Annotated in this window: 51 protein-coding genes (1 of these 51 running past the window's edge); 29 read left to right on the top strand and 22 right to left on the bottom strand. The window is 58.2% G+C overall.

Features of this window, described 5'->3' with window-relative positions; genetic code table 11:
- Positions 1 to 89 precede the first annotated feature (89 nt).
- Positions 90 to 1,391 (bottom strand): ATP-binding protein, encoded by a 1,302-nt coding sequence (locus EJA70_RS26645; RefSeq protein ID WP_158834830.1) that lies wholly within the window; start codon positions 1,389 to 1,391, stop codon positions 90 to 92.
- A gap of 4 nt (positions 1,392 to 1,395) precedes the next feature.
- Positions 1,396 to 2,097: a response regulator transcription factor gene (locus tag EJA70_RS26650; protein WP_007912171.1), complete on the bottom strand. Its 702-nt coding sequence runs from the start codon at positions 2,095 to 2,097 to the stop codon at positions 1,396 to 1,398.
- 291 nt (positions 2,098 to 2,388) lie between these two features.
- On the opposite strand from EJA70_RS26650, the gene EJA70_RS26655 reads away from it, so the two are divergent.
- The 4 genes from EJA70_RS26655 (at position 2,389) to EJA70_RS26670 (ending at position 8,021) form a co-directional block, all read left to right on the top strand.
- Complete coding sequence (locus EJA70_RS26655; protein WP_158834832.1) at positions 2,389 to 3,546, top strand: efflux RND transporter periplasmic adaptor subunit; 1,158 nt, start codon at positions 2,389 to 2,391, stop codon at positions 3,544 to 3,546.
- A gap of 15 nt (positions 3,547 to 3,561) precedes the next feature.
- Complete coding sequence (locus EJA70_RS26660; RefSeq protein ID WP_158834835.1) at positions 3,562 to 6,657, top strand: efflux RND transporter permease subunit; 3,096 nt, start codon at positions 3,562 to 3,564, stop codon at positions 6,655 to 6,657.
- Positions 6,658 to 6,795: 138 nt separating this feature from the next.
- Positions 6,796 to 7,437, top strand: a complete 642-nt coding sequence (locus EJA70_RS26665; protein ID WP_158834838.1) for a DUF1345 domain-containing protein — start codon at positions 6,796 to 6,798, stop codon at positions 7,435 to 7,437.
- A 149-nt stretch (positions 7,438 to 7,586) separates the two neighbouring features.
- Positions 7,587 to 8,021: a hypothetical protein gene (locus EJA70_RS26670; protein ID WP_158834841.1), complete on the top strand. Its 435-nt coding sequence runs from the start codon at positions 7,587 to 7,589 to the stop codon at positions 8,019 to 8,021.
- Between the two features lie 54 nt (positions 8,022 to 8,075).
- On the opposite strand, the gene EJA70_RS26675 is transcribed toward EJA70_RS26670, so the two are convergent.
- The 3 genes from EJA70_RS26675 to EJA70_RS26685 all read right to left on the bottom strand — a co-directional run bounded on the left by EJA70_RS26675 (position 8,076) and on the right by EJA70_RS26685 (position 14,055).
- The gene (locus tag EJA70_RS26675) at positions 8,076 to 10,865 is read right to left on the bottom strand and encodes an autotransporter outer membrane beta-barrel domain-containing protein (RefSeq protein ID WP_158834844.1); all 2,790 of its coding nucleotides are present in this window, start codon (positions 10,863 to 10,865) and stop codon (positions 8,076 to 8,078) included.
- A gap of 238 nt (positions 10,866 to 11,103) precedes the next feature.
- Positions 11,104 to 13,173, bottom strand: a complete 2,070-nt coding sequence (locus tag EJA70_RS26680) for a hypothetical protein (RefSeq protein WP_158834847.1) — start codon at positions 13,171 to 13,173, stop codon at positions 11,104 to 11,106.
- A gap of 84 nt (positions 13,174 to 13,257) precedes the next feature.
- Positions 13,258 to 14,055 (bottom strand): hypothetical protein, encoded by a 798-nt coding sequence (locus tag EJA70_RS26685; protein ID WP_158834850.1) that lies wholly within the window; start codon positions 14,053 to 14,055, stop codon positions 13,258 to 13,260.
- A gap of 255 nt (positions 14,056 to 14,310) precedes the next feature.
- Here EJA70_RS26685 and EJA70_RS26690 point away from each other — a divergent pair, with 255 nt between their 5' ends.
- The 5 genes from EJA70_RS26690 to EJA70_RS26710 all read left to right on the top strand — a co-directional run bounded on the left by EJA70_RS26690 (position 14,311) and on the right by EJA70_RS26710 (position 19,681).
- A complete protein-coding gene (locus tag EJA70_RS26690) occupies positions 14,311 to 15,339 on the top strand; it encodes a LacI family DNA-binding transcriptional regulator (RefSeq protein WP_158834853.1) in 1,029 nt (342 codons plus the stop codon).
- Between the two features lie 176 nt (positions 15,340 to 15,515).
- A complete protein-coding gene (locus EJA70_RS26695; RefSeq protein WP_158834856.1) occupies positions 15,516 to 16,298 on the top strand; it encodes a sugar phosphate isomerase/epimerase in 783 nt (260 codons plus the stop codon).
- Positions 16,291 to 17,334, top strand: coding sequence for a sugar kinase (locus EJA70_RS26700; RefSeq protein WP_158834859.1), 1,044 nt, complete (start codon positions 16,291 to 16,293; stop codon positions 17,332 to 17,334). The genes EJA70_RS26695 and EJA70_RS26700 overlap by 8 nt, the downstream gene beginning before the upstream one ends.
- Positions 17,335 to 17,391: 57 nt before the next feature.
- On the top strand, positions 17,392 to 18,690 hold the full coding sequence (locus EJA70_RS26705; RefSeq protein WP_158834862.1) for an MFS transporter: 1,299 nt from the start codon (positions 17,392 to 17,394) through the stop codon (positions 18,688 to 18,690).
- Positions 18,691 to 18,703: 13 nt separating this feature from the next.
- On the top strand, positions 18,704 to 19,681 hold the full coding sequence (locus tag EJA70_RS26710; RefSeq protein WP_158834865.1) for a D-glycerate dehydrogenase: 978 nt from the start codon (positions 18,704 to 18,706) through the stop codon (positions 19,679 to 19,681).
- Between the two features lie 143 nt (positions 19,682 to 19,824).
- Here EJA70_RS26710 and EJA70_RS26715 read toward each other — a convergent pair whose 3' ends face one another.
- From EJA70_RS26715 to EJA70_RS26730, 4 genes are all read right to left on the bottom strand, one after another.
- Entirely contained in the window at positions 19,825 to 21,012 is a 1,188-nt protein-coding gene (locus tag EJA70_RS26715; protein ID WP_158834868.1) for a pyridoxal phosphate-dependent aminotransferase, read from the bottom strand.
- Between the two features lie 41 nt (positions 21,013 to 21,053).
- Positions 21,054 to 22,679 carry a methyl-accepting chemotaxis protein gene (locus tag EJA70_RS26720; RefSeq protein WP_158834871.1) on the bottom strand — a complete coding sequence of 542 codons (1,626 nt, stop codon included), beginning with the start codon at positions 22,677 to 22,679 and terminating at the stop codon, positions 21,054 to 21,056.
- Between the two features lie 294 nt (positions 22,680 to 22,973).
- Entirely contained in the window at positions 22,974 to 24,110 is a 1,137-nt protein-coding gene (locus EJA70_RS26725) for a glycerate kinase (RefSeq protein WP_158834874.1), read from the bottom strand.
- Positions 24,111 to 24,352: 242 nt separating this feature from the next.
- Positions 24,353 to 25,474 carry a sugar diacid recognition domain-containing protein gene (locus tag EJA70_RS26730; protein ID WP_158834878.1) on the bottom strand — a complete coding sequence of 374 codons (1,122 nt, stop codon included), beginning with the start codon at positions 25,472 to 25,474 and terminating at the stop codon, positions 24,353 to 24,355.
- A gap of 171 nt (positions 25,475 to 25,645) precedes the next feature.
- Between EJA70_RS26730 and EJA70_RS26735 the strand changes: the two genes are divergently transcribed.
- The 3 genes from EJA70_RS26735 (at position 25,646) to rarD (ending at position 29,222) form a co-directional block, all read left to right on the top strand.
- The gene (locus EJA70_RS26735; RefSeq protein ID WP_008082649.1) at positions 25,646 to 26,956 is read left to right on the top strand and encodes an MFS transporter; all 1,311 of its coding nucleotides are present in this window, start codon (positions 25,646 to 25,648) and stop codon (positions 26,954 to 26,956) included.
- Positions 26,957 to 27,130: 174 nt separating this feature from the next.
- A complete protein-coding gene (locus tag EJA70_RS26740; RefSeq protein ID WP_158834881.1) occupies positions 27,131 to 28,144 on the top strand; it encodes an aldo/keto reductase in 1,014 nt (337 codons plus the stop codon).
- Between the two features lie 196 nt (positions 28,145 to 28,340).
- Positions 28,341 to 29,222 carry an EamA family transporter RarD gene (rarD, locus tag EJA70_RS26745; RefSeq protein ID WP_158834884.1) on the top strand — a complete coding sequence of 294 codons (882 nt, stop codon included), beginning with the start codon at positions 28,341 to 28,343 and terminating at the stop codon, positions 29,220 to 29,222.
- 145 nt (positions 29,223 to 29,367) lie between these two features.
- Here the strand turns inward: rarD and hppD are convergent, their stop codons facing one another.
- Positions 29,368 to 30,444: a 4-hydroxyphenylpyruvate dioxygenase gene (hppD, locus tag EJA70_RS26750; protein ID WP_016984437.1), complete on the bottom strand. Its 1,077-nt coding sequence runs from the start codon at positions 30,442 to 30,444 to the stop codon at positions 29,368 to 29,370.
- Positions 30,445 to 30,688: 244 nt separating this feature from the next.
- The gene (locus tag EJA70_RS26755; RefSeq protein ID WP_158834887.1) at positions 30,689 to 31,636 is read right to left on the bottom strand and encodes a DMT family transporter; all 948 of its coding nucleotides are present in this window, start codon (positions 31,634 to 31,636) and stop codon (positions 30,689 to 30,691) included.
- 79 nt (positions 31,637 to 31,715) lie between these two features.
- Here EJA70_RS26755 and EJA70_RS26760 point away from each other — a divergent pair, with 79 nt between their 5' ends.
- The 3 genes from EJA70_RS26760 (at position 31,716) to EJA70_RS26770 (ending at position 34,839) form a co-directional block, all read left to right on the top strand.
- A complete protein-coding gene (locus EJA70_RS26760; RefSeq protein WP_008082659.1) occupies positions 31,716 to 32,588 on the top strand; it encodes a LysR family transcriptional regulator in 873 nt (290 codons plus the stop codon).
- A 115-nt stretch (positions 32,589 to 32,703) separates the two neighbouring features.
- A complete protein-coding gene (locus EJA70_RS26765; RefSeq protein WP_158834890.1) occupies positions 32,704 to 34,239 on the top strand; it encodes an EAL domain-containing protein in 1,536 nt (511 codons plus the stop codon).
- A gap of 234 nt (positions 34,240 to 34,473) precedes the next feature.
- Positions 34,474 to 34,839, top strand: coding sequence for a histone-like nucleoid-structuring protein, MvaT/MvaU family (locus EJA70_RS26770; protein WP_007912217.1), 366 nt, complete (start codon positions 34,474 to 34,476; stop codon positions 34,837 to 34,839).
- 218 nt (positions 34,840 to 35,057) lie between these two features.
- Here EJA70_RS26770 and EJA70_RS26775 read toward each other — a convergent pair whose 3' ends face one another.
- Positions 35,058 to 35,576, bottom strand: a complete 519-nt coding sequence (locus EJA70_RS26775; protein ID WP_158834933.1) for a DUF4946 domain-containing protein — start codon at positions 35,574 to 35,576, stop codon at positions 35,058 to 35,060.
- 139 nt (positions 35,577 to 35,715) lie between these two features.
- Here EJA70_RS26775 and gloA point away from each other — a divergent pair, with 139 nt between their 5' ends.
- The gene (gloA, locus tag EJA70_RS26780; protein ID WP_158834893.1) at positions 35,716 to 36,237 is read left to right on the top strand and encodes a lactoylglutathione lyase; all 522 of its coding nucleotides are present in this window, start codon (positions 35,716 to 35,718) and stop codon (positions 36,235 to 36,237) included.
- A 168-nt stretch (positions 36,238 to 36,405) separates the two neighbouring features.
- On the opposite strand, the gene ahpF is transcribed toward gloA, so the two are convergent.
- The 3 genes from ahpF to EJA70_RS26795 form a co-directional block, all read right to left on the bottom strand.
- Entirely contained in the window at positions 36,406 to 37,968 is a 1,563-nt protein-coding gene (gene ahpF, locus EJA70_RS26785; protein ID WP_158834895.1) for an alkyl hydroperoxide reductase subunit F, read from the bottom strand.
- A 124-nt stretch (positions 37,969 to 38,092) separates the two neighbouring features.
- The gene (ahpC, locus tag EJA70_RS26790) at positions 38,093 to 38,656 is read right to left on the bottom strand and encodes an alkyl hydroperoxide reductase subunit C (RefSeq protein WP_007912224.1); all 564 of its coding nucleotides are present in this window, start codon (positions 38,654 to 38,656) and stop codon (positions 38,093 to 38,095) included.
- A gap of 136 nt (positions 38,657 to 38,792) precedes the next feature.
- The gene (locus tag EJA70_RS26795; protein ID WP_158834898.1) at positions 38,793 to 39,731 is read right to left on the bottom strand and encodes a site-specific integrase; all 939 of its coding nucleotides are present in this window, start codon (positions 39,729 to 39,731) and stop codon (positions 38,793 to 38,795) included.
- Between the two features lie 177 nt (positions 39,732 to 39,908).
- Between EJA70_RS26795 and EJA70_RS26800 the strand changes: the two genes are divergently transcribed.
- Positions 39,909 to 40,925, top strand: coding sequence for a DNA-binding protein (locus EJA70_RS26800; protein WP_158834901.1), 1,017 nt, complete (start codon positions 39,909 to 39,911; stop codon positions 40,923 to 40,925).
- Here the strand turns inward: EJA70_RS26800 and gorA are convergent.
- The 3 genes from gorA to galU form a co-directional block, all read right to left on the bottom strand.
- A complete protein-coding gene (gorA, locus tag EJA70_RS26805; protein WP_158834903.1) occupies positions 40,922 to 42,280 on the bottom strand; it encodes a glutathione-disulfide reductase in 1,359 nt (452 codons plus the stop codon). The genes EJA70_RS26800 and gorA overlap by 4 nt on opposite strands.
- A gap of 106 nt (positions 42,281 to 42,386) precedes the next feature.
- Positions 42,387 to 43,913 (bottom strand): MFS transporter, encoded by a 1,527-nt coding sequence (locus tag EJA70_RS26810; RefSeq protein ID WP_256677747.1) that lies wholly within the window; start codon positions 43,911 to 43,913, stop codon positions 42,387 to 42,389.
- 292 nt (positions 43,914 to 44,205) lie between these two features.
- On the bottom strand, positions 44,206 to 45,045 hold the full coding sequence (gene galU / locus EJA70_RS26815) for a UTP--glucose-1-phosphate uridylyltransferase GalU (RefSeq protein WP_008082670.1): 840 nt from the start codon (positions 45,043 to 45,045) through the stop codon (positions 44,206 to 44,208).
- 258 nt (positions 45,046 to 45,303) lie between these two features.
- Here galU and EJA70_RS26820 point away from each other — a divergent pair, with 258 nt between their 5' ends.
- Positions 45,304 to 45,489, top strand: coding sequence for a hypothetical protein (locus EJA70_RS26820; RefSeq protein ID WP_158834906.1), 186 nt, complete (start codon positions 45,304 to 45,306; stop codon positions 45,487 to 45,489).
- Positions 45,490 to 45,633: 144 nt separating this feature from the next.
- Complete coding sequence (locus EJA70_RS26825; RefSeq protein ID WP_045123167.1) at positions 45,634 to 45,915, top strand: hypothetical protein; 282 nt, start codon at positions 45,634 to 45,636, stop codon at positions 45,913 to 45,915.
- 3 nt (positions 45,916 to 45,918) lie between these two features.
- On the opposite strand, the gene EJA70_RS26830 is transcribed toward EJA70_RS26825, so the two are convergent.
- Both EJA70_RS26830 and EJA70_RS26835 read right to left on the bottom strand, forming a co-directional pair.
- The gene (locus EJA70_RS26830) at positions 45,919 to 46,149 is read right to left on the bottom strand and encodes a hypothetical protein (RefSeq protein ID WP_008082673.1); all 231 of its coding nucleotides are present in this window, start codon (positions 46,147 to 46,149) and stop codon (positions 45,919 to 45,921) included.
- A gap of 72 nt (positions 46,150 to 46,221) precedes the next feature.
- Positions 46,222 to 46,578, bottom strand: coding sequence for a hypothetical protein (locus tag EJA70_RS26835; RefSeq protein WP_008082674.1), 357 nt, complete (start codon positions 46,576 to 46,578; stop codon positions 46,222 to 46,224).
- Between the two features lie 211 nt (positions 46,579 to 46,789).
- Between EJA70_RS26835 and EJA70_RS26840 the strand changes: the two genes are divergently transcribed.
- The 4 genes from EJA70_RS26840 to ada all read left to right on the top strand — a co-directional run bounded on the left by EJA70_RS26840 (position 46,790) and on the right by ada (position 49,431).
- Positions 46,790 to 47,092: a DUF1883 domain-containing protein gene (locus tag EJA70_RS26840; protein WP_016984992.1), complete on the top strand. Its 303-nt coding sequence runs from the start codon at positions 46,790 to 46,792 to the stop codon at positions 47,090 to 47,092.
- A 28-nt stretch (positions 47,093 to 47,120) separates the two neighbouring features.
- Entirely contained in the window at positions 47,121 to 47,294 is a 174-nt protein-coding gene (locus tag EJA70_RS30890; protein WP_178117003.1) for a hypothetical protein, read from the top strand.
- 306 nt (positions 47,295 to 47,600) lie between these two features.
- Positions 47,601 to 48,266 (top strand): DNA oxidative demethylase AlkB, encoded by a 666-nt coding sequence (alkB, locus tag EJA70_RS26850; protein ID WP_158834938.1) that lies wholly within the window; start codon positions 47,601 to 47,603, stop codon positions 48,264 to 48,266.
- 100 nt (positions 48,267 to 48,366) lie between these two features.
- Positions 48,367 to 49,431, top strand: coding sequence for a bifunctional DNA-binding transcriptional regulator/O6-methylguanine-DNA methyltransferase Ada (ada, locus tag EJA70_RS26855; protein WP_158834909.1), 1,065 nt, complete (start codon positions 48,367 to 48,369; stop codon positions 49,429 to 49,431).
- On the opposite strand, the gene EJA70_RS26860 is transcribed toward ada, so the two are convergent.
- A complete protein-coding gene (locus EJA70_RS26860; RefSeq protein WP_158834912.1) occupies positions 49,428 to 49,886 on the bottom strand; it encodes a GyrI-like domain-containing protein in 459 nt (152 codons plus the stop codon). The two genes, ada and EJA70_RS26860, sit on opposite strands and share 4 nt — an antisense overlap.
- Positions 49,887 to 49,948: 62 nt before the next feature.
- On the bottom strand, positions 49,949 to 50,932 hold the full coding sequence (locus tag EJA70_RS26865) for an MDR family oxidoreductase (protein WP_158834915.1): 984 nt from the start codon (positions 50,930 to 50,932) through the stop codon (positions 49,949 to 49,951).
- A 188-nt stretch (positions 50,933 to 51,120) separates the two neighbouring features.
- Here EJA70_RS26865 and EJA70_RS26870 point away from each other — a divergent pair, with 188 nt between their 5' ends.
- The 6 genes from EJA70_RS26870 to EJA70_RS26895 all read left to right on the top strand — a co-directional run.
- Entirely contained in the window at positions 51,121 to 53,571 is a 2,451-nt protein-coding gene (locus tag EJA70_RS26870) for an autotransporter (RefSeq protein ID WP_158834918.1), read from the top strand.
- Positions 53,572 to 53,671: 100 nt separating this feature from the next.
- Positions 53,672 to 54,751, top strand: a complete 1,080-nt coding sequence (locus tag EJA70_RS26875; RefSeq protein WP_158834921.1) for a nitronate monooxygenase family protein — start codon at positions 53,672 to 53,674, stop codon at positions 54,749 to 54,751.
- Between the two features lie 155 nt (positions 54,752 to 54,906).
- Positions 54,907 to 55,674, top strand: a complete 768-nt coding sequence (modA, locus tag EJA70_RS26880; RefSeq protein WP_008082689.1) for a molybdate ABC transporter substrate-binding protein — start codon at positions 54,907 to 54,909, stop codon at positions 55,672 to 55,674.
- Entirely contained in the window at positions 55,675 to 56,355 is a 681-nt protein-coding gene (gene modB / locus EJA70_RS26885) for a molybdate ABC transporter permease subunit (protein WP_008082690.1), read from the top strand. It abuts the gene before it with no gap.
- 3 nt (positions 56,356 to 56,358) lie between these two features.
- On the top strand, positions 56,359 to 57,438 hold the full coding sequence (modC, locus tag EJA70_RS26890; RefSeq protein ID WP_158834924.1) for a molybdenum ABC transporter ATP-binding protein: 1,080 nt from the start codon (positions 56,359 to 56,361) through the stop codon (positions 57,436 to 57,438).
- A 72-nt stretch (positions 57,439 to 57,510) separates the two neighbouring features.
- On the top strand, positions 57,511 to 57,671 hold the beginning of the coding sequence (locus EJA70_RS26895; protein WP_158834941.1) for a DNA topoisomerase IB. Its footprint extends 877 nt past the window's final position; the window shows 161 of its 1,038 coding nt (coding positions 1-161); the start codon lies at positions 57,511 to 57,513; its stop codon lies beyond the right edge, outside the window.

Consider the following 57,671-nt stretch of genomic DNA (forward strand, 5'->3'; position numbering starts at 1 on the left):
CGCGATCGGACGATCTTTTGATCTTTAAAAAGACAAGATCAAGAGATCGTCCGATCGCGGCCCGAGCCTTCGGCAGCTCCTACAGAGATTTAGGCGGTGATAGGTAGCCAGAGGCGGAAGCGCGCACCACCCAACGGTGAAGACTCCACGGTCAGCGTGCCACCCTGGGCTTCCAGCGCCCGGCGGCTGATGGCCAGGCCCAGGCCGAACCCGCCGGTGGCCCGGTCGCGGCTGCGGTCGAGGCGATAGAACGGCTCGAAGATCCGCTCGCGTTCATCATCGGGGATGCCGATACCATCGTCATCGACCCAGATTTCGCACCCCTCGCCGTTGACCTGCACGCCAATCTGAATGCGCTTTTCGCAATAGCGCATGGCGTTGCGCAACAGGTTCTGGATCGCGCGTGCGGTCAGGCGCGGATCCAGCGAAAAGCGTTCGAGCTGCCCGTGCAGCAAGACATCGATGACGATGTCCGGCGACTCCAGTTCCTCATCGACACTGCCCAGAATGCTGTCGATAAACTCGTCCAGCGACACCTCGACCTGCTCCGGCAGTTGCGCCGGGTTTTGCAATCGGCTGTAAGACAGCAACTCCAGCACCAACTCGTCCAGCTCGCGGATGTGCGCGACCAGTCCCTGCAAGCGCTCGCGGCTGGCGGTCGGCAAGTCGTCGGACAGCGCCAGGGCGAGGCCGAAATCCAGCCGCGTCAACGGCGTGCGCAGCTCGTGGGACACGGCATTGAGCAAGTCTCGTTGTTGATTGAGCAGGTTTTCGATGTCGCCGGCCATGGTGTCGAACACATTGGCGAGGCTGCCGATGTTGGAACTCGCGGCGATGTTGGTACGTTCGCTCAAATGGCCCTTGCCGAAACGCTCGGCGGTGCCCCTGAGCCGTTCGAGGTCACGCCAGTGCGGCCGCAGCCACATCAACAGGCACGCCAGCAAGGTTGCCCCCACCAGCACGTTGATGCTCCAGTACAGCAAATTGACGTCCATCGGATCGGGCGGCACGACCATTTGCACGGCCATTTCGTTGTCCAGCGGCGTCACCGCCAGCGTGCGCCAGCCCCAGTCGCCGATGCGCACCATGTTTTCTCCGCGCAACAACCGCTCGCGTTCAATCGCCGTGAACTCGGGGTCATCGATGCGCGCCAGGACGATGTGCAGCGGTTGGAAATCCTTGTCCATTGATGCTGCGAGCGCCGGCCACTGATCTCGCGGCGTGGCGTGAAACTGCCGGGTGATCAGCGATTGCAAGCCGCGCGAATAATCGAGGTTGTAGGTGACAAAACGCTCGCGGAACGCCATGACCACCAGATCCGGCACCAGATAGATCGCCGCGCTGTACGAGACGATCGTCACCAGATACAGGCGAAACAGGATGCGAAACATCAGTTCAGCATTCCCATTCGGAACGGCTGAACAGGTACCCCTTGCCCCACACGGTCTTGATCTTGCGCGCTTCGCCGGCATGATCGTCGAACTTGCGCCGCAATTTCGAGATCGCGACGTCCACCGAACGGTCAGTGCCGTTGAATTCGATGCCGCGCAGGCGTTGCAGAATCTGATCGCGGCTGAGCACTTCACCGGCGTGCCGCGCCAGCACCACCAACAAGTTGTATTCGCCACTGGACAGCTCAACCGGCTGGTCACGCCAGGTCACGGTGCGCTCGGACAGATCAATGCACAGATTGCCCATGAGGATACGGTCGTTGGCCGTCAACGGTTCGCCAAGGCTGCTGCGACGCAACAGCGTGCGGACACGGGCCAGCAGCACGCGAGGCTCGCACGGTTTGGTGACGTAGTCATCGGCGCCCATTTCCAGGCCCAGCACCTGATCATGGCTGTCATCGCGTGCTGTCAGCATCAATATCGGCAGCGTGGCCGAGTCCGCACGCAGCAAGCGGCAGACTTGCAGACCATCGAGGCCGGGCAACATCAGGTCGAGGATCACCAGGTCCGGCGGATTGACTCGGGCCCGCTCACGTACGTGGTCACCACGGCCGATAACGCTGACAGAGTAACCGTTGCGTTCCAGGTAGCTGGAAATCAGTTCAGCGAGGGCGGTGTCGTCTTCGACCAGGAGGATGTTGGGCATGGGTGATCCAGAAAGTGCAGTGGCGACCTTGAAGGCCTCATCGCGGGCAAGCCCGCTCCCACAGGGTTCTCGGGTGATCACAACATGTGTGTCCACCCGAGAACCCTGTGGGAGCGGGCTTGCCCGCGATGGCGATCCAACTGTCGCAATAAATTTCAAGGCGTAAAGGATATACGCCCTCACCCGTCCCTGAGTAAAACCCTTACACAATTTCACACAGCGCCTACAAAGCTTCACCGCTAATCTCGGCGACTGCCCGTAGGATGCGGGCATCAATATTGGGGGTAGTACATGTCGAACAAACTGCTGGCCGGGCTCGGCCTGATCGCATTGGCGCTGTCACTGGGCGCCTGTGATTCATCCTCGAAAGCCGAAGAGCAGGCGCCGCCCGCCACCGTGCGCATCGAGACCATCGAAACCCGCCCCCTGTCGATCAGCAGCGAACTGAGCGGGCGCATCGCCGCCCCGCGGATCGCCGAAGTGCGCGCCCGGGTGGCCGGCGTGGTCCTGCAACGCAGCTTTCGCGAAGGCAGTGACGTGAAAAAGGGCGATGTGCTGTTCCGCATCGACCCGGCACCGTTCAAGGCCGATCTCGACAGCGCCGACGCCGCTTTACGCAAGGCCGAAGCCAATGCGTTTCAGGCGAAGTTGCAAGAACAGCGCTACGCACAACTGATCGATGACAAAGCCATCAGCGCGCAGGATTACGACAACGCCCGGGCCATGGCCCGGCAAACCGCCGCCGACGTCGCGGCCAACAAGGCTGCCGTCGAGCGGGCCAGACTCAATCTGGGTTACGCCACGGTCACTGCACCGATTTCCGGGCGCGTCGGGCGTGCGCTGGTCACCGAGGGCGCCCTGGTCGGGCAGAACGAAACCACGCCATTGGCATTGATTCAGCAGCTCGACCCGATCCACGCCGACGTCACCCAGTCGACCCGTGAGCTGAACGAACTGCGCCGCGCGTTCCGCTCCGGTCAGTTGCACCAGGTTGGCCAGGATCAGGTCAAAGCCACATTGATTCAGGACGACGGCAGCCTCTACCCGTTGCCGGGCAAGTTGCTCTTCGCTGATATCACGGTTGACCCGGGCACCGGCCAGATCATTCTGCGCAGCGAGTTCCCCAACCCCGACCTCGACCTGCTGCCGGGCAGCTTTGTGCGTGTGCGTCTTGAGCAGGCGACGATCCAGAACGGCATTACCGTACCGCAACGCGCCGTACAACGTGACAGCGCCGGTATTGCGCAAGTGCTGACGGTCGATGAGCAAATGCGCATCGCCCAGCAACCGGTGCAACTGGGCGCGGTGCAAAACGATCGCTGGATCGTCACCGGCGGCCTCAAGCCCGGCGACCGCATTGTCATCGAAGGCCTGCAACACGCCCGTCCCGGCGAAAAAGTGCAGATCGACGACACCCCTCTTCCACTTGCCCAGGCTTCTGGTCAGTAAGCAGGACGCTTTCATATGCCGCAGTTCTTTATCGACCGCCCGGTATTCGCCTGGGTGGTCGCACTGTTCATCCTGTTGGCCGGTGCGCTGGCCATCCCGCAGTTACCCGTGGCGCAATACCCGGACGTCGCGCCGCCACAGATCGAAATCTATGCCGTGTACCCCGGCGCTTCGGCGCAAACCGTCGATGAAAGCGTGGTCAGCCTGATCGAGGAAGAGCTCAACGGCGCCGATCACTTGCTGTACTTCGAATCGCAGAGCAGCCTCGGCAGCGCGACGATCAAAGCTACTTTCCAGCCGGGCACCAACCCGGAACTGGCGCAGGTCGATGTGCAGAACCGCCTCAAAGTGGTCGAGTCGCGCCTGCCGCAAGCAGTCAATCAGCAAGGCTTGCAGGTGGAGAAGGTCTCTTCCGGTTTCCTGCTGCTGATTACCTTGACCTCCAGCGACGGCAAACTCGATGACGTAGCGCTCAGCGATTATCTGGCGCGCAATGTCATGAACGAAATCAAGCGTCTGGACGGCGTCGGCAAGGCGCAGTTGTATGGCGCCGAACGTGCCATGCGCATTTGGGTCGACCCGCAGAAGCTGATCGGTTTCAACCTGACGCCGGCTGACGTCAACGCCGCCATCACCGCACAGAATGCGCAGGTGTCTGCCGGCAGCATCGGCGACCTGCCTAACCCGTCCAGCCAGGAAATCACCGCAACGATTTTGGTCAAGGGTCAGTTATCGACGCCTGAAGAATTTGCCGACATCGTGCTCAAGGCCAATCCGGACGGCTCGACCGTGCGTATCGGCGACGTGGCAAGGGTCGAGATCGGCAGTCAGGAATACCAGTTCGGCACACGCCTGAATGGCAAGCCGTCCACCGCCGTTGGTGTGCAGCTGTCGCCGGGGGCCAATGCGCTCGCCACCGCAACCCTGGTGCGGGCGAAGATGGATGAGCTGTCGCGCTACTTCCCGGTGGGCGTTGAATACAAGATCCCGTACGACACATCGCCGTTCGTCAAAGTCTCGATCACTAAAGTGGTGTACACCCTCGGCGAGGCAATGTTGCTGGTGTTTGCGGTGATGTTCCTGTTCCTGCAGAACGTCCGTTACACATTGATTCCGACGCTGGTGGTGCCGGTCGCACTGATGGGCACCTTCGCCACGATGTTGGCGCTGGGTTTTTCGATCAACGTGCTGACCATGTTCGGCATGGTGCTGGCCATCGGCATTCTGGTGGACGACGCCATTGTTGTGGTGGAGAACGTCGAGCGGATCATGGCCACCGAAGGCTTGTCGCCCAAAGAGGCGACACGCAAAGCCATGACGCAGATTACCGGCGCCATCATCGGCATCACCTTGGTGCTGGTCGCGGTGTTCATTCCGATGGCGTTCATGCAGGGTTCGGTCGGGGTGATCTACCAGCAGTTTTCGTTGTCGATGGCGACGTCGATCCTGTTCTCGGCCTTCCTCGCCCTGACGCTGACGCCCGCCTTGTGCGCAACACTGCTCAAGCCGATTGCCAAAGGCGAGCATCACGAGAAATCCGGATTCTTCGGCTGGTTCAACCGCCGCTTCGAACGCCTGACTGATCGTTATCAGGGCTGGGTCGGTTATGCGCTCAAACGCACCGGGCGTTACCTGCTGATCTACGTCGTGCTGTTGGTCGGGCTGGGGATTTGCTTCATGCGCCTGCCCTCCTCGTTCCTGCCGGTGGAAGATCAGGGTTACACCATCACCGATATTCAACTGCCACCTGGCGCGACCAAGAATCGCACGGTGCAGGTTGCCGAACAGTTCGAGGCGCACAACGCCGACGAGCCGGGGATCAGTGACAGCGTGGTGATTCTGGGCTTCAGTTTTTCCGGCAGCGGCCAGAACGCTGCACTGGCATTTTCCACACTCAAGGACTGGTCGCAACGGGGCAGCGACGATTCGGCGAGTTCGATTGCCGATCGCGCCAACATCGCCCTCAGCCAGATCAAGGATGCAATGGCGTTCGCTGTATTGCCGCCACCCGTTGATGGCCTCGGCACCTCCAGCGGTTTCGAATTCCGCCTGCAGGATCGCGGCGGCCTCGGCCATGCCACGCTGATGCAGGCGCGCACCGAACTATTGGCGGCGGCAGAGAAAAGCCCGGTGCTGATGAATGTGCGTGAAAGCGCACTGGCCGAAGCGCCGCAAGTACAGCTGGAAGTGGATCGCAAACAGGCTAACGCGCTGGGCGTATCGTTTGCCGATATTGGCAACGTACTGTCAACCGCGGTGGGCTCGGCGTATATCAACGACTTCCCCAATCAGGGGCGGATGCAACGCGTTGTGGTGCAGGCCGAAGGTGATCAGCGCAGTCAGGTCGACGACCTGCTGAAAATGCACGTGCGCAACAACAACGGGAAAATGGTGCCGTTGTCAGCGTTCGTCCAGGCCAAATGGATTCAGGGCCCGGCGCAACTTACCCGCTATAACGGTTACCCGGCCATTTCGATCTCCGGTGAACCGGCGCCCGGCCACAGCACCGGTGAAGCCATGGCCGAGATCGAACGTCTGGTGGCGCAAGGGCCGAAGGGCCTGGGTCAGGAATGGACAGGGCTGTCCTTGCAGGAGCGTTTGTCCGGTAGCCAAGCGCCGATTCTGCTCGGCTTGTCGCTGCTGATCGTGTTCCTGTGTCTGGCGGCGCTGTACGAGAGTTGGTCGATACCGACCTCGGTATTGCTCGTGGTGCCGCTGGGTGTGCTCGGCGCAGTACTCGCCGTGACATTGCGCGGCATGCCCAACGATGTGTTTTTCAAAGTCGGGCTGATCACCATCATTGGTCTGTCGGCGAAGAACGCGATCCTGATCATTGAGTTCGCCAAGAGTCTCTATGACGAAGGGCATGACCTGATTGATGCGACGTTGCAGGCAGCACGTTTGCGTCTGCGCCCGATCGTGATGACATCGCTGGCGTTCATTCTCGGTGTGGTGCCGCTGGCGATTGCCACTGGCGCCAGTTCGGCAAGCCAACAGGCAATCGGTACTGGCGTGATCGGCGGGATGATTACCGCAACGCTGGCAGTCATCTTCGTACCTGTCTTCTTCGTGGTCGTCATGAAGCTCGTACAACGCTTCACCAGGCACTGATGCACATGTAGGAGCTGCCGCAGGCTGCGATCTTTTGACGTTGTTTTGGAAATCAAAAGATCGCAGCCTGCGGCTGCTCCTACAAAAGCGTGTTCGCGTGAGCTATGGTGCTGGGGTTGTTCACTCTTGTGAGTTCTCATGCGCTTTCTTGCCCGTACCCACCCTCGCCTGTCAGCTGCCGCTCTGGTTGGGCTCTGCGCGGGCCTGTTGGCCCCGGCCGATTCGACCATCAGTAAAATCCTCATCGGCTGGAACGCCGGCGTCTGGACCTACCTGGCCCTGATGCTGTGGCTGACCGTGCGCGCCAAGGCGCCGGACGTCAAACGCATTGCTGAAATCGAAGACGAAAATGCCGGGCTGGTGTTGTTCGTTGTCTGCATCGCGGCGCTGGCCAGCCTGGCGACCATTACCTTTGAACTGGCCGGTAGCAAAGACCTTGAAACCACTCGAAAACTGCTGCATTACGGTTTTACCGCAATGACAGTCATCGGCTCGTGGTTGTTGATCGGCATGATCTTCAGCGTCCACTACGCCAGGCTTTACTACACATGGGACGGCAAGGAACCCGCCCTGCGGTTTGCCGAAGGACTGACAACGCCCAACTATTGGGATTTTCTGTATTTCTCGTTCACCATCGGTGTTGCTGTGCAAACCGCCGACGTGGGTGTCGCGACTCGTGACCTGCGCAAGATAGTGCTTGCACAGTCGTTAATTGGATTCGTGTTCAACACGGCGATACTAGGCTTTTCCATCAACATTGCCGCGGGCTTGTTTGGCTGATGGCGCGAGTATTGAAATCACACTGCAAACACGCTGTAAACTGTCAGAGTTGACAGTTTACAACTGCAATCCGCTGCGCTTTGATGGATTGTCCCTGAACAGGCCAACTCAGGCCTCTGGATACCTTCACTCGCATAGAGGATTGGATGATGAAAAAAAATACCCGATTGAATCCCGAGGTCCCTTTCTTCACGGCCGTCGTTGACGGACTTCCCTTTACCGCCAATCAGCGACTTGTTGAAGAAGTGAGTTTGGCTCCCCCGCTTGATCATCATTATATTTTTTACGGCATTCAGCGCGAAGTTAACCTGGAGTATCGGGAAATCCGCATCATTGTGCCAACATCACTGGAGTTCCAGGCCTATACACTGGGCACGCCTGAGTCAAAGGCGCGTTTTGAATTCATTGATAACTCAATGAATGTCTATGTTGGAATTGAAGGCACGATCACGCTCTGTGAATCGAGCAAACCGGAGTACGGCGCAGTAGCCGCTTGGTTTACCCTGAGAGCCGAGGATGACGGCACTGACAGATCAATCGACATTAATGGTCGCTTTGACATGTTGCTTCCCCTGGTTCATTAACTGCACAAAAAAAACCCCGACACTGGTCGGGGTTTTTTTTGCTGAAATCACAGCTTAATAGTTATAACTTACACCGACATTGCCACTCCAGTTTTGATCAATACTCTGGCCTTTGCTGCCACCTAACTCCGCGTAAACCTGCCATTTTTTCTGCGCTGCCACCCAGTTCATCCCAACAGCGTACTCGACATTTGTACTGGATGGATCGCTGTTGAAATCATCATCATTAACTTCAACATCGTTGCTTTTGACAAATTCATGGCCGACCGCCATACGCGCCCTTGGTTGAAGTTTACCGCCGCCGCTCAAGGCAAATTCGCGCCCGACAGTCATACCGACTTTACCCTGCAGCGAGCGCGCAGCATCGGTGTCCACTTGCAGGCCACTGTCCATTCGATATTGCTTGCCTTCGACAGCCGCAAGTCCCACTTGCACAAAAGGCTCAATGAACATGCGGTTGTCAAATTCGATGTGCTTACCTGTTTCAACGGTCGCGCTAAGACCAAGGTTTTTATACTTGCCTCGGCTGCGTGTGCCATCACTCATCGTCACTTTGGTCTTGTTATCGAATTGGTTGACCTTCCCGACGACATCCAGGTAAAGACCGCTTTCGACGTCGAACAATGTGCCGTAGACGCCCGCATTTACGCTGTCGACCGTTGCTGTAGAACCGTTTTTCAAATCGAGATCCGTGCGCCCGGCCCCGACAAACGCACCGATCAGCCATTGTTGCCCGCCCAGTTGCGCTTGTGTGTCGGCCCCCAGGGCAAAACCTCGCTGGTTTTGAGTAAACCCGCCTCCATACGCGTTCGAGACGTTGTACTGACTGCCATAGCTGCGAGTCCAGACGCTGTTGCTGAGGTGTTTGACCGAATCACCATTGCGGGCTGCACCGAACGAGTTGGCGCCACCGCTCCCCAGACGGCGATCGCCCATACGGCTATTCAGCGTCGTCATCTCTCCATAAAGGATGCTGGGCGCGCTGCCAGCAACCGCCACCGCAGCGTTGGTAGACGTACTGACTGTCTGGTTGGGACGCAGGTAAAGTCCCTCGCCTTCTCTGGCCAGCTCGTAGGTGCGGGAGCCGGCATCGACCAGCTTGCTCAAGGCAAAGTTGGCATCGCCGCTGGCAATATTGCCGATCTTGACGTCGTCGGAGTTTGCCGGATTGGTTCCACTTGCCGTTACTTGAAGCTTGTGGTCGCCACTGGCGCTTTGCGTGACGTTCAAAAAACCGCTGTCGTGCGTATCAACGTCCGTCTGAATGACAAATGTACCCGTGCCAGAAAGTGTCGCCACATCCAGTTGATGGTTAATTCCCAGATGGACAACCCCTTTCTCCAGCGTCAGGTTATGCACCGTAGCGTTACCGGTGGTCAACCATTGGCTGTCATTACGAATCTGCAGGTCCGAAGAGTTTTCAATTGCACCGTTCAATGTGGATGCATTATTCAGCACAACGCTACCGCCTTGGGCGGCCTTGACATCACCCACCAGACTGGAGCCGTTATTCAACGAGAGGCTGGCGACTTCGGTCACACCACCGACGATTTTGCTGAGACTGTTGAACACTACCTGGTCGACATCATGCACGTTGCCAATCAACGTCGAACCGTTCTGGAATTGCACGCTATCAGCACTTTCAATACTGCCGGTCAATGTGCTCTGGTTATCGAAAACCACCTGCGAGACATTGCGCAGATTGCCATTGAACGTCGAACCATTAAGAAATTGTGCATGGCCGGCATCGAGTATTTCACCGCTCATTTTACTCTGGGTGTCAAACACGACCTGATCGACATTGCGCAGATGGCCGTTCATCGTCGAAGCATTGAGGAAACGCACACTACTGGCGCCGAGTACGTCACCGTTCATTGTGCTTTGGGTGTCGAAGGAAATCTGCGCAACGTTCTCAAGATTTCCAGTAAGCATCGACGCATTCTGGAAACGGGCATTGGCCGAACTGCTGTTGTCGACTACCACATTGCCGTTAACCAGACTGTTGTCGACAACAAGATCAACCGTCGCACCTTGCTTGACTTCAATCGCGTTGCCGTTGCCGCCAGACAACGAGGAACGGTTGGCCAGCGCGATATTGACCGTTGGACCGGTCAAGTTGGCATAATCCGTGGAAATACCGGGCCCGCTGCCCCCGACGATATGCGAGTTATCCAGCGTCACTGTTGACGCTCCAGTCCGGGTCGGCTCGCTACCAATCAATAACCCTGTAGTGCCGCCGATGACCGAGGAGTTGGTTGCCCTGAACGTGCCATTCAGCAGCCTTACCCCTTGCGAGGCGGCACCTGTCGCAATCAACTGACTGTCGCTCAGATCAAGCACTCCCAAACCGTTGATCTGCGCAGCAAAAGTCACCGCCGTCACCGTGCTGTTGCTCAACTTCACGCTGGACCCGGTCTGGTCCTGAATGTTTCGCGTCAAGAACAAGCCTGACCCATTGCTGATCACCGTGCTGTTCGTCAACTCCGCGCTGCTGCTCGCCAATCGGAGCGCGTCGCCGGTACCGAGGGTGTTTTCAATGGTTCCGCCATTCATATTCATGATCGAAAGCCGTTCAAGCCGGATTTGCTGGTTGTAACCACCATTGACCGAGAGCTTTGCAGTCAGTGCGGTAATATTCTGGGTGACCGCATCGTTGGCAATCAGCTCGGAGTTAGTGTTTAACGTCCAGGATTCAACGGCAGACGTACTGTCTATCGTTTTGACTTCGCCGGGATTTAGCGCCCCCGCCTGTGTCGCGGAGACCGACAGCATCAACAAAACAAATGAAGAAGCCTCACGGCAATATTGAATATTTCGAAACTTATAAACTAGTGAACTAGGCATACTGAAAGACCTGAGCAATCTTGCGCCTTAGAAAAACAACACGAATGCTGCGTTGAGAACAAATTTCAAGAATGCGGGAGACTACAGACACAGCTGCGAATTTTCTGTAGGAATAGTCCTACTTCTTTGAAGGGCGAATCTTAGAGGAGAATTGGCACAGAAGCGTTTTATTGAAAGGCAGTGCAATCAGGGCACCCCAACCAGTTACCAGGAAACTGGTTGGGGCTTCCACTACGGGTTAACCGTCACTCCCCGCGTCCAAATCATCACAATAAAGAAGGCTGCTATTGCGTACCCGAACAGGATGCATCTCTTTTTTTGAGTTGAACTTAGTGCCTCCCAAGTCTATTTCATACCAGATTTGCGCGTAATAAAATTTAACCGGATTGGTCGGCGGGGTTGCCTCTTGAATGTCTTTGAAAAGCTTATAGTCCATTTCAAAAACAAGATCCGCGTTCCCTGCTGGCATAGGCAGGGCGTTCGTGAAAGCAACGTCCTTAATGGGAAGGGTAGCGTCGTCTTTTTCCCATCCCTGCATGCGCATTGTTACTTCACGACCTGTTGGTGCATCGCGCTGCCCGCCAGGCACCGAGACTTTAAGCGGCGGTACGGTTGTTACACCGCCAGCTACCGTTCGAGGCACCATCGTTTTGCAGGTGATGTAGCGTTTTCCACCCAACTCGATAAACGGCGGGCCTTTGTGGTCCAGCAAGCTGATTTGAAACGTTTCTACCAATACGTCAGTGGCAGGTGCCTGACGCATGACATTGGGGTTGTCCGGATATTCAATGGTGTAATAAGCCTCAACGGTGCCGAGGCCTGCTTCTGAAATAAGCGAAAAATCCACATTGATGAATACTGATGTATCGGCGTTGGTCATTGTTTCATTGCCGACGTTTTTCCCAGCCCAATAAAACGTAATCAACGCGTCTTCTAGAAGGTTGGGAGCCCCCGTCCATCGGGTTGCAGTGAAGCGTACAGGTTTGTCAATATCCGCTGTCGTCAGATGGTTCAGGGTACCAGCCCCCTCCTGGCCCTTGATTTCAACAGGAAGCAAATTATCGTTATCCAGGTTCGGCAGAAGATCTGGCTCTGGCCCGGGAAATACAAAATTCACAAATAATGATGTTTCAGGTGAATCAATTGCCGTATTGGTTCCCCGTTTTAACGTATAAGACAGCTGTACAGTGACTTCACCTGTTGCCCCAGTTGTTACTTCATCCAAAATGTCATAGGACAGGTTGAACGACAATGGACCCGGTCTATTCCCAAGATCACCGGTTCCAACCACTTTTGGCGCTCCCGTTGGGCCATTAATGGATACCGTTATCACATCTTTCGGATCGCCGTTATCCGGATAATCAATCTCTACATCTATTTTGGTTCCAACGGGCAAAAATGTGCCAAGGCTGATTTCCTCTGAATGCGTCGGCCCCGCCGCCGGAACTCTCAACGCCTTGAGTATCGGCGGCGGCAAAAATGCAATCGGTAAGGTTGGAGCGCCCGTCAATATAGAGTCCTGTGACTTATTCAACGGCGCATCATGCAAGACGTAGCGATGATAAAGTCCGCCGTTGGGGAGTGTTTTAAGCACCTCGACAGGGACTGTGAACTCACCCGAAGTTGCCCCTGCGGCCTTCGGAAAAACGCCACGGGAATAGACGACTGGCATTGTGGTAGTCGTGCCGGACCGATTTGAAGCACAAAAGGTAACGAGATCATTTTCCTGATTATGCAGATAATCTTTGGCGATCTGGACTACTAGGCCAGTAGGATTTTTTGCTACCCACGCATCATTGATTACCTCGCCGCCAGCGACGTTGAGATTCTTGAAAACCGCAAAAGGCGGAGATGCTCGACTGTAAGGACTCTTAACATAATAAGGAGGGTTCTTGTCGACGCTGAACACAATCGGATCTGAGTTATCTTCAATCCCCAACCCGTCCTCGATGTGAAAGCGGCAGTAATACTCAGTCGGGCCGGCGGTACTGGGATCATCGGGGATTTTTGCAGTATCCACTTGAATATCGTGTGGAAAAAAATCACTGAAGTTTTCGGGAATATCGACTTCGCCCAACAGCACTTCATCGAAGCCTTTTTTATTGCCAAGCACTCTGGCCTTGCCACCGCCAAACAGCCCGTCTTTCAACGCCATTATCGTGACACTTATACTCGGTTTTTTAAGCTCCTCGAGCAGTATTCTACCGTCGCCCGGGATCTGCCCTTTGATTTCGGGAGGATCAGCCAGGGGGCCAGAGCGAGTACCACTGCCCGGCAATTGTTTTTTTATATCTTCCTTCACAGTCATATCATTCACTCCTTCTGCCGATAAAACCCGGGGTCAGATCTGCTTCGCCACGATAACTGTCCCCTCGCCTGCAAAGAGGGCAATTCAGACGTAACAAGGCAAACTACCAGGGATAACTCTGTCAACTCTGGCCAATGCGGCTATCGATCTGCCAATGATTTTCCCATCGCGAGCCAGTGTATAAATCGCCGTCATCGAATCGTTATCGATCAACGGTTTAATACAGGGAGTAAATTCCACGAACTGAGCAAACCCGCGATTGATATCCTCAAGGCTCAAATCCCGGGAATAGGTCGCCTTGGCTTCCGGCACAACGTGCTCATCATGTTCACCAGGGTAGCCATTGATACTTCGAAATCCTTGAACTTCCAGTGAGAACCTATCACTTTCAAGTGCCAACGCTTGCGCGGGTATGTTTACATGAATACCCGCCGTCAATACCGGGCGAGTTCCGCAGGTGTAATACCCGTAAATATCCAAATTTGAAAAGCCTGGCCTTGGCAGTTGTTCGATGGGCCACTGGGTGTGATCAATGATCAACGGCTTCTGAGGCGACCGGTCGGGAAATTCAAACGCGGTCACGATGTAATAAATCAAGGCCTGGCCGTCGACCAACATGCGCGCGGCAGTGATCGGTAACGGGATCTCTGCGGGAACTATCCCTGTCGGGTATTTGTTTTCATAGATAAGTTCCTCTTTACCATTCTGCAACCAGAAAACTTGCAAGTGATCGTCAAACGATGTCTCTTCCCAGCGCGGTATACGTGCAATGGTTCCACTTAATAATATGGGATAAGGAATAATCCCGGCCGGATTACTCACGCCATCAAGCGTTATGGCGGCCGCCAGCGTTCCTGGCCTTGCCCTGCTGGCTTTTATCAAGTGATTTCCCATATCGGATGAGTGACGTCGCCAAGTCGGACTTATCAGGTTCGAGACTTCTTCAATTGATCCTGGGGTGATTAAGCGACGATTGAGCGGGTATTGACTACTGTCAGATCTGACAGGTTTTAATACCGCTCGTCGGTTTTTACCCACGGACCGGCTTCGCGTTTATTCAGAGCACTTGACGCACACCTTGAGAGTGGTGCCTTATGAAACCGGTTTCAGCACCAACCAAAAATAAGGTCCACCGATGTGAATGACTTCTCCGCCGCACAGCGCAGCCGTGTCACCATGCTTGATGTTGCCGAGCGCGCCGGCGTCTCCAAGGCCAGCGTTTCGCGCTTCATAGGCGATGATCGCGCCCTGCTTTCCGATGCCATTGCCTCGCGCATCGAACAAGCCATCGCCGAACTCGGCTATCGCCCCAATCAGATGGCCCGTGGCCTTAAGCGCGGTCGTACGCGCCTGATCGGCATGTTGGTTGCCGACATCCGTAATCCTTATTCAATTGCCGTGATGCACGGGGTAGAAACCGCCTGCCGTGCGCATGGTTACAGCCTGGTGGTGTGCAACACCGACCGCGATGACGAGCAGGAGCGCCAGCATTTGGCGCTGTTGCGCTCGTACAACATCGAAGGGCTGATCGTGAACACCCTTGGCCACCACCGCGACGAGTTGCATGAATTGCATCGCGAAATGCCAATGGTGTTGGTGGATCGCAAGGTCGCCGGGCTCGACAGCGATATGGTCGGCCTGAATAACGCGCAAGCGGTGGAGATGGCAGTCGCTCATCTCGAACAGCGCGGCTATCGCGACGTGGTGCTGGTGACCGAGCCGTACGACGGCACCAGTTCGCGAGTCGAGCGCGTCAGTAGTTTTCAGGCGCAGATTGCCCAGCGATCACTGCTAAGCGGAGCGGTTTTGGCAACCGGCGACAATCTGACAGGCGCTCTTCAATCGTTCCTGCACAAAGCGGGGTCCGGCCCCAAAGCACTGTTTTGCGCCAATGGCGTCGCAGCGCTGGCCTGCGTCAAAGCATTGCGCGAGATCGGTTGCCGTTTATTCGACGATATCGGGGTGATCGCCCTGGATGATCTGGATTGGTACCCGTTGGTGGGGAGCGGGATTACCGCGCTGGCCCAGCCGACACAAGAGATTGGCGCGCGGGCGTTTGAGTGTCTGCTCAAGCGCTTGCGCGGGGATGATGAGGCGGCGCGGGTGCTGGATTTTGCGCCGGTGCTGGTTGAACGTGGATCGACCCGTCAGATCAACAGTGTTTGAGCTGACGCTATCGCTGGCAAGCCAGCTCCCACAGCGTCCGGGTCGTATTCAAATATTTTGTACACGCCCCTAAATCTGTGGGAGCTGGCTTGCCAGCGATGGGGCCTGAAGGAACGACAAAGAGCTGCCTGATTTTTTTTGAACAAAAATGAAACCGGTTTCAGAGGTCAATAACAATGAATAAACCTGCCGTCTCCATCAGTTTGTCCAGCTACGGCGCCGAACTTGTCCGCCAGCGCGGGCAAGGCGCTTTCATCGAAATCCTCGCCACAGCCGGGGCCGATCGTATCGAATGGCGCGAAGAGCTGCTGACGCGCGAAGACCCGGCCCAGTTGGCTGAAGCTACACAGGCCCAAGGGCTGCAAAGCATCTACTCGTCGCCCACTGAACTGTGGCTCGCCGGTCAGGCGCAACCCAACCCCGAACTGATCACCGCGCTGCACAACGCCGAAACCTTCGGCTCGAAGTGGCTCAAGGTGTCGCTCGGTTATTTCACCGACACCAACGATCTGCAGGCACTGGCGGAACGCTTGAAGCACAGTCCGGTGCAGCTGCTGGTGGAGAACGACCAGACCCTGCAAGGCGGCCGAATCGAACCGTTCCAGCGCTTCTTCGCCGCCGTCGAACAGCACAATCTACCGATCAAGATGACTTTCGACATTGGCAACTGGCAATGGCAAGACCAGTCCGCCGCCAGCGCCGCGCGCCTGCTGGGCCGCCACGTAGGTTACGTGCATTGCAAAGCCGTGGCGCGTCGCGCTGACGGCAAACTGATAGCCGTGCCGCCCGCCGTCAGCGATCTGCATCTGTGGGAACAACTGCTGCGGCACATGGCCCAAGGCGTTATGCGCGCTGCCGAGTACCCGCTGCAAGGCGAGGACCTGGTCGAGTTGACCCGCGAACACGTCGCCGCCCTCGCCCACCTCGGCCAATCGCGTCTGGAGCCTGCTCATGTCTGAGATCGATATTCTCTCGTTCGGCGAAACCATGGCGATGTTCGTCGCCGAGCAAACGGGTGATCTGGCCGCGGTCGAGCAATTTCACAAGCGCATCGCCGGCGCCGACAGCAATGTTGCCATTGGCCTGTCGCGCCTGGGCTTCAACGTCACTTGGCTGAGCCGGGTCGGTCAAGACTCGCTCGGGCGGTTCGTTGTCGAAACGCTGACAAAAGAAGGTCTGGATTGCAGTCATGTCGAGGTCGACAGCGCCCACCCGACCGGTTTCCAGTTGAAGTCTCGCAGTGACGATGGCAGCGATCCGCAGGTCGAGTATTTCCGGCGCGGCTCAGCGGCCAGCCATCTTTCGCCGCAGTCGATCACCGCACAATTACTCAGCGCCCGTCACCTGCACGCCACCGGCATTCCACCGGCACTGTCAGCCTCGGCGCGGGAGATGTCCGTTGAATTGATGAGCCGCATGCGCAACGCCGGACGCAGCGTCTCGTTCGATCCCAATCTGCGCCCGAGCCTGTGGCCCAGCGAGCGCGAGATGATCACCGAGATCAACCGCCTCGCCGCCCTCGCCCACTGGGTGTTGCCTGGGTTGAGTGAAGGTCGCTTGCTCACTGGCTTCGACGACCCGGCCGACATTGCCGCGTTTTATCTCGATCAAGGCGCAGAAGCCGTGGCGATCAAGCTAGGCCCGCAGGGTGCTTATTACCGCACGCAGTTGGCGCAGGGGTTTGTTGCCGGCGTGCCGGTGGCCCACGTCGTCGACACGGTGGGTGCCGGTGATGGCTTTGCGGTCGGGATGATCAGTGCCTTGCTGGAGCATCAGAGTTTTGCCGAGGCGGTGCAGCGTGCGAACTGGATTGGCAGCCGCGCGGTGCAGAGTCGCGGGGATATGGAGGGCCTTCCAACCCGTCTGGAATTGTCCGTTGAGTTTGAGGCCGCCATCGCTGGCAAGCCAGCTCCTACAGGATTTGGTGATAAAAACACAACTTTTGATACACCCCAAAACCCTGTGGGAGCTGGCTTGCCAGCGATGAGGCCCTGACAGACAACATTCATTGAACCTGCTGCGACAAAAACAACAAGCTCAGGAGCAACAACCATGACAACCGCAACTCTCGCCACCCGCCGCTGGTGGTACATCATGCCAATCGTATTCATCACCTACAGCCTGGCGTATCTGGACCGCGCCAACTACGGTTTTGCCGCTGCCTCGGGGATGGCCGAAGACCTGATGATCACCCCGGGCCTGTCTTCGCTGCTCGGTGCACTGTTCTTCCTCGGTTACTTTTTCTTCCAGGTGCCGGGCGCAATCTATGCGCAAAAGCACAGCGTGAAGAAACTGATTTTCGTCAGCCTGATTCTCTGGGGCGGCCTCGCCACGTTGACCGGCGTAGTCTCCAACGCCTATTGGCTGATCGTCATCCGTTTCATGCTCGGCGTGGTCGAAGCGGCGGTCATGCCAGCGATGCTGGTCTACCTGTGCCACTGGTTCACCCGCGCCGAACGCTCGCGGGCCAACACTTTCCTGATCCTCGGCAACCCGGTGACCATGCTGTGGATGTCGGTGGTCTCGGGGTATCTGGTGCAGCATTTCAGCTGGCGCTGGATGTTCATCATCGAAGGTTTGCCGGCAGTGCTGTGGGCGTTTATCTGGTGGCGCCTGGCCGATGATCGTCCGTCCGAGGCCAAGTGGCTCAACGACCAGGAAAAGCAGGATCTGGAAAGCGCCCTGGCAGCCGAACAGGTTGGCATCAAGGCGGTGAAAAACTACGCCGAGGCCTTCCGTTCGCCAAAGGTGATTATTCTGGCGCTGCAGTTTTTCTGCTGGAGCATCGGCGTGTACGGCTTTGTGCTGTGGCTGCCGTCGATCCTCAAGGCCGGCGCGCAAATGGACATGATCGAGGCCGGCTGGCTGTCGGCGCTGCCGTATCTGGCGGCGGTGATCGGCATGCTGGCGGTGTCGTGGGGTTCGGACAAGTTGCAGAAACGCAAACGCTTCGTCTGGCCGCCGCTGCTGATCGCATCGATCGCTTTCTACGGTTCGTACGCGCTGGGCGCTGAACATTTCTGGTGGTCCTACACCTTGCTGGTGATTGCCGGCGCCTGCATGTACGCACCGTACGGGCCGTTCTTTGCCATCGTCCCGGAGATTCTCCCCGCCAACGTCGCCGGCGGCGCGATGGCGCTGATCAACAGCATGGGCGCGCTCGGTTCATTCGGCGGCTCGTACCTGGTCGGTTACCTGAACAGCACCACCGGTTCGCCCGGCGCATCCTACCTGTTGATGAGCGGCGCGTTGTTGCTGTCGGTGGTGCTGACGATTTTCCTCAAGCCCGGCGCGAGTGATCGCGTGGTGGCCAAAGCCGTGACTGCGCGCCATGTACCGGCCCATTCCTGAAGAGACTTTTGCCATGAAAAAACACCTCGTGTTGTACAAGAAACTCTCGCCAGCGCTGATGGCGCGCCTGCAAGAACAGTGCGAAGTAACACTGATCGAAAGCCTCGACGCCGACGGCCTCATGCAACTGCGCGACGCCCTGCCCCGCGCCCACGGTCTGCTCGGCGCCAGTCTGAAACTCGATGCGGCGTTGCTCGATCTGGCGCCGCAGCTTGAAGCGATTGCCAGCGTTTCGGTGGGCGTCGACAACTACGACATCGCCTACCTGAACACACGGCAGATCATGCTCACCAACACCCCGGACGTCCTCACCGAAACCACTGCTGACACTGGCTTCGCCTTGGTCCTCGCCGCCGCCCGGCGTGTGGTGGAACTGGCGAACCTGGTGCGCAACGGCCAGTGGCAACGCAATATCGGCCCGGCGCACTTTGGCACCGATGTGCACGGCAAGACGCTGGGGATCATCGGCATGGGCCGCATTGGCGAAGCATTGGCGCAGCGTGGCCATTTCGGCTTTGGCATGCCGGTGATCTATCACAGCCAGTCGCGCAAACCGGCAGTCGAGGCGCGTTTTGCGGCGCAGTATCGAAGCCTTGAAGATTTGCTGCAGCAAGCCGATTTCATTTGCCTGACCTTGCCGTTGACGGCGCAGACAGAGGGTTTGATCGGTGCTGAGCAGTTTGCGTTGATGCGCCCCGAGAGCATCTTTATCAACATCTCGCGGGGCAAGGTTGTTGATGAGGCGGCGATGATTGATGCACTGCGCGACAAGCGCATTCGCGCGGCGGGGCTGGATGTGTTCGAGCGCGAGCCACTGGATCAGGCGTCGCCGTTGTTGCAGCTTGATAACGTGGTGGCGACGCCGCACATGGGCTCGGCGACGCATGAAACGCGTGAGGCGATGGCGCGGTGTGCGGTGGAGAATCTGCTGGCTGCGTTGAGTGGAGAGAAACCGGGGAATCTGGTGAATCCATCAGCCTGGCAGGGCTGAGAATTTCATTGCCTTATTGGGCCTCATCGCTGGCAAGCCAGCTCCCACAGGTTTTTCAGTGTTGATTACATTTGAGAACGACACAAAATCCTGTGGGAGCTGGCTTGCCAGCGATGAAGCCAGTACCGGCGACCCAAAAACCATCAGGCACTGCGCGCCTGTAGAAGCTGCGCCGCACACAGTGCAATCCGCGCGCAGGCATCGGCCAGTTTCACCCGATCCAGCACCAATCCCAGACGAATATGCCCCGCCGCGCTCGGTCCGAAGGCCTCGCCGGCCAGCACCGACACGCCGTAACCTTCCAACAAGCGCTCGGCGAATGCCTGCGCGCCAAGCCCGGTCTGGCGCACATCGACCATGACAAACATGCCGCCATCCGGACGAATCGGATACAGCCCCGGACAACCGTGCAAACGCTCGCACACCAGGTCCCGGCGCAAGCGGTATTCTTCGCGCATCTGCGTCACTTCCGGCAGGTCCGACTTCAGCGCCACCTCCGCAGCTTTTTGCACAAAATCCGGCAGACCGAACAACATGCTCAGCGACAGATTGACCAGATGTTCCGCCAACGGCTTGGGGCCAATCATCCAGCCGATGCGCCAGCCGGTCATGGCATGGGATTTCGACAGGCTGTTGATGGTCGCCGTGCGTTCGGCCATGCCCGGCAGGCTTGCCGGGCTGATGTGCTCGCCTTCATATAAAAGGTCGCTGTAGACCTCATCGCTGATCAGCCACAGGTCATGACGAATGCACAGCGCTGCCAATTCCTGCCAGATCAGCAAAGACAGGCTCGCGCCGGAGGGATTGTTCGGGCTGTTGAGCAACAGCGCGCGGGTTTTCGAGGTGATACGTGCAGCGACATCAGCAGGATCGACCCGAAAACCGTTTTCCGGTTTCACCGGCACCGGCACCACCGTCGCCCCGCACGCGCCGAACACCCCTTCGTAGGTGACATACATCGGCTCGGCGACGATCACTTCATCACCCGGATCGAGCAGACACTGCGCCACTGAATACACCGCGCATTGGGCGCCGGGCATGATAATCACATGGTCGGCATCGACCGCCTGACCGCTGCGCGCCCGATGACGCCCGGCGATCAGCTTGCGCAGCGCCACGCGGCCGCGCACTTCGGAATAATGGGTATCGCCCGCCAAGAGGCTGTCAATTGCTCCGTGGATAATCGGCAGCGGCGTATCGAAATCCGGATCACCCACTGTCAGCAGCAGGATATCGACACCCTCGGCGCGCAACTCCAGCGCTCGGTCGTGAATCTGCCAGGCTGCTGCTCCTTCCCCGGCGATTCGTTGGGTCAAGGCTGAATAGCGCATGTACGTCTCCTGATTGCGCGGTCTCCAGCCTTCACCCTATCTCAAATCACAAAACGCGCCACCATGGCATTCAAATCCACCGCCAGACGTGACAGTTCATGCGTCGCGGCGCTGGTCTGGTTGGCTCCGGCGGCCGATTGCGTGGCCAGGTCGCGGATGTTTACCAGGTTGCGATCGACCTCGCGCGAAACTTGCGCCTGCTCTTCCGAGGCACTGGCGATAACCAGATTGCGCTCGTTGATCTGATGGATCGACTGAGTGATCTGCTCCAGCGCCACGCCAGCGGCGCGGGCCATTTCCAGCGTCGACTGCGTGCGTTGGTTGCTCTGCTGCATCGACGAAACCGCTTCCCCGGTACCGTTCTGGATGCCGGCGACCATTTTTTCGATTTCCTGAGTCGACTGCGCGGTGCGATGGGCCAAGGCGCGCACCTCGTCCGCCACCACGGCGAAACCGCGACCGGCTTCACCAGCACGCGCCGCTTCGATCGCCGCGTTAAGCGCCAACAGGTTGGTCTGTTCGGCAATGGCGCGGATCACGTCGAGCACCTTGCCGATGTCGCGCCCTTGCGCTGCCAGCCCTTCGATCATTTGCGCGGTGTTCTGCACGTCATGGGTCATGGTCTGGATCGCATCAACAGTTTTCACCACTTGATCACGACCTTCACGGGCGGCGTGGGTCGATTGGTTCGAGGCTTCAGAGGTCGAGACGGCATTGCGCGCGACTTCTTCCACGGCGGCGGTCATTTCGTTGACGGCCGTGGCGGCTTGCTCGATTTCATTGTTCTGCTGTTGCAGGCCGCGTGAGGCTTCTTCCGTCACGGCGCTGAGTTCTTCGGCTGCGGCGCCCAGTTGCGTGGCGGAACCGGCGATCTGCTCGATGGTTTTGCGCAGGTTGCTTTGCATCGCTGCCAGCGCTTGGAGCAGGCGCGCCGGTTCGTCGTTGCCGTCGACCTCAATGAGTTTGGTCAGGTTGCCGCCCGCGATGGTTTGCGCGGCGGCGACTGCGCGATTCAGCGGCGTGACGATGCTGCGGGTCAGCAACCAGGCGAGCAACACGGTGGCCATGGCCGCCACCAGCGCGACGATGATAATCCCGGTGATGGCGCTGTCGTAGTGCTCGCCGGCCTGGATCGACGCGGCTTTAGCGTCGGCAGCGTTGATGGCGATCAGTTTGTTCAACTGCTCGCCCATCTGATCAGTGCCGTCCTTGATTCGCGTATTGATCAGATTGCGCATCTCATCGAGTTTGTCCTGACGCGACAGGTCCATCATTTGATTCTGCGCTTGCAGGTAGTTGTCCAGGGTATTGGCGAACGTCTGGTACAGCGCGCGTTCTTCCGGGCCGGCCGGCAACGCGGCGTAACTTGCCTGGGCGGCGCGAACCTTGTCGACCAGGGCGGCAATGCGCGTTTGTGCTTCCTGCAAACCGGCGGCTTCGCGGTTGACCAATATGCGGAACGACAGAATGCGCAGGCGCAGGACATTTTCCGTGACCACGCTGAGTTGGGTCACACTGGGCAGTTGCGTCGAGTCCATGTCGACCGAGGCCTGACGGATGATCGACATGCGGTTGACGGCGAACACGCCGAGCACAATCACCAACAGGGCGATGAAGGCAAAACCGAGGAAGGCACGGGGCGCGATGTTCAGGTTACGCAAGGACATAGTTGGACTCTCGGATGATAGAAACTACGAGCGTCCTTGCCGTGATCACTGGCCCTTGAGAGGGCTTCAGTCCGGCGTCACTGTTTTGGGAAGTCTTTGTGCGCGCCTGTTAGCTGTATCGGCCAGGCTTGAGGAAGATTGCGGGTCAAGAGCAAGTATTTTTCAGGGTGTTACAACAATGAAACAGCGTTCACCCGACATGTAGGAGCTGCCGAAGGCTGCGATCTTTTGATCCTGTTTTTGTAAAGCAAGATCAAAAGATCGCAGCCTTCGGCAGCTCCTACAGGGGTTGGGTCAGGGTTTGGCGAGTTGCCAGACGCGGGCGATGTCGGTGGCGCGTTCGCTCAGCAGGCGTGGTGCTTCAGCGCAGGCCTTTTCCAGTGTCATCGGGCCGCTGGTCACGGCAAACGCGGCATCGATGCCATGCGCATAGAGTTCTTGATAACCCTCGCCCAACGTCCCGGCAATGACGATCACCGGCACGTTTTGTTGTTTGGCGATCCGTGCCACGCCAAACGGGGTTTTGCCGCGCAGGGTTTGTGCGTCGAACCGACCTTCGCCGGTGATCACCAGATCCGCGCCTTTGACGGCTTCGGCCAGGCCGACCAGTTCGGCGACCACTTCGACGCCAGCCTGGAATTGCGCCCCGAGAAACGCTTTGGCGGCGAAACCCAGACCACCCGCCGCGCCGCTGCCCGGCTCATCACGAACGTCTTTGTCCAGCGCCTGCGCGCACAGGTCAGCAAAGTGGCCCAAGGCCTGATCGAGTTGCTCAACCTGCGCGGGCGATGCGCCTTTCTGCGGACCGAAGATCGCCGAGGCACCGTGTGGGCCACACAGCGGATTGTTGACGTCGGCGGCGATGTCGAACCGCACCTGCGCAAGTCGCGGATCCAGTTCGCTCAGATCAAGCCGCGCCAGTTGCGCCAACGCGAGGCCGCCGGGCACCAGCGACTGATTTTGTGCATCGAACAGCTTGACGCCCAACGCCTGCATCGCGCCGGCGCCTGCGTCATTGGTCGCGCTGCCGCCAATCGCCAGAATGACCCGTTGCGCGCCGGCATCCAGCGCTGCACGAATCAACTCGCCGGTGCCAAACGTGCTGCTGATGCAGGCATCGCGCTGCCCGGTTGGCACCAGTTGCAAGCCACTGGCCTCGGCCATTTCGATGATTGCGGTGTGGTTGTGCGGCAACCAGCCCCACGCGGCGTCAACCGGCGCGCCGAGCGGGCCACGCACGCGGGTGCGGCGCAGTTCGCCTTCACAGGCAGCAAGAATTGATTCGACCGTGCCTTCGCCACCATCGGCCATCGGGCATTTGACCAGCGTTGCCTGTGGCCACACTTGCGCCAGGCCTTGGGCAATGGCCTCGGCGACGCCTTGGGCACTCAGGCTGTCCTTGAACGAATCGGGGGCGATGACGATCTTCATGATGATTCTCCAGTTCCAATGCCCCTCATGCTGCCAGTCGGCATGCACATTGACGCCTGTCCGCTGCACAATTTGCACAGACGTTTATTGTTCATTTATACAAGGCAGTGGAATTGACGTTGGGTCTCATGGCCTCATCGCTGGCAAGCCAGCTCCCACAGGGTTTGTGTTGACACATTATTTGTGAACACAGCAAAACCTGTGGGAGCTGGCTTGTCAGCGATGGCGTCCTCAAGAACACCTCAGATAGGCACATCAGTCTGGGGCAGGAGCTGCACCCCGAGGTACAGCGCCAGCATGCCGTCCAGCCGCAGCGGGTCGACGCCACTGAGTTCGGCAATCCGCTCCATCCGGTAACGCAGGCTGTTGCGGTGGATGCCCAGTGCATCGGCGCATGCCTGGCTTTGGCCGTCGTGCTCGCACCAGGTGCGCAGCGTGGCCAACAACTGGCCATTGTTGTCCTTGGCGATCACTTTGCGCAGCGGCTTGAGCAGTTCATCCAGCGCATCATCGTTGCGATGGCGCCACAACATCACCGGCAGCCGATAGCGATTGAGCGTCAGCAGCCGTGAATGCGGCAGTACGTCTCGCCCGTAGGCCAGCAAGTCACCGACCCGGCGATAACACCGGCGCAAACCGAGCAGGCCTTCCGCCTGACCGCCCACGGCAATGCGCAAAATGTTCCAGCCCATGCCATCGAGTTTTTCCAGCAAACGTTCATGCTCGACGTTCTGGCTGGCCGGGCGACACCACAGCAGTGACGATTTCGCCGAACTCACGCACCAACTGTCGGGATAGCGCGACGTCAGCCAGGCACTCAGCGCGTCGATGGTTTGCCCCGGTCCATGTTCCAGCCCCAACTCGAACAAGTACGGCACCCGCGTCAATTGCGGTTTGAGCCCCAACTGCTGCGCTTCGTCAAACAGGCGCGGTGAATCGCCCGCCTCGCTCAACAGCAACGCCAGCAGATCATCGCAACGCTGCCGCCGCCATTGCTGTTCGGCCTGTTGATTGCGCTGGCCGACCAGCATCTCGGCGGTCATGCGCACCAGCTCGGCGTACGTGCGCAGTTGCTCAGGCTCGCCGGTAATGCCCAATACGCCGATCAGGCGCTGATCGAGCAGCAACGGCAGATTGATCCCTGGCTGCACGCCTTTGAGGTGCACCGCCGTCTGCGCGTCGATTTCCACCACTCGGCTGTTGGCCAACACCAGTTGCGCGCCTTCGTGGCGGGTGTTGATGCGTTCCGGCTCGCCGCTGCCGAGGATCAACCCCTGACTGTCCATCACGTTAACGTTGTAGGGCAAAATGGCCATGGCCCGGTCGACGATGTCCTGAGCGAGGTCGTGATCGAGTTCGAACATAGTCTGTAAATCCTTGAAAACACGCGAGGACGGGTTGTTCACCCGCACAGGGTCTGGCGGTAAACCCTGTGCTCAGGCACAAAGACAATCCTGCCAATGGTGGCCGAGACTCTCAGGGCGATCAACGTTACGCTTTGTATCGCAAAAAATCATAATAAAGAGAGAGCCGCTATGTCGCACAGCGCCGCAGCTACCCAGACCAAAGAAGACGATAAAAATGCCGTTTACAAGCGCATCACCCTGCGCTTGATCCCCTTCATCTTCATCTGCTACTTGTTCAACTACCTCGACCGGGTCAATGTTGGATTTGCCAAACTGCAGATGCTCGACGCACTGAAATTCAGCGAAACCGTGTACGGCCTTGGCGCCGGGATATTCTTCATCGGCTACGTGCTGTGCGGCGTACCGAGCAACCTGGCGTTGACCAAATTCGGTCCACGGCGCTGGATTGCCGTGATGATGATCACCTGGGGCACGCTGTCCACGTGCCTGTTGTTCGTCACCACACCGACCGAGTTCTACACCCTGCGCCTGTTCACCGGTGCCGCCGAAGCGGGCTTCTTCCCGGGCGTCGTGCTGTACCTCTCGCAATGGTTCCCGACCTTCCGCCGTGGCCGGATCATGGCGCTGTTCATGTCGGCCATCCCGGTCTCGGGTTTGCTCGGCAGCCCGTTCTCTGGCTGGATCCTCAATCACTTCGCCGCCGGACAAGGTGGTTTGGCAGGCTGGCAGTGGATGTTCTTGCTGCAAGGCATTCCAACCGTGATCCTTGGCGCCCTCGCCTATTTCCTCCTGAGCGACAGCTTCGCCCATGCCAAATGGCTGACCCCGCATGAACGCGCGGTGCTGGAGGCGGATCAGGCTGAAGACCTGGCGAACAAACCGAAAACCACCTCCGACTCGCTGCTGGCGGTGTTCAAGAACCCGGCGATCTGGGCCTTCGGCCTGATCTACTTCTGTATCCAGAGTGGTGTGTACGCGATCAACTTCTGGCTGCCGTCGATCATCAAAAACCTCGGTTTCAGCGACAACCTGGTGATCGGCTGGCTCAGTGCGATTCCGTACCTGCTGGCGGCGGTGTTCATGCTGGTCGTCGGGCGTTCGGCAGACTTGCGCAAAGAACGCCGCTGGCACCTGGTGGTGCCGATGTTGATGGGCGCGATCGGTCTGGTGATTGCGGTGAATTTCGCCGCTAACCCGGCCATTGCCATTCTCGGCCTGACCATTGCGACCATGGGCGCGCTGACCGGCCTGCCGATGTTCTGGCCTGTGCCAACGGCGATGTTGAGTGCCGGTGCGGCTGCCGGTGGCTTGGCGCTGATCAACTCGATGGGGCAAATGGCTGGGTTCCTCAGTCCGTATCTGGTCGGTTGGGTCAAGGACAGCACCGGGTCGACCGATGCGGCGTTGTATCTGCTGGCGGGCGTGATTGTGGGCGGGAGTCTGTTGGCGTTGCGGATGACGCGGACGTTGCGGGCTTAATAAAAAGTCAAAAGATCGCAGCCTTCGGCAGCTCCTACAGGGGATCACGGTCTCATGTAGGAGCTGCCGCAGGCTGCGATCTTTTTGCGTTTAAAAGGCACAACAATTCACTTTGCCCTGCACAGCGCTTCTGGTATTTGATTAAAGCTTTCCCACCGACCAAAGGATTTCGGCATGAGCTATCGCACACTGGGTCACTCGGGGCTGCGGGTGTCCACCCTCACCCTGGGCACGATGATGTTTGGCGAGCAGACCAGCACCGAGGACTCGCTGCGCATCATCGACAAGGCCTGGGATCAAGGCATCAACTTCATTGATACCGCCGACGTCTACACCAACGGTCGTTCGGAAGAAATCGTCGGCGAAGCGATTGCCCGCCATCGCCACGAATGGGTACTGGCAAGCAAAGTCGGTTTCGGCCCGGCTGACGGCGTGCCGAACCGCAGCGGTTTGAGCCGCAAACACATTTTCAACGGCCTGGAGGCCAGCCTGACGCGGCTCGGCACCGACTATCTCGACATCTATTACCTGCACCGCGAAGACCACAACACGCCGCTGGAAGTCACTGTTTCGGCGATTGGCGATCTGATTCGCCAGGGCAAGATTCGCTATTGGGGCCTGTCCAATTACCGTGGTTGGCGCATTGCCGAGGCCGTTCGCATTGCTGACAAACTCGGGATTGATCGCCCGGTGATCAGCCAGCCGCTGTACAACATTGTCAACCGTCAGGCCGAGACCGAGCAAATAACCGCAGCGCAAACCTACGGTCTCGGCGTAGTGCCTTACAGCCCGCTGGCCCGTGGCGTGCTCAGCGGCAAATACGCGCCCGACATCAAGCCGGACGCCAACAGCCGCGCCGGACGTCAGGACAAACGCATTCTGGAAACCGAATGGCGCGTGGAGTCGCTGCGTATCGCCCAGCAGATCCAGCAATACACCGAGCAACGCGGCGTTGGCATGGTCGAATTCGCGATTGCCTGGGTGTTGAACAACAGCGCGGTGACCTCGGCGATCGTCGGGCCACGCACTGAGGAACAGTGGGATGCGTACACCAAGGCGCAGGCAGTGAAGATCACTGCGCAAGATGAAGCGTTCATCGACTCACTGGTAGTTCCGGGGCATGCATCAACACCGGGGTTCAACGATGTGAGCCATTTTGTGTCCGGGCGCAAACCCCACTCAATCTGACGCCCCCTCCTGTAGGCGCTGCCGAAGGTTGCGATCTTTTGATCCGTTTTTTTAAAAATCAAAAGATCGCAGCCTTCGGCAGCTCCTACAATTTTGTGTACGGGGCTGTTGAAAATAATGACCATCCGGCCAATATTCAGCACAGAAACCACGTATCCTTCGCGCCCCGTTCGCCCATCACCCCCGCGAGGACAGTTTGTCTAAAGGTATCGCTCTATCGGTTTCAGCCTCGGTGCTGTTTGCCGTCATGTATTACTACACCTCGTTGCTCACCCCGTTGAGCGGCGTAGAGATTTTCGGCTGGCGGATGCTGCTGACCGTGCCGTGCATGACCGTGTTCATGCTGGTGTCCGGGGAATGGCGGCGCGTGGTGGAGTTGGTTCGCCTGATGGCGGCGAAGCCAAAACTGGTCGCCGGCCTGATCGTCTCGGCCGCCCTGCTTGGTGTGCAACTGTGGCTGTTCATGTGGGCGCCATTGAACGGCTACAGCCTTGATGTTTCGCTGGGTTATTTCCTGCTGCCGCTGGCGATGGTGTTGACCGGGCGGATTGCCTACGGCGAAAGCCTGTCGTACCTGCAGAAAGTCGCGGTGTTTTTCGCTTCGTTGGGCGTGTTGAACGAGTTGTATCAGGTCGGCGGATTTTCTTGGGCGACGTTGGTGGTCGTCATTGGCTATCCGCTGTATTTCGTGCTGCGCAAGTACTTGAAAACCGACCACCTCGGTGGCTTGTGGGTCGACATGACGCTGATGTTGCCAATCGCCTACTGGTTTGTGCATGGCGGCGAACAGGGTTTTGGCGTGTTCGATCAATACCCGGGGTTGATGTGGCTGATTCCGTTGCTCGGCCTGATCAGTGCGTCGGCATTGGTGGTGTACATCATTGCCAGCCGTTTGCTGCCGTTCAGTCTGTTTGGGTTGTTGAGCTACGTTGAGCCGGTGTTGTTGCTGGGTGTGGCGTTGTTGCTGGGTGAGAGCATCAAGTCCGGGGAATGGCTGACGTATATTCCGATCTGGATGGCGGTGGTTGTGCTGGTGTTTGAAGGGTTCAAACATTTGATGCGTCAGCGTCGTCCTTAAAAGCAAAAGATCGCAGCCTGCGGCAGCTCCTACAGGGAAAATGCATTCCAAATGTAGGAGCTGCCGAAGGCTGCGATCTTTTGATCTTGAAAAAATCCCGGCTCTGCATCGCTGCAGGCCGGGATTTTTTCATTTCGTCGGCGGATTACTCAGTGGCAAGCACACCACGGCGCACCTGATCACGCTCGATCGATTCGAACAGTGCCTTGAAGTTACCTTCGCCGAAGCCATCATCGCCTTTACGCTGGATGAATTCGAAGAACACCGGGCCCATCAGGGTTTCCGAGAAGATCTGCAGCAGCAGACGCTTGTCGCCCTGCTCCGATGCACCATCGAGCAGAATGCCGCGCGATTGCAATTGATCGACCGGCTCACCGTGATTCGGCAGGCGACCTTCGAGCATTTCGTAGTAGGTGTCCGGCGGCGCGGTCATGAAGCGCATGCCGATTTTCTTCAGTTGGTCCCAGGTCTTGATCAGGTCGTCGGTGAGGAACGCGACGTGCTGGATGCCCTCGCCGTTGAACTGCATCAGAAACTCTTCGATCTGACCTGCGCCCTTGGACGATTCTTCGTTCAGCGGGATGCGGATCATGCCGTCTGGCGCGGTCATCGCTTTCGAGGTCAGGCCGGTGTATTCGCCTTTGATGTCGAAGTAGCGGATCTCGCGGAAGTTGAACAGCTTCTCGTAGAAGTTCGCCCAGTAAGCCATGCGACCGCGATAGACGTTGTGAGTCAGGTGGTCGATGATTTTCAGGCCAGCACCCACCGGGTTGCGATCAACGCCTTCGATGAACACGAAGTCGATGTCGTAGATCGAGCTGCCTTCGCCGAAACGGTCGATCAGGTACAGCGGCGCGCCGCCAATGCCTTTGATCGCCGGCAGGTTCAGCTCCATCGGCCCGGTTTCGATGTGGATCGGCTGAGCGCCGAGTTCCAGTGCGCGGTTGTAGGCTTTTTGCGAATCTTTTACGCGGAACGCCATGCCGCATACCGACGGGCCATGTTCGGCGGCGAAGTACGAAGCGACGCTGTTGGGTTCGTTGTTGAGGATCAGGTTGATCGCGCCCTGACGATACAGGTGCACGTTCTTCGAACGGTGGGTGGCGACTTTGGTGAAGCCCATGATCTCGAAGATCGGCTCCAGGGTGCCCGGCACCGGCGACGCGAGCTCGATGAATTCAAAGCCCATCAGGCCCATTGGGTTTTCGTATAAATCGGTCATGGTGACGCCTCATCATTCTTATCAAATTAACCAGGGTTATTTGTCAGTCTGCGAGGTCGGTGGGTGGCGCACAGGAGATGCCACGCACACTGCGGGCGAGGAAGTCACCGTAGATCAGTTGAAACCCGAATATCTTCATTGTCGACCCAAGGCTTTTGCGGGCGAGGCTTCTGCTGCCAGAAGACGATTATTATTGTATGCGTAACCCGATTCTACACAGCGTAAATAGGCTTGTCTGCTCTCTCTATAAAATCCGCTTTTTTGCGCCCGGTGCAAGGGGTTTGTTGCACAGGTAAATGCCCCACAGGATCAGCGCACCGCCCAGGCACATGGCCAGCGTCAACTGTTCGCCAAGTAGCAGCGCGCCGAGGATCACCGCAGTCAACGGATTCAAGGCGATAAACACGCCAGAGCGTGTCGCGCCGATTTTGCGGATGCCGTCGTAGTATCCGATATAGGCCAGCGCCGAACCGAGTACGCCGAGATAAAGCAGACTCAGCCATTGCGGCGTGCCGAGGCCGATCAATGTCGTCCAGCTCAGTTCGCCACGCAGTGCAGCCAGGGTCCAGAGCATGAGCGTGCCGATCAGGATCGAATACGTCACCGTCTGCACCGGGCCAAGTGCCTGATTCAGGCCACGGGAAAACAGCGAGTAAACGCCCCACCCCAGCACGCAGCCAAGAATCAACAAGTCGCCCATCCAGGCATCCGCTGTTGCCGCCAGCAATTGTGGGTTGCGGCTGACAATCACCAGGCTCGCGCCCGCCATGCACAGCGCGATGCCGCCGACTTTCAGCCTGCTCAGACGCTCTTTGAACAACAGCCAGGACGCAAGGCCTATCACCGCCGGATTCAACGCGACAATCAACGAAGCGCGCGAGGCGTTGATGTAGTGCAGGCCGTAAAAGAAGCACAGGTTATAGAAGAAAATCCCGAAGAAACCCAACAGCGTCAATTGCAGCCACTGCCGGGGCGTCGGGCGCGCCAACGGCACCCGCGCCAGCCATAAAAACCCCAGCAGTGCCGCACTGGCCAGCAAGAAGCGCAGGCTGGCGGCGAACAGCGGGCTGAGACTGCCGGCGAGAAAACGCCCGGCAACGAACGTCCCGCCCCAGATCATGGTCACGGCGGCCAGGGTCAGGTAAACCGGCATGTCGGAAGGTGTCGCGTGGGTCTGTGCAAAATGGCGCATATCACTCCAGAGGGGAAAAGCAGCAACGATGCCGTATCATTCACTTCATTCCTGATCATCGTAAAATGAGCAAACACTCATGACCCTCACCCAACTGGAAATCTTCTCGCTGGTCGCCGAGCTACGCGGTTTCACCCTGGCGGCCCATCGTTTGGGTATTTCCCAGTCGGCGGTGTCCCACGCAATGAAGTCGCTGGAACAGGAACTGGGCGTCGAGTTGCTGCGTCGGCATCAGTCGTCGGTGGAACTTAGCGACATTGGCCAGCAACTGTTGCTGCGTGCGCGGGCAATGCTCGGCCTGGCCAACACGCTGCGTCAGGAAGCGGCCGATGCCCGCGGCATGAAAACCGGCACATTGCGCATTGGCTCGTTCGGCCCGACCTCATCGATCAAATTGCTGCCAAAGATTCTTCATCGATTTCGCCAGGCGCATCCGGGCATTGAGGTACACATTGATGAAGGGCCGGACCGACAGGTGACGCAGTGGCTCGAAGAGCGGCGAATCGATGTTGGTTTTGTTGTGCTGCCGCAGGAGCGCTTCGACACTTTCGCCTTGATTGAAGACCAGATGGTCGCCCTGCTGGCGCTCGATCACCCGCTGGCGACGCGTTCCGCGGTGAGCCTAAAGGACCTGTGCGACGACCCGTTCGTGCTGACCCAGGCCGGTTCTTCGGAACTGGTGTCGCGGCTGTTCATGGCGGCAGGCCTGCAACCGAACATTCGCTACCGCTGCTCCCAATTGCTCAGCACCCTCGACACGGTCAGTCGGGGCGACGCGATCACGATTGTGGCCGAAGGCTCGCTGCCAGACGATCCAACGCCGCGTTACGTGAGGAAACCGTTGTTGCCCGTTGTGCAGCGCCAGATCGGCCTGGCCGTCCTCGATCAGCGTCAGTCATCACCCGCCGCACGGGCGTTTATCGAGTTGGCGACGCGCCTCAATCATCAATGAGCAGCACAAGCGTCGACGGCCATCTATCCTCCCCTCTGGCTCCACTGTATTTGCGCCGTGCGCCATTGCTCGGCCTGCACTTCAGAGCCCTACTCCATCGCGACAGGATGCGCCCATGCCGTTGACCGTCAGACCCCGCCGCAAGCGCAGCATCCGTATCGTCGTGACGCTGCTCTGCGGCCTGCTCCCGATCGTCTTCGGCAGTGTGATTCTTTATCTGCAGGCTGAGCGCACGCTACAACAGAGCACTCGGCAAACCGCGGAGGAGGCCCTGCGCCAGTTCGACTTGATGCTCGACAACACCGCTCAAGCCGCTCGCGAACTGTTGCCGCTGGCCGGAAAAGACTGTGAAGAGGTGAAACTGGCGCTACGCGAGCAAGTCACCCGACGCCCATTCGTGCGTTCGACCAATCTGGTCTGGGACAACAACCTGTATTGCAGTTCACTGTTCGGCCCCTTCAAAGAGGCGGTCAACGCTGGCGATTACCACGAGGGCAAACTGTGGCTGATGAATGGCAATCCGGTCACGCCCAATACCGCATTGCTGGTGTATCGCCTGAGTGACGGTCGTGGCGGCGCACTGACCACGCTGGATGGCTATCACTTGAGCAACATTTTGCGCCTGATTGGTCGAGAAACCCTGCTGTTGCTGCAAGTCGGTGACAACTGGCTGTCCGCTGACGGCAAAGTGCATCAGGGTGCCCTGCCCGAGTTGCCTGTGGCACAAAGCATGTTGCAGTCCAATCGCTACGCCTTCAGTGTTTCTGCAGGTTTCCCGCAGGGCGAAACCTGGCGCTACATGGCCGACGCATACCCACCACTGTTCAGTCTGCTGATCTTTTTCGGTGTGGTCTCCGGTGCGATCGGCCACATCGTGCAGAAGCGCTCGACGTCACCAAGCCATGAGATGCTTCGCGCGCTAGAGGCAGGGGAGTTCATTCCGTACTTCCAGCCCGTGGTGCATGGCGACAGTAAACAATGGTCGGGCGCCGAAGTGCTGATGCGCTGGAATCATCCCAAGGAAGGCCTGGTGCGCCCGGATCTGTTTATCCCGTTCGCCGAACACTCCGGACTCATTGTGCCGATGACCCGCGCGCTGATGCAGCAGACCGCCGCACTGCTTGGGCCACAGTCTGCGGGCTTTGCCACGCCGTTCCATATCGGCATCAACATTACCGCGAGCCATTGCCACGACCTGGAGCTGGTCGAGGACTGCAGGGAGTTTCTTGCGGCCTTCATGCCGGGCAGCATCAGCCTGGTTCTCGAGTTGACCGAGCGCGAGCTGATCGAACCGACTGACATCACCCGTCAACTGTTCGAACAGCTGCATTCTATGGGTGTGAAAATCGCGATCGACGACTTCGGGACCGGCCATTCAAGTCTCGGTTACTTGCGCAAATTCAATGTCGACTTCCTCAAGATCGATCAGAGCTTCGTCGCAATGATCGGTATTGACGCGCTCTCGCGGCATATTCTCGACACGATTATCGAACTCTCGGCCAAGCTGGATCTGGGTATTGTTGCCGAAGGTGTCGAAACTCAGGCGCAAGCCGAATACCTGACCGCTCATCACGTTAACTTCATGCAAGGCTATCTGTTTGGCAAACCCATGCCCGCCGCCGACTTCATCAACGCATTAAGTCACCATTAACTAAACGCGATTAAGCCGCGGCTGCCGATTCGGCGCACCAAATTGATACAAAAGACCGCTGTTGTTACATGAAGACAACAACAGGATTTACTCTGAGCGCATTAACTACTACAATTTTTTCAACCTGAGCAAGATTGGCAGGTGAGCCACTTATCACCGAGTCGCTTCAAGGCTCTTGGCTTACAGCTTTGTTTGCGGTTGGTATCAGCCAAATACACTATTGGAGTAAAGATATTGTCCAGACTCGCTGAATTTCGTGCAGCTGAAAAGGCCCTTCAGGAACAGCTCAAGCAGCTGGAGTCGCTGAAGAACGATGCCGGGCTGAAGAAAGAAATCGAATTCGAAGAAAAGCTCCAGGGGCTGATGAAAACCTACGGCAAAGGCCTGAAAGACATCATCGCCATTCTCGATCCGAACCCGGCAAAATCCGGTCTGCAAACCTCTGCAGCCCCTAAAACCCGCCGCGCACGCGTGGTCAAGGTTTATCACAACCCGCACACCGGTGAACTGATTGAAACCAAGGGTGGCAACCACCGTGGCCTGAAAGCCTGGAAGGAACAATACGGTGCAGCCACCGTTGATTCCTGGTTGCGCGGTTAATTCCACGCCAACAAAAAAGCCCTGCTCGATGCAGGGCTTTTTTATTGACAATATCTAACAAATGAAATGATTTTCATCGAGCAAGTTGAGATCGTCCTGTAACGTGCCGGCGGTAGAGCGCTAAAATATTTTGCGCCGCGATGTTGCGATCAGCGCCACGGTTAAACTTTGTGCTTAATCCGTTCGGGTATCTAACCGAGCGGCAATAGAACAGCGCGTTAAAGTTTCAGGCTGTTTCTCACCGCCACTATTTCTTCGGCGCTCGCTTTATAAACCTCGGCCTGTCCGGCATAGGAAAGAACGTACGCCTTATCCGCCTCGACCGCTGCCACCAAGGTTTGCGACAAAACATGCCGGCCGTTTTCGGTGATCGTGCAAGTGGTTTCCAGAGCAGACAAAGACCCCAGCGTCGCCGGGTGCACTTTGTTGCAGACGCTTTGATAACCGCCCTGGAAAAAGTCTTTCTGGATCGACTTGCGCATCTCCAGCAGCACGCCCTGCAAGTTGACCTGATGGCCGGCTTCTACCTGCGTCATGGTCAACTCCATCACCATCACCTGATTGCCATCGGCATCGTTTTTAACCGCCCGCTGCCGGGAAACCTGCGCTGATGCATCAGGCAGTGCTTCCACCTCCCAACCCGCCGGCCAGGTAATGCCGGGCTCGGCCGCCGATACGTCAGCGGCAGCAACAGAAAACGCAAAACAAACTAACAGGGGTTTGAACAGTCGGATCATTGCCGCACGCACTCGCAGATTGAGCGACAAAGTCTGAGCCCCGCCCGCGCGCAGGGCAAGTCCGCCCTTTCATTTGGCGATGCTGGCAGGCATGCGTATCATTGCGCCCATTCACTCGCCCATTGTTATTGGAGGGCCCATGAGCCTGCACGAACTGAACACTTTCCCCGGCGTCACCGCCACGCCAGACAGCGCAACCCGCAACTTCGTTTTCAACCACACCATGCTGCGTGTGAAAGACATCACCAAGTCCCTGGACTTCTACACCCGCGTACTGGGTTTCTCGCTGGTCGAGAAGCGCGATTTCGCCGAAGCTGAGTTCAGCCTGTACTTCCTCGCGCTGGTCGACAAGGCACAGATCCCGGCCGATGCCGCCGCACGAACCGAGTGGATGAAGTCGATCCCGGGCATTCTGGAACTGACTCACAACCACGGCACCGAGAACGATGCAGACTTCGCCTACCACAACGGCAACACCGATCCGCGTGGTTTTGGCCACATCTGCATTTCGGTGCCGGACATCGTTGCTGCGTGCGCACGTTTTGAAGAATTGGGTTGCGACTTCCAGAAACGCCTGACCGATGGCCGCATGAAGAGCCTGGCGTTTATCAAGGATCCGGACGGTTACTGGGTCGAAATCATCCAGCCAACCCCGCTGTAACTGACAGCCCTCTGTAGGAGTGAGCCTGCTCGCGATTGCGCTGTGTCAGGCCATGATGTTCTGAATGTGCCGCCGCAATCGCGAGCAGGCTCACTCCTACAATTGGATGTGTGTCAGGCATAAAAAACCCGTGATCGCTCACGGGTTTTTTCATTTCTGCCAGGACGTTTAAGCCGGAGCGGACGTGCGAATCAAGTGATCAAACGCACTCAACGAAGCCTTGGCGCCCTCGCCCACCGCAATCACGATTTGCTTGTACGGCACAGTCGTCACGTCACCAGCAGCAAAGATCCCCGGAATCGAAGTCTCGCCACGGTTATCGACAATGATCTCGCCACGCGGCGACAGCTCGATGGTGCCTTTGAGCCAGTCCGTGTTCGGCAGCAAACCGATCTGCACGAAGATCCCTTCCAGCTCGACCGTGCGCAGTTCGTCAGTGTTGCGGTCCTTGTAGCGCAGGCCGTTGACCTTCTGCCCGTCGCCAGTCACTTCAGTGGTTTGCGCACTGGTGACCACGGTAACGTTCTTGAGGCTGTGCAATTTGCGCTGCAATACGGCGTCGGCACGCAGTTGCACATCGAATTCCAGCAACGTTACGTGAGACACGATACCGGCCAGGTCGATCGCCGCTTCAACGCCGGAGTTACCGCCGCCGATCACCGCGACACGCTTGCCCTTGAACAACGGACCATCGCAGTGCGGGCAGTACGCCACGCCTTTGTTGCGGTAATCCTGCTCACCCGGGACGTTCATTTCACGCCAGCGCGCGCCGGTCGCCAGAATCACGCTTTTGGCTTTCAGGGTCGCACCGCTGGCAAAGCGGATTTCGTGCAGCTCGCCGTTCTTGCCCGGGATCAGCTTGTCGGCACGTTGCAGGTTCATGATGTCGACGTCGTACTGCTTGACGTGTTCTTCCAATGCCGTGGCCAGCTTCGGCCCTTCGGTTTCCTGCACGGAAATAAAGTTCTCGATGGCCATGGTGTCGAGCACCTGACCGCCGAAGCGTTCAGCGGCAACACCGGTGCGAATGCCTTTGCGAGCGGCATAGATGGCTGCCGAAGCACCGGCCGGGCCACCGCCGACGACCAGTACGTCGAAAGCGTCTTTGGCGCTGATCTTCTCAGCCTGACGCTCGATGGCGCCGGTGTCGAGTTTGGCGAGAATCTCTTCCAGGCCCATGCGGCCCTGGCCGAAGTTTTCGCCGTTCAAGTAGATGCTCGGCACGGCCATGATCTTGCGATCGTTGACTTCGTCCTGGAACAGCGCGCCGTCGATGGCGACGTGGCGGATGTTCGGGTTGAGCACGGCCATCAGGTTCAGCGCCTGGACCACGTCCGGGCAGTTCTGGCAGGACAGCGAGAAGTAAGTCTCGAAGCTGAACTCGCCTTTGAGCGAGCGAATCTGCTCGATCACTTCAACACTGGCTTTCGACGGGTGGCCGCCGACTTGCAGCAAGGCCAGTACCAACGAAGTGAATTCGTGGCCCATCGGGATACCGGCGAAACGCAGACTGATGTCAGCGCCCGGGCGGTTGATCGAGAACGATGGCTTGCGTGCATCGTCACCGCTGTCGATCAAGGTAATTTGGCTCGAAAGACTGGCAACGTCTTTCAGCAGTTCCAGCATTTCACGGGATTTCGCACCGTCGTCGAGGGAAGCAACGATCTCGATCGGCTGGGTGACCCGTTCCAGGTACGATTTCAACTGGGCTTTAAGATTGGCGTCCAACATACGGGCGATTTCCTTTATTTGAGGCGAAAAAAAGCCCGAGCGAATCTCGCCCGGGCATTTTTAGGGGGCGGTGCAGCGTACTTAAGAAGGTGCGGCGTACCGCCCTGAATTGCGTGTCACAGACTTAGATCTTGCCGACCAGGTCCAGGGACGGAGCCAGAGTGGCCTCGCCTTCTTTCCACTTGGCTGGGCAAACTTCGCCTGGGTGAGCAGCAACGTACTGAGCAGCCTTGATCTTGCGCAGCAGCTCGGAAGCGTCACGGCCAACGCCGCCATCGTTCAGTTCAACGATTTTGATCTGGCCTTCAGGGTTGATCACGAAGGTGCCACGGTCAGCCAGGCCCACTTCTTCGATCAGCACGTCGAAGTTGCGGGAGATGGCGTGGGTCGGGTCGCCGATCATGGTGTATTCGATTTTGCCGATGGCTGGCGAAGTGTTGTGCCAGGCAGCGTGGGCAAAGTGGGTGTCGGTGGAAACGCTGTAGATCTCTACGCCGAGTTTCTGGAAGGCAGCGTAGTTGTCAGCCAGGTCTTCCAGTTCGGTTGGGCAAACGAAGGTGAAGTCGGCTGGGTAGAAGAACACGACCGACCACTTGCCTTTCAGGTCAGCGTCCGAGACTTGAACGAAGTCGCCGTTTTTGAACGCGGTAGCTTTGAACGGTTTTACTTGGCTGTTGATGATAGGCATTGATGACTCTCCGTCAGGGTTGTGAATTCGATGGGTGAATCCTACCCACTCGCTCGACGGATGGCTCATTGGCAAACCTGATGCTGCTGATTTGTTTTCGCTATTAGCTGACTGTATTAATAGAAGAAAACGATATCTACGACGAAGCCGGGTTATCCGTAATCCGAGCCATCCCCTGGAATGGGCTGGCTTCAACATAGCGCATGGCGGACTTCATGTCCTTCCAGCCCACGTAGCTCATCAGGGATTTCAGATCCCAACCACTTTGATGGGCCCACGTCGCAAAGCCACGGCGCAAGGAGTGACTGGTGTAGTTTTCGGCAGCGATGCCGGCGCGCTGCAATGCCTGGCGCAATAAAGGGATGATGCTGTTGGCGTGCAGACCCTCCTCGCTCAGATTGCCCCAGCGGTCGATGCTGCGAAATACCGGGCCGCGCACCAGCGCCGCTTCGGTGATCCAGTCGATATAAGCCTGCACCGGGCACAGCTTGAGCAGCGCCGGGGCTTGATAGGTCTGCCCGAGGTTTTCCCGATCACCCTTGCTGCGTGGCAAATACAAGGTGATGCCTTTGCCAGCGTGCGCTTGCACGTGTTCGATTTGCAGGCGGCAGAGTTCGTCGCTGCGGAAGCCGCGCCAAAAGCCCAGCAGAATCAGTGCGCGATCACGGTAAGCCTTGAGCAGTAACGGACGATCCTGCTGCTCGCGCGCGATTTGCACTTCGTGCTCCAGCCAATCGATGACGCGCTGCAGATCCTGCAACTGCAGCGGCTCTGCCTGTTTTTCCTGCGCCGGATGCAGCGCCCTTATGCCCTTGAACACTTTGCGCACCACTGGCGACTTGGTCGGGTCGGCAAAGCCTTGGCTGTTGTGCCACTGCGCCAGCGCCGACAGACGCAGTTTCAAGGTGTTAATCGAAAGCTCGCCCGCGTGCGCCACCAGATACCGCGCAACGCTATCGGCGGTGGCCGGCAGGAACCCACCCCACTTCACTTCGAAATGCTCGATGGCCGCGCGATAGCTACGGCGCGTGTTGTCACGGGTGGCGGCTTGCAGATAGCGATCCAGATCGCTCATGGGCTGTTTTCTCGCTGGCGTACTGATACAGGGATGCAGATGTGCATTTTGCCGTCTGACACTGGGTAATACCAGTATATCCCGTGTCTTTAATTTCAAAGGTTTACCTTTATTTTCAGGATGGTACACTGCGTACTTTAGTGGCATGTACCACAGTACGAAACCGTAGGAGATGACATGGCCCGTGGCGGCATTACCAAAGCACTGGTGCAGATTGCGCGCACAGCAATCCTGGCGCGCGGCGAACACCCAAGCATCGATGCAGTACGCATCGAAATGGGCAACACCGGCTCGAAAACCACGATCCATCGCTATTTGAAGGAGCTGGACGACGGCGCTCAACCGATCGAAGCCTCAGCAGAACCCATCGACGATGAGTTGACCGCCCTCGTCTCCCGTCTCGCTCAGCGCTTGAAAGAGCAGGCGCAGGAGCCCATCGAACAGGCTCGCGAGCAGTTCGAAGAACAGCGTGAGGCGCTGGAATCAGAGTTGAAGCAAGTTCGTCAGGCGCTGGAAAAAATCGAGCACGAGCACGGCATTCAAGGCGCTGCGCTGGAGCGCGAGTCCGAAGCACTGAACAACACGCGCTCGATGTTGCAGACCGAACAAACTCGCAACGCCGGGTTGAACCAGGCATTGGCGGACTTTGAATTGCGCTTGCAGGACAAGGACGAGCAGATCCGCTCGCTGGAAGAAAAGCATCTGCACGCTCGCGATGCGCTGGAACACTACCGCAACGCCACCAGAGAACAGCGCGAACAGGAGCAGAGTCGCCACGAAAGCCAGGTGCAGCAGATTCAGGCAGAACTGCGTCAGGCGCAGCAAAGCGCACTGGTTCGCCAGGACGAAATCACCCAACTGCATCGTGACAACGAACGCCTGCTGACCGAAAACCGTGGCACCCTGCGCGAACTGAACCTGATGCAGGATCAGCTCAAGCAAAGCAATCAGCGTCAAGATCAATTGCTGGAACAGGCGACGCGCGTCGACAGCGAGCGCACCCTCCTCCAGGAGCGTTTGCGCGTGGCCACCCTGGAAAGCCAGACACTCAAGCTGAACGTCGAGGAGCAGACGCTGCTCAATCAGTCGCTGGAAAAGGCATTAAGCAACGCTCAGACGAGCCTGGAAGAAAGCCAACGTCTGGCCGCTACCGTTGCGGCAGCGCCAGACTCAGCCAAACCGAAGGACGCTTAAGCGCCGACCGGCGTACGCATGGTTACAAACTCTTCGGCGGCCGTCGGGTGTACCCCGATCGTGTCGTCGAAGTCACGCTTGGTCGCGCCAGCCTTCAGGGCAATCGCCAGGCCTTGGACGATTTCGCCAGCGTCCGGGCCGACCATGTGGCAGCCGAGAACTTTGTCGGTCTTGCCGTCGACTACCAGCTTCATCAGCGTCTTTTCCTGACACTCGGTCAAGGTCAACTTCATCGGGCGGAAGCGGCTCTCGAAAATCACCACGTCGTGACCAGCCTCGCGCGCCTCTTCTTCGGTCAAACCGACTGTACCGATGTTCGGCAGGCTGAACACTGCGGTCGGGATCATCTTGTAATCCACTGGACGGTATTGCTCAGGCTTGAACAGACGACGCGCTACGGCCATGCCTTCCGCCAATGCCACTGGCGTCAGCTGCACTCGACCGATAACGTCGCCCAGCGCCAGAATGGACGGCTCAGTAGTCTGGTACTGATCATCGACCTTGATGAAGCCTTTGTCGGTGAGCTGCACATCGGTGTTTTCCAGTCCGAGATTGTCGAGCATCGGACGGCGACCGGTCGCGTAGAAAATGCAATCCGCCTCCAGCTCGCGACCATCCTTGAGAGTGGCTTTGAGGCTGCCATCGGCCTGTTTATCGATGCGCGCGATGTCGGCATTGAATTGCAGATCCAAACCGCGCTTGGTCAGTTCTTCCTGCAAATGTTTGCGCACCGAACCATCGAAACCGCGCAGGAACAGATCACCGCGATACAGCAGCGTGGTGTTCGCGCCGAGACCATGGAAAATCCCGGCGAACTCGACTGCGATGTAACCGCCGCCAACCACCAGCACACGTTTTGGCAGTTCTTTGAGGAAGAACGCCTCGTTCGAACCGATCGCATGCTCGCGCCCCGGAATCTCCGGAATCTGTGGCCAGCCGCCGGTGGCGATCAGAATGTTATTCGCGGTAAAGCGCTCACCATTCACCTCAACCTCATGCGGGCCGACAATCTTCGCGTGCGCTTCATGCAAGGTCACGCCACTGTTGACCAGCAAATTGCGATAAATGCCGTTGAGGCGATTAATCTCGCGATCCTTGTTGGCAATCAGCGTCGCCCAGTCAAAATTCGCCTCACCCAGGCTCCAGCCAAAACCGGACGCCTGCTCAAAGTCTTCGGCGAAATGCGCGCCGTACACCAGCAACTTTTTCGGCACACAGCCGACGTTGACACAGGTCCCGCCCAGATAACGGCTCTCCGCCACCGCCACTTTCGCGCCAAAACCGGCCGCAAAACGCGCAGCGCGCACACCGCCGGAACCGGCGCCAATCACATAAAGGTCAAAATCGTAAGCCATTTCTATCTCCTCGGCAGGGGATCAGCATACCTGCAGATGCTCATTGAGCAAGCCTCTGCCGTTATGCCGATGACCAATGCCGAGGGTTCGAGCAGCAAGCTTTTGATCAGCGACATTCTGCGGACTGAGCCTTTGGTAACCGCAGCGTACGCCAGGCGATCAAAACCGCTATGAATGCCAAACCGAAAGCAACCCACGATACCAATGCAATTGCGCCTTCAAATGCACTTCCCGCCTGCTGCATTAACTGTTGCGCTTGATCCCCCGCCAACCCCGTCGCCACATGATTAGCGCCAGCCAGCGTTTCACTTGCCAGCATCGTCTGGGCATTGCTCAAAAACGCTGGAAGCTGCAAGTCTGCGCGATAGTGAGCCGTAACCAGGCCGCCAAGCAGCGTCGTCCCCAAAACGACGCCTACCTCATAGGCTGTTTCACTGATAGCGGAAGCTGCACCTGCCTTAGCTGGGGGCGCCGCCGACAAAATCACGTCATTGGAAACCGTAGTGATCGCGCCCACTCCGATATTCAGCAACGCGAACGCCGCAACCAATACCGCAAGACTACTGCCCATGCTGGCCACAAGTAAAAACGCCGCAGCGGCGAAGGCCACCAGAATCGGTATCAGCACATGCACAGGCATACGCTGAGCGACCGGGACGACCGCCATTCCAACCACAATCGCCATGATTTGGCCCGGCACCAACGCCAGGCTCGCACTCAAAGGCGACATCTGCAGGACAATCTGCAAAAACTGAGTGGTGAAGAAAACAAAACCGACGAGGAACGCAAGACTCATCAAATTGATCAGAACAGCCCCGCTGAAAGTCCCGTTGCGGAACAGAGTCATATCCATCAGCGGCACCGGAAGACGTAACTGGCGCCGGACAAAAATCCAGCCCGCCAATACGCCGACCAGAACGGCCCCCAGCACGACCCCGTCAACACCTTCACTGGCGGCATGTTTGATGCCGTAAACGATACCACCCAAGGCGACCATCGACTGAAGAATGCTGATCGGATCCAAGGGCCCAGATGCATCACGCTCCGACTCAGGAAGCAATAGCGGACCCAACACCAACAGCGGAATCAGAACGGGTACCGCCAACAGAAAAATAGCGCCCCAATCAAAGAACTGCAGCAACACTCCGCCCACCAAAGGCCCCAGAGCCGAACCAACGGTCAATGTCGTGGCCCAGATCGCGACAGCCAGCCTGCGCTCCTCTCGATCCTCAAACACCGAACGTATCAATGCCAATGTGGAAGGCATCAGCATCGCCCCGAAAATCCCCATGCAGGCACGCCCGATGATCAACTGCAAGGCCGTCTCGGAATAAGCGGTCAGCACCGATACCACAGCAAATCCGAGCGAGCCGATAAGCAGCAACTTGCGGTGCCCGACCCGATCTCCCAGACTTCCCATGGACACCAGCAGTCCGGCGAGCACCAACGAGTAGGCGTCGATCATCCACAGTTGTTGACTGGCACTCGGGCGCAAAGCTTCGGCGATTTTGGGTAATGCGAAACCCAGTACGGTGTTATCAACGGTTACCAGTAGCACTGGCAACATCAATACACTCAAGCCAAACCAACGCATAGATTTTGCGCTGTGTGTAACCTCACGGGTAAGCGGCACTGGCAAATTCCTTATGCTGCGATCTTGATTCCGCGGACTCATGCAAACAGCCGCGCAAGGTTTACCTGCGCACATCCATGGCGAGGCTTGATGAGTTCAACAGCGAAGAGCCGCGCTAGCAATTACTCATTTGTTTCATATTACAACTCGGAAATTTTCTTCCATGTGCGAACCCTTACGCGTGGATACACACTTTTTTCGGCGCAAAAAAAAGCCCCGAACCAGTCGGGGCGTTTTTTGACGTTTACACCAATGACACAATGCAAAGTCACTACAAACCAATCAAGCGCTCTTAGTAAGCCTTGCCAGTCTTGTAGAAGTTCTCGAAGCAGAAGTTGGTCGCTTCGATGTAGCCTTCAGCACCACCGCAGTCGAAACGCTTGCCTTTGAACTTGTAGGCCATGACGCAGCCGTTCTGGGCTTGTTTCATCAGGGCGTCGGTGATCTGGATCTCGCCGCCTTTGCCTGGCTCGGTTTGTTCGATCAGGTCGAAGATGTCCGGGGTCAGGATGTAACGACCGATGATCGCCAGGTTCGACGGCGCGTCTTCCGGCTTTGGCTTCTCGACCATGCTGTGCACGCGATAGATGTCGTCGCGGATCATTTCGCCAGCGATTACGCCGTACTTGCTGGTTTCCTCTGGATCGACTTCCTGGATGGCGATGATCGAGCAGCGGAACTGCTTGTACAGCTTGACCATTTGGGTCAGTACGCCGTCGCCGTCGAGGTTGACGCACAGGTCGTCCGCCAGTACCACGGCGAACGGTTCGTCACCGATCAGCGGACGACCGGTCAGGATCGCGTGGCCCAGGCCTTTCATTTCGGTCTGACGGGTGTAGGAGAACGAGCACTCGTCGAGCAGTTTGCGGATACCGACCAGGTATTTCTCTTTGTCGGTGCCTTTGATCTGGTTTTCCAGCTCGTAGCTGATGTCGAAGTGGTCTTCCAGCGCGCGTTTGCCACGACCGGTCACGATGGAGATTTCAGTCAGGCCAGCGTCCAGAGCTTCTTCAACGCCGTACTGGATCAGTGGCTTGTTTACCACCGGCAGCATTTCTTTGGGCATGGCTTTAGTCGCTGGCAGGAAGCGAGTACCGTAACCGGCTGCTGGGAACAAGCATTTCTTGATCATATAAGTCCTTGAAAAGGCTGTGTGTACGAGTTTCGGCGCAGTCTAATCAGGCGGCGTGCACCTTACAATGCCCCGCACTGGCTAACCGATGCCATCATAGAGAAATATTCTCGCCGATAGTTCCGTTGGCGCCCTCAGGCAGCGAAATCAGCTTAGCCCAAAGATGCCGCCAAACTGCATCACCATACGCGCATCGCCCCCCAATGCGAGCATTTGCCGGTATCATGGCGCCTTTGAACCAGCGAACGAGACAGATAGATGGCCGCGGTAAAAATCGTCAACGGGTATGTGATCGACAAAAAAGACGGCAAGTGGGCGCTGACCACGAGCAACGGCGAGCACATCGCCGGCCCCTTCGACAGCGAGCAAATGGCGACTGATGTGGCATCGGTGTTTACCGACACGCCTGCGTCGGCGAAGCGTCGTGGTAAAGATCAGGACTGATCAAGGCGACACGCCCCCAGCCCTGCCCATGTGCAGGGCTTTTTTGTACCCGCGTGCAAACAAGTGGCCAATCGCTATAACCTTTTCACACCGGCGCTGTCAGAGCGTCTAGTCCCCCACGCTGAAGACGACATAACCATGAACATGAATAAATTGCTGCCCCTTCTTGCGGTACTGGCGCTGAGCGGCTGCGCGACCTCAGAGACCACTTACCTGAACAACGGCGAACAGGGCCTGTCCATCGATTGCTCGGGCGAGGCCAACTCGTGGGCCACCTGCTACGAAAAGGCAGATGCCTCCTGCGCCGGTACCGGGTATCGCATCGTCGGGACTGACGGTACGCCGCAGCCCAAGGAAAGCGACAAAACCCTCGGCGTCGACGTCGGCAATTACAAAAACCGCAGCGTCGTCGTGGTCTGCAAATAGCCGTTACATGTGGATTTCGGCGAACTTGATCCCCAGGCCGCGCACGACTTCGATCAAGTCGTCGAGCCGGTTGAAGGATTCGACTTCGTCGTTATCGTCGACCAGGAAGTAACTGCGCCCGGCGCTTTTCTTGAAAAAAACGATCCACTCCCCCGGATTCGCGGGGTTTTGAATCACATGGGTGGCAGAGATCAGGCCCTCTACGTGGCGCTCCCGTACTTGCTCTCGCTTCATCGCGACTCCATAAAGAAAAATGCCGCCACAGCAGGACTGTGACGGCATCGATGCTGATAACTGAAGAGTCTATCAGCCAGAAATGCAGGCATTGGCAGCGTTACGCACATCGCGCGGGCGCACAGGTACGTTGGACATACGCTCATGCAGCTTGATGCTGCTGCCGCCAGAGCGGTCTTCGATATCAAAGACCGCGGCCGGGCCGGAAGACAGTTTGCCCGGGACGATTACCCGAACCCCGTCCTTGTGCGGCTGCAACTGCAACGCGCCACGGCTGTCCGCGAGCTTTTCGGCCAGGCACTGCGCATATTCATGGGGTTTCTTACCGGAGATCACGCTCATGGTCGGCAGCGTTTCATTGATTTCGGAAACACTCGCGCAACCACCCATAGCCAGAATCAACGGCACACACACCACACCCCACTTCATACAAAACCTCCGTTAAAGACCGTCCGACAGCACAAATGCCGTTTTTCTCCGGGGCCTTCTGCATTTAACCCGCATCCGATTGCGAATATCTGTTCAAAATTGTCAAACCAACGCCCGACGGCCAGATAATAACCCGTGCGGGCTGATAAACTGCGCCCAATCGACAAGCTATCGTTTTGATTTTGTAGAAAAAGCCCTTCTGGAGGCGCCCATGAAATTTATTCACCAGCGCGAGCACCTCAACGAAGACGACATCGTCGTCATCCAATGCTCGCAAATGTGCAACATCCGTCTGATGAACGACGCCAATTTCCGCAGCTTTAAAAATGGCGGTCGCCACACTTATCACGGCGGCGCTTTCGACACGTTTCCGGCCCGCATCACTGCACCGAGCACCGGTTTCTGGAACATCACCATCGACACCGTCAACCGTCGCCCGATCAGCGTTACGCGCAAACCGACGTTGACCCACTCGATCAAGATCATCCGTCGCTCCAGCACCAAACTCAGCTGAGCCGCCCCGCCCATTCAGACAGGTAAGCATGACCGTGGCCCAAACGACCAAATACGTCATCAAGTACAAGCTCAACGGTGAGCGCCGTTTCGAGTTCGCGCAACTGGTAAACGGCACCGAAGCAGAAGCCAAGGCCGAGCTCGACAAACTCCATGATCCGCAAGACGTCATCAGCGATATCGCCGTCAGCAAAGCCCTGTAACACCCCGTCGGGGAGTTCGACCGCAAGCGGCGGAGTGTTCTGCCGCAACGCTAAGCCCAGACTGACCGCCTCGACCTTGAGTCAAGGAATCAGCATGTCGATGTCCCCTTCCCGGCTGGAAACGCTCGATTGGGCAAACCTGGAACACCAGCTGGATCAGCACGGCTGCGTCATTATTCGCTCGCTACTGGAGCGCAAGGTGTAATCGACGGCCAATACCGGTGACCCTGTGTCACTGCGTCAGTCGCCTGACAGTGACAATCGGCATACCCTAGGCATCATCTTTCACGACGCTTTGTGACTAGCATGCAACCGAGCAATTTCGATCTATTCGCCGACCACGAACCCGAGCAGCAACCGCGCGCCGAGCAAATTGGCGAACAGTCGTGGCTGCTGCGCGGTTTTGCCCTGCCGTTGATCGAGCAACTGTTGCCCACGCTGGAGTCGATTCTGCTCGCAGCGCCCCTGCGTCACATGATGACGCCGGGCGGTTTCAGCATGTCAGTGGCCACCAGCAGTTGTGGGGCGCTGGGCTGGATCACTGATCGCACTGGCTATCGCTATTCAAGTGTCGATCCGCTGAGCGGATTGCCATGGCCGGCGTTGCCGCCAGTGTTTGCCGAGCTGGCTCATTCGGCGGCGGCACGCGCAGACTTTGCCGGGTTCGACGCCGATTCCTGCCTGATCAACCGATATGTCCCAGGCGCCAAGATGTCATTGCATCAAGACAAAGACGAAAAGGCCTACGCAGCACCGATCGTTTCGCTGTCGCTCGGGTTACCGGCGATGTTTCTGTTTGGCGGTTTCAATCGCAGTGACAAAAGCCAGCGTATTGCGCTGCTGCATGGAGATATGGTGATCTGGGGCGGCGTTGACCGTTTGCGCTTCCATGGCGTGTTGCCGATCAAGCAAGGTCGACACCCGCGCCTCGGCGAACAGCGGATCAACCTGACCTTCCGCGTTGCAGGATAAATACAAAAGGATCGCCGGCAGAGTTTGACCGCAAGGCCCGGAGTGTTGCGTCCCGCCCCGCTGGTTAACCTGAATCAAACAGGCCAACGGACTACCGCTCATGAAAACGCTTTCGACCACCCTTAACATCGAAGACGATCCACGCTGGGCCGCCGTGACTGCCCGGGACCCTCGGGCAGACGGGCAGTTTGTCTATGCGGTCAAAACCACCGGCATCTATTGCCGCCCAAGCAGCCTCGCACGCTTGCCGAAGCCGCAGAATGTCGAGTTTTTCGACACCGCCGAACAGGCCGAGGCAGCGGGTTACCGGCCGAGCAAGCGCGCCGGCAAGGATCAAAGTGAAGTCGCCGCGCAGCATGCCGCGACCGTAGCGACGGCCTGCCGCCAGATCGAATCTGCCGAGACGTTACCTTCGCTCAATCAACTGGCCGACACCGCCGGACTGAGCCCGTTTCACTTCCACCGCATATTCAAAGCCGCCACCGGCCTCACACCCAAAGGCTATGCCGCCGCCCATCGCTCGCGCAAAGTGCGCGAACGCTTGGCTGACGGTGGTTCAGTGACGGATGCGTTGTATGACGCGGGATTCAATTCCAACAGCCGATTTTACGAGGCAGCCGATCACGTGCTGGGCATGAAACCCGGCGACTATCGCGCTGCCGGGCAAAACAACGACATTCGTTTCGCCGTCGGCCAATGCTCGCTAGGGGCGATTCTGGTCGCGCAAAGCGAACGCGGGGTGTGCGCAATTCTGCTGGGCGATGATCCGCATCAACTGGTCTGCGATCTGCAGGATCAATTTCGCAAGGCGAATCTGATCGGCGCCGATGACGGTTTTGAGCAGTTGATTGCCAAGGTCGTAGGTTTTGTCGAAGCGCCGGCGATTGGCCTGGATTTGCCTCTGGATGTCCGTGGCACGGCGTTTCAGGAGCGCGTGTGGCAAGCGCTGCGGGAAATCCCCGCTGGCAGCACTGCCAGTTACGCCGACATTGCCCAACGCATCGGCGCCCCAACGTCCATGCGTGCCGTGGCCCAGGCGTGTGGCGCCAACCGGCTGGCCGTGGCGATCCCCTGCCATCGCGTGGTGCGCAGTGACGGCAATCTATCCGGCTATCGCTGGGGTGTTGAGCGCAAACGTCAGTTGCTTGAGCGTGAGCTGACTTAGCGAATACCGATATGGACCGCGACTGACTCGGGGCCGGTGTAGCTTTCGAAATCAGTCGCGTAGCGTCGTTGAATTTGTGGGTTGGCCTCGAAGAACGTCCAGATCTTGCCCCAGGTGGCAATCACCGCATCAGGCAACGGCCCCTGCGCCTCGAACACCAGATAGTCGCCTGCTTCAATGGTGACTGACTGGAAATCCAAAGAGGCCTCATCCACCGCAACACCCGCCGTGACATCGAATGCGCCAGAGGCGTCGGACTCATAAGCCGAATACACGCCGTAGATCGGAGAACCGGCGCGTTTGCCGGGAATACCCTCGGCCAAGCCCTTAGCGAAAAACTCACCCCACATCGGGTCAATCTTCGCTGTTCCAGGGTTGGGTTCTACTGCATTGGTCGTGCGCACACGCAGACCCGAGACCGTGAACGCGTCGATCTGCTGTCGTTTCAAGTCCATCGAAAAATCCGCTCCCTGCTGATTGAGTGCGGCTGTGCAGCGCCGCGATGGCGATTACTGTGTCAGCGATTGACGTCTACCACAACCCGTCCGCGCAGCTGTCCCGCGAGCAGTTTTGGCGCTGCGTCGATCGCTTCGCTCAAGGCGATTTCGTGACTGATCAATGACAACAAGGCGAAGTCCAGATCCCTGGCCAAACGGTCCCAGGCGTGCAAACGTCGCGCCTTTGGCTGGGTGACACTATTAATCCCGGCCAGCGTAACGCCACGCAAAATGAACGGCGCCACGGACGCCGGAAAATCCATGCCCTGAGCCAGACCGCACGCAGCAACCGTGCCTTCGGCGCGGGTACTGGCGCAGGCATTCGCCAGCGTGTGGCTGCCAACAGAGTCGATCACCGCCGCCCAGCGCTCTTTGGCCAAGGGTTTGCCCGGCTCGGACAACGTGGCGCGATCAATGATTTCGCTGGCGCCCAATTGCCGCAAGTATTCATGCTCGGCGACCCGGCCAGTGGACGCTACCACGCGATAGCCGAGCTGGCTGAGCAGTGCGATGGCGAAACTGCCGACCCCGCCATTGGCGCCCGTGACCAGCACCTCGCCCTGATCCGGCGTCACGCCGTTGCGCTCGAGCGCCAGAATGCACAGCATCGCCGTATAACCCGCCGTGCCGATGGCCATCGCTTGCGCTGCGGTAAAGGCTTTGGGCAACGGGATCAACCAGTCGCCATTGAGCCGGGCTTTCTGTGCCAACCCGCCCCAATGGTTTTCGCCCACTCCCCAACCATTGAGCAGGACTTGGTCGCCGACTTTATAGTCCGGGTGCGAGCTGACCTCGACCGTTCCGGCCAGATCGATCCCCGGCACCATCGGAAACTTGCGCACCACCGGACTGCTGCCGGTAATCGCCAGACCATCCTTGAAATTCAGCGTGCTGTAGGCGACGCGCACCGTTACATCGCCTTCGGGCAACTGATCGTCATTGAGTTGCTGAAGATTGGCGCGATAACCGCTGTCGTCTTTGTCGATCACAATGGCATTGAACATGATGGCCTCGCAGGACGGATTTTCAGAATGTCGTGCGTTGAAATACCACATCGCAACACATTGCCACACTCGACTTTCTGCCAATCCGCGAATCGACCGGGTATTTCCATGACGGGCGACTATGCTTTTTCGACGACCGTGGATTCGCGGTTTTTTCCCAGGCAAACGGTCTGTCGATGGAGCTGACAATGTCTTACCCGCGTGCGCTGTTCATGATGTTGATGGTGGGTCTGCTGAGCATTGGCAATACTTGGGCGGCGCCTGCCAGCAAGGCTACCGAGGCGGCACCGAGCGAGCCGGCCTGGCCTCAGGTCATCACCAGCGGCAAGGCCAAACTGACGTTGTACCAGCCGCAACTCGACAGTTGGGATGGCTACACCCTGAACGCGCGCGCCGCCGTCGAAGCCAGTGGTGCCGATGGCAAATCCACCTACGGTATCGTCCAGTTCAGTGCCCACACACTCGTCGACAAGGCCACGCGCTGGATCGCGCTCGACCAGTACAAGATCATCAAGGCGGATTTCCCGGCGGATGCCAGTCAATCGCAGACCTGGCTCGCGGCCCTGCAGAAAGACGCCGACAGTCGCAAGAAAACCATTTCGCTGGATCAACTGGAAGCGGCCGTCGGCGTGCTCTCGGCAGAACAGAAAGCCGACAGCGCGCCACTGGAAAATACCCCGCCCACCATTGTCAGTTCCGATGTCCCGGCGCTGCTGGTGTACATCGATGGCGATGCGGCCTATCGGCCTGTCGAAGGCACCGACTTGCAGCGAGTGATCAACACGCGTCCGCTGCTGCTCAAGGATGCGCAAGGCAAACACTATCTGCATGTCTTCGATGGCTGGATGGTTGCCGACCGATTGAACGGTGATTACGCCCGCCTGCCCTCGCCACCGGCTGATCTGGAGCAAGCCAAACAGGCCGCGATCAAGAGTCGGCAAGTCGACTTGCTGACCGGTCAGAGTGATCCCAAAGACAAGGTGCCCAGCCTGGCCAAACCGCCGCAACCGAAAATTTTCATCGCCACCACACCTACCGAACTGCTCGTCACCGATGGTGCCGCGCAATGGTTGCCGATTCAGGGCACCCGCCTGTTGTACGTGAGCAACACCACCGGACACATCTTCAAGGAGATTGGCGACCAGAACAGTTACGTGCTGATCTCCGGGCGCTGGTTTCGCGCCAATGACATGAATGGGCCATGGACGTTTACCTCGGCGGATAAACTGCCTGCAGATTTCGCCAACATTCCCGATGACAGCCCGAAAGAGAACGTCAAAGCCTCAGTCGCCGGCACCCCGCAAGCCAAGGAAGCCGCTATTGCTGCGACGATTCCACAGACTTCGGCGATCAAGAAAAGCGCTGTGAAAATGACCGCGCCACAGTTCGATGGCGAGCCACAACTCAAAGCCATCAACAGCACGCCATTGCAATACGTGGTCAACAGCGCCACGCCGATTATCCGCGTCGACAACGACAGTTGGTACGCGGTCGAAAACGGTATCTGGTTCACCTCCACCACGGTCAACGGACCATGGGTTGTGGCCAGTGTCGTGCCGGCGGTGATCTACTCGATTCCGCCAAGCTCGCCCATGCATTACCTCACCTACGTCAAAGTCTACGAGGCCAGCGGCGACACCGTAGTGGTCGGTTACACCCCCGGTTACCAAGGTTCGAATCTGGACCCGGCCACCGGCGTCGTGGTCTATGGCACCGGTTATCCGTATACGCCGTGGGTGGGTAACGTCTGGTATGGGCCGCCCGTTACTTACGGCTTCGGTGTCGCCATCCGCTACACACCCTGGACAGGCTGGACGTTCGGTTTCGGTTTCGGCTGGAGCTGGGGCGGCAGCACGGTCGCGATGGGTTGGGGATGGGGCGCCTATCCGTGGTGGGGCAATTACGGCTGGGGTTACGCCTGGGGCCCGCACTTGTATCCCGCGCCGCTGGCGTGGGGCGGCGCGGCTTACGGTTATCACGGTGGCGCAGTGGCCTGGGGGCCCGGCGGCTGGGCAGGCACCACCGGCAATATTTATCATCAGTGGGGAGATCGAGCGACTGTCAGCCGCTACGGCGCGGGTTATAACGCCTGGACGGGCAATCGCTGGGCCGGTCAGGTCGGTTCCTCCTACAACTCGCGCACCGGGGTCGCCGCTGCCGGGCAACGTGGCGCAGTGCACAACGTCTACACCGGTAACTACGCCGCCGGGCGCAGCGGTGAAGTGGTCGGCCCGAACGGTGGGGCCATCGCCGGTGGCCGCGTGACTGCGGGAAATGTGCGCAACGGTACGCAAGTGACGGCCAATCGCGGCGCGGTCTACAACCCCAACACCGGCAACACCACGCAATTTGGCGGCATTCATGGACGCAACGGCGGTGCCGCGCACATCGGTGACAACGTTTACGCCGGCCACGATGGCAACGTGTACAAGAAGACCGACAACGGTTGGCAGTCAATGGTCGGGGGCGGCGGCACACGAACAGCACCGATCAACAACAATGCGCAATTGCAGAACCTCAACCGTGAATCCGCTGCACGCAATTTTGGTAACCAGCGCACCAACAACTTTCACAACTCTTCGCAATTCATGAACCATTCTTTTGGCGGCGGTGGAGGTGGCGGCTTTCACCGCCGCTGAAAACCTGAACAACAGGTTCTGAATTTCGAACTGGCCCTGAGCCGGGTTTTACTGCTAAAAAACCGGCTCTGCCCGTTTCGTTGTTCGGAGAACCGCTGTCATGAGCCAATGGCCAGATACCCGCATTCTTGATCTTCTCGGCATCGAGTTGCCGATCATTCAGGCGCCGATGGCCGGTGCAACGAACGCATCCATGGTGATCGCCGTGTGCAACGCCGGTGGCCTCGGTTCGATGCCGGCGGCGATGCTGAGTATCGAGCAATTGCGCGAAGCCCTGCAGACCATTCGCCAACACACCACCAAACCGTTCAACGTCAATTTCTTCTGCCATCAGCCCCCAGCGGCGGATGAGCAACGCGCGAGTGCCTGGAAGAATCTGCTGGAACCTTACTACCGTGAACTGGGCGTCGATTTTGATGCGCCGACGCCGGTGTCCAACCGCGCGCCATTCGATGCGGCGGCATGCGAAGTGCTGGAAGAGTTTCGCCCGCAGGTGGTGAGTTTCCACTTCGGTCTGCCGGAGCAATCCTTGCTCGATCGAGTCAAGGCCACGGGAGCGAAAATTTTGTCCTCGGCCACCACTGTCGAAGAAGCCGTATGGCTGGAGCACAACGGTTGTGATGCGATCATCGCCATGGGCTATGAGGCTGGCGGTCATCGCGGGATGTTTCTCAGTGAAGATTTGAGCAGCCAGGTCGGCACGTTTGCGCTGCTGCCGCAGGTCGTCGATGCTGTGAGTGTGCCGGTGATTGCCGCCGGGGCTATTGCTGATCCTCGGGGTGTCGCGGCAGCATTCATGTTGGGCGCAGCGGCGGTGCAAGTGGGCACGGCGTATCTGTTCACGCCAGAAGCGAAGGTCAGTGCCGCGCATCACCAGGCTCTGCGTTCTGCCAAAGAAAGTGAAACCGCCATCACCAATCTTTTTACCGGCCGCCCGGCGCGGGGTATTCTCAACCGCGTGATGCGCGAGCTGGGCCCGATGTCGCCGGCGGCACCGGCCTTTCCGTTAGCTGGAGGCGCGTTGATGCCGTTGCGGGCGAAAAACGAATCGCAGTTTGCCAACCTCTGGGCCGGTCAGGCGTTCACCTTGGGCCGCGATGTCGGCAGCGCGGAGCTGACCCGGCAATTGGCCGAGGGTGGACTGCAGAAACTGACTCAGGGTCAAGAGCGATCACGATGAGCGATGCCACCCCTGTTGGCATTGCTTAAAGCAACACTTTCCGTTTAGCGGCATTTCGCTATATATTTCGCTATATAGCGATTTCACCCCTCGCATCGGGCGGTCCACCTCCAACAATAACTGCCCTCTGCACACGCCAACAACGGAGCTGTTACATGACCATTCGTGCCTCACGTTTTGCCCCTACCTGCCTGGCCACCTTGTTGGCGGTGTTTGCCGTCGGTGCCGCCCAGGCTGATGAAGTGCAAGTGGCTGTCGCAGCCAACTTCACCGCACCGATCCAGGCGATCGCCGCCGATTTCGAAAAAGACACCGGGCACAAACTGGTCGCAGCCTACGGCGCCACCGGTCAGTTCTACACCCAGATCAAAAACGGCGCGCCGTTTGAAGTGTTCCTCTCGGCAGACGACACCACTCCGGAAAAACTCGAGAAGGAAGGCGATACCGTCAAAGGCTCGCGCTTCACTTACGCCATCGGCACCCTGGCGCTGTGGTCGGCGAAAGAAGGTTACGTTGACGCCAAAGGCGAAGTTCTGAAAAAGAACGAATACCAGCACCTGTCTATCGCCAATCCAAAAGCGGCGCCATACGGTCTGGCTGCCACCCAAGTGCTGGAAAAGCTCAAGCTGACCGAAGCAACCAAAACCAAAATCGTTGAAGGCCAGAACATCACTCAGGCCTACCAGTTTGTTTCCACCGGTAACGCCGAGCTGGGCTTCGTTGCTCTGTCGCAGATCTTCAAGGATGGCAAAGTCACCAGCGGCTCGGCGTGGATCGTGCCGGCCAGCATGCACGACCCGATCAAACAGGACGCGGTAATCCTCAACAAAGGCAAAGACAACGCCGCCGCCAAGGCTCTGGTTGAATACCTCAAAGGTCCGAAAGCCGCGGCGGTGATCAAGTCTTACGGCTACCAGCTCTAAATGTCGCTGACGAGTGCCGATTTCGCGGCGATCTGGCTGACCCTGAAACTGGCGTCCCTGACCACCGCGATCCTGCTGGTGGTCGGCACTCCGATTGCCCTGTGGTTGTCGCGCACCCGTTCCTGGTTGCGCGGCCCGATCGGGGCGATCGTCGCCCTGCCCCTCGTGTTGCCGCCGACCGTGATCGGCTTTTACCTGCTGTTGATGATGGGCCCGCACGGCTTTCTCGGCCAGTTCACCCAATGGCTGGGCCTGGGCACCCTGACGTTCAGCTTCACTGGGCTGGTAATCGGTTCGGTGATCTATTCCATGCCGTTCGTGGTGCAACCGTTGCAAAACGCGTTCTCGGCAATCGGCACCCGCCCACTGGAAGTGGCCGCGACCTTGCGCGCCAATCCATGGGACACTTTTTTCAGCGTGATTCTGCCGCTCGCTCGGCCTGGGTTTGTGACAGCGGCGATCCTCGGGTTCGCGCACACCGTCGGTGAATTCGGCGTCGTGCTGATGATCGGCGGCAACATCCCCGACAAGACTCGCGTGGTTTCGGTGCAGATCTACGATCACGTCGAAGCCATGGAATACGCGCAAGCGCACTGGCTGGCCGGTGCGATGCTGGTGTTTTCGTTCCTGGTGTTGCTGGCGCTGTACTCCAGCCGCAAGACTCGCGCTGGCTGGAGCTGATCGATGATCGATGCACGTCTGCAACTGGCTTATTCCGGCTTCAACCTCGACGTCGACCTGCACTTGCCGGGCCGCGGCGTCTCCGCGCTGTTCGGCCATTCCGGCTCAGGCAAGACCACTTGCCTGCGTTGCATTGCCGGGCTTGAACGCGCCGAACACGGTTACGTGCAAATCAACGACGAAATCTGGCAAGACAGCGATAACGGCATTTTTGTCCCGCCACACAAGCGCGCACTGGGTTATGTGTTTCAGGAAGCCAGCCTGTTTCCACACTTGTCCGTGCTGGCCAATCTGCAATTCGGCCTCAAGCGCATTGCCAGATCCCAGCGTCGCGTCGACATGGCGCAAGCCACCGAACTGCTCGGCATTGGCCATTTACTCGAGCGTCATCCGCAGCATTTGTCCGGGGGTGAACGCCAGCGGGTCGGCATCGCCCGCGCCTTGCTGACCAGTCCGAAACTGCTGCTGATGGACGAACCCCTCGCCGCGCTCGACAGCCAGCGCAAAAGCGAAATCCTGCCATACCTGCAACGCCTGCACGACGAACTGGATATTCCGGTGCTGTACGTCAGCCACGCACAGGACGAAGTCGCCCGTCTGGCCGATCACCTGGTGTTGCTCAGCGAAGGCAAAGCGCTGGCCAGTGGCCCGATCGGCGAAACCCTTGCGCGCCTCGATCTGCCGATGGCCATGGGTGATGACGCGGGCGTGATCATCGAGGGGCAAGTCAGTGCCTACGATGCTGAGTATCAATTGCTCAGCCTGCAATTGCCCGCGACCGCAATGAACATCCGCGTGACGCACGCACCGATGTCAGTGGGCCAGGCCCTGCGCTGCAAGGTGCACGCGCGCGACATCAGTCTGACTCTGCAAAACAACGAACTCAGCAGCATCCTAAATCGCCTGCCGGTCACAGTGGTCAGCGAGCAGGCGGCGGACAACGCCGCGCATGTGCTGATCCGTCTCGACGCCGGCGGGACGCCGTTGCTGGCGCGGATCACACGGTTCTCCCGCGATCAGTTGGGCGTGCATCCGGGCCAGCAACTCTGGGCGCAGATCAAGGCTGTCGCCGTACTTGCGTAAATCATTCGGCACCACGGCAACGGCGCGCGGTCAATGGTTTTACAGACCACCGCGCCACCGAAGGAAGCCGCCATGCCCGATACCGAGTTGATCGATGCTCTGCCATCCGACCTGCACTATGTCGATGACACGCAGCCCGGTATCACCCGCAAGAAACTGCGCGGTAAATTCAGTTATTTCGAGCGGTCCGGCCAGCGCATCACCGACCCCGACGAGATCAAACGCATCAACGC

The organism is Pseudomonas sp. PB103 (assembly GCF_009764635.1).
In the GTDB taxonomy this organism is placed as follows: domain Bacteria; phylum Pseudomonadota; class Gammaproteobacteria; order Pseudomonadales; family Pseudomonadaceae; genus Aquipseudomonas.

Bases quoted from the DNA above. Each gene is read 5' to 3' on its own strand.
- EJA70_RS26645 (WP_158834830.1), bottom strand. From the start codon at position 1,391: ATGTTTCGCATCCTGTTTCGCCTGTATCTGGTGACGATCGTCTCGTAC.
- EJA70_RS26650 (WP_007912171.1), bottom strand. From the start codon at position 2,097: ATGCCCAACATCCTCCTGGTCGAAGACGACACCGCCCTCGCTGAACTG.
- EJA70_RS26655 (WP_158834832.1), top strand. From the start codon at position 2,389: ATGTCGAACAAACTGCTGGCCGGGCTCGGCCTGATCGCATTGGCGCTG.
- EJA70_RS26660 (WP_158834835.1), top strand. From the start codon at position 3,562: ATGCCGCAGTTCTTTATCGACCGCCCGGTATTCGCCTGGGTGGTCGCA.
- EJA70_RS26665 (WP_158834838.1), top strand. From the start codon at position 6,796: ATGCGCTTTCTTGCCCGTACCCACCCTCGCCTGTCAGCTGCCGCTCTG.
- EJA70_RS26670 (WP_158834841.1), top strand. From the start codon at position 7,587: ATGAAAAAAAATACCCGATTGAATCCCGAGGTCCCTTTCTTCACGGCC.
- EJA70_RS26675 (WP_158834844.1), bottom strand. From the start codon at position 10,865: ATGCCTAGTTCACTAGTTTATAAGTTTCGAAATATTCAATATTGCCGT.
- EJA70_RS26680 (WP_158834847.1), bottom strand. From the start codon at position 13,173: ATGACTGTGAAGGAAGATATAAAAAAACAATTGCCGGGCAGTGGTACT.
- EJA70_RS26695 (WP_158834856.1), top strand. From the start codon at position 15,516: ATGAATAAACCTGCCGTCTCCATCAGTTTGTCCAGCTACGGCGCCGAA.
- EJA70_RS26700 (WP_158834859.1), top strand. From the start codon at position 16,291: ATGTCTGAGATCGATATTCTCTCGTTCGGCGAAACCATGGCGATGTTC.
- EJA70_RS26705 (WP_158834862.1), top strand. From the start codon at position 17,392: ATGACAACCGCAACTCTCGCCACCCGCCGCTGGTGGTACATCATGCCA.
- EJA70_RS26710 (WP_158834865.1), top strand. From the start codon at position 18,704: ATGAAAAAACACCTCGTGTTGTACAAGAAACTCTCGCCAGCGCTGATG.
- EJA70_RS26715 (WP_158834868.1), bottom strand. From the start codon at position 21,012: ATGCGCTATTCAGCCTTGACCCAACGAATCGCCGGGGAAGGAGCAGCA.
- EJA70_RS26720 (WP_158834871.1), bottom strand. From the start codon at position 22,679: ATGTCCTTGCGTAACCTGAACATCGCGCCCCGTGCCTTCCTCGGTTTT.
- EJA70_RS26725 (WP_158834874.1), bottom strand. From the start codon at position 24,110: ATGAAGATCGTCATCGCCCCCGATTCGTTCAAGGACAGCCTGAGTGCC.
- EJA70_RS26730 (WP_158834878.1), bottom strand. From the start codon at position 25,474: ATGTTCGAACTCGATCACGACCTCGCTCAGGACATCGTCGACCGGGCC.
- EJA70_RS26735 (WP_008082649.1), top strand. From the start codon at position 25,646: ATGTCGCACAGCGCCGCAGCTACCCAGACCAAAGAAGACGATAAAAAT.
- EJA70_RS26740 (WP_158834881.1), top strand. From the start codon at position 27,131: ATGAGCTATCGCACACTGGGTCACTCGGGGCTGCGGGTGTCCACCCTC.
- hppD (WP_016984437.1), bottom strand. From the start codon at position 30,444: ATGACCGATTTATACGAAAACCCAATGGGCCTGATGGGCTTTGAATTC.
- EJA70_RS26755 (WP_158834887.1), bottom strand. From the start codon at position 31,636: ATGCGCCATTTTGCACAGACCCACGCGACACCTTCCGACATGCCGGTT.
- EJA70_RS26760 (WP_008082659.1), top strand. From the start codon at position 31,716: ATGACCCTCACCCAACTGGAAATCTTCTCGCTGGTCGCCGAGCTACGC.
- EJA70_RS26765 (WP_158834890.1), top strand. From the start codon at position 32,704: ATGCCGTTGACCGTCAGACCCCGCCGCAAGCGCAGCATCCGTATCGTC.
- EJA70_RS26775 (WP_158834933.1), bottom strand. From the start codon at position 35,576: ATGATCCGACTGTTCAAACCCCTGTTAGTTTGTTTTGCGTTTTCTGTT.
- gloA (WP_158834893.1), top strand. From the start codon at position 35,716: ATGAGCCTGCACGAACTGAACACTTTCCCCGGCGTCACCGCCACGCCA.
- ahpF (WP_158834895.1), bottom strand. From the start codon at position 37,968: ATGTTGGACGCCAATCTTAAAGCCCAGTTGAAATCGTACCTGGAACGG.
- ahpC (WP_007912224.1), bottom strand. From the start codon at position 38,656: ATGCCTATCATCAACAGCCAAGTAAAACCGTTCAAAGCTACCGCGTTC.
- EJA70_RS26795 (WP_158834898.1), bottom strand. From the start codon at position 39,731: ATGAGCGATCTGGATCGCTATCTGCAAGCCGCCACCCGTGACAACACG.
- EJA70_RS26800 (WP_158834901.1), top strand. From the start codon at position 39,909: ATGGCCCGTGGCGGCATTACCAAAGCACTGGTGCAGATTGCGCGCACA.
- gorA (WP_158834903.1), bottom strand. From the start codon at position 42,280: ATGGCTTACGATTTTGACCTTTATGTGATTGGCGCCGGTTCCGGCGGT.
- galU (WP_008082670.1), bottom strand. From the start codon at position 45,045: ATGATCAAGAAATGCTTGTTCCCAGCAGCCGGTTACGGTACTCGCTTC.
- EJA70_RS26820 (WP_158834906.1), top strand. From the start codon at position 45,304: ATGGCCGCGGTAAAAATCGTCAACGGGTATGTGATCGACAAAAAAGAC.
- EJA70_RS26825 (WP_045123167.1), top strand. From the start codon at position 45,634: ATGAATAAATTGCTGCCCCTTCTTGCGGTACTGGCGCTGAGCGGCTGC.
- EJA70_RS26830 (WP_008082673.1), bottom strand. From the start codon at position 46,149: ATGAAGCGAGAGCAAGTACGGGAGCGCCACGTAGAGGGCCTGATCTCT.
- EJA70_RS26835 (WP_008082674.1), bottom strand. From the start codon at position 46,578: ATGAAGTGGGGTGTGGTGTGTGTGCCGTTGATTCTGGCTATGGGTGGT.
- EJA70_RS26840 (WP_016984992.1), top strand. From the start codon at position 46,790: ATGAAATTTATTCACCAGCGCGAGCACCTCAACGAAGACGACATCGTC.
- EJA70_RS30890 (WP_178117003.1), top strand. From the start codon at position 47,121: ATGACCGTGGCCCAAACGACCAAATACGTCATCAAGTACAAGCTCAAC.
- alkB (WP_158834938.1), top strand. From the start codon at position 47,601: ATGCAACCGAGCAATTTCGATCTATTCGCCGACCACGAACCCGAGCAG.
- ada (WP_158834909.1), top strand. From the start codon at position 48,367: ATGAAAACGCTTTCGACCACCCTTAACATCGAAGACGATCCACGCTGG.
- EJA70_RS26860 (WP_158834912.1), bottom strand. From the start codon at position 49,886: ATGGACTTGAAACGACAGCAGATCGACGCGTTCACGGTCTCGGGTCTG.
- EJA70_RS26865 (WP_158834915.1), bottom strand. From the start codon at position 50,932: ATGTTCAATGCCATTGTGATCGACAAAGACGACAGCGGTTATCGCGCC.
- EJA70_RS26870 (WP_158834918.1), top strand. From the start codon at position 51,121: ATGTCTTACCCGCGTGCGCTGTTCATGATGTTGATGGTGGGTCTGCTG.
- EJA70_RS26875 (WP_158834921.1), top strand. From the start codon at position 53,672: ATGAGCCAATGGCCAGATACCCGCATTCTTGATCTTCTCGGCATCGAG.
- modA (WP_008082689.1), top strand. From the start codon at position 54,907: ATGACCATTCGTGCCTCACGTTTTGCCCCTACCTGCCTGGCCACCTTG.
- modB (WP_008082690.1), top strand. From the start codon at position 55,675: ATGTCGCTGACGAGTGCCGATTTCGCGGCGATCTGGCTGACCCTGAAA.
- modC (WP_158834924.1), top strand. From the start codon at position 56,359: ATGATCGATGCACGTCTGCAACTGGCTTATTCCGGCTTCAACCTCGAC.